Genomic DNA, 55,827 nt, shown 5'->3' with positions numbered 1-55,827 from the left:
TGGCGCGGAGCCTGCGCACCCGGACCGATTGACTCCCGAGCCGACGTCAGGCTCAAACCGCGTCAGGACGCGCTCGCAGCCGGGCCCTGACACCTACGCCTGCGGGAGGCTGTCACGCCGACGGCGAGGCAGGGAGCACTGTTGGTGACGTGGGAGGTTGGAAGAGGCTCATTGGCCCCTCCGTTCACATCCAACCTAGTCGCCCCAGGTCAGCGCGCTGCACGTGAACATCTTCGCTGTCTCGCGGCCTTGTCACCCATGATCAGTCTCAAATCCGTGGCATTTCCTCGCGAGGGCGAGGGCGAGGGCGAGGTCAAGCGGCTTGCCCGTGTCGGCCGGGTACACCACGCTGAGCCCCGAGCACGAGGGCTGCCGGCGAGCCCGGATCGCGCACCGATGAGTTTCCCGCGCCGCGCTGGTCTGTACGCCGGACACCCACGGACGGAAGGCTGGGCCATGCGGAAACTGATCTACGGCATGAACCTGACCCTGGACGGCTACATCGCCGCGGCCGGCGACGACATCGGCTGGAGCGGACCGCCGAGCGACGAGCTGTTCCAGTGGTGGCTCGACCACGAGCAGACGAGTGGCCTGTCGCTGTACGGGCGCAAGCTGTGGGAGACGATGAGCTCCTACTGGCCGACCGGCGATCAGCAGCCGGGCGCCACCCCGGCGCAGATCGAGTTCGCGCGGAACTGGCGGGACACGCCGAAGGTGGTGTTCTCCTCGACGATCGACAAGGTCGACTGGAACACCCGCCTGGTCACCGGCGACGCGATCGCCGAGATCACCCGGCTCAAGGCCGAGGACGGCGGCCCGATGAACATCGGCGGCGCAACGCTCGCCGGGGCGGCCATGCGCGCCGGGCTGATCGACGAGTACGCGATCGTCACCCATCCGGTCCTGGTGGGTAGCGGTACACCGTTCTTCACCGCGCTGGACAGCTGGGTGAACCTGAACATGGTGGAGACGCGGACGTTTCCCGGCGGCGTGGTCCTGACCAGGTACGAGGCGAGGCGCTGAGCAGCAGCACTGACCCTTCTCATGAGATCTTGCAGATGGCGGGCTGCTGACCTGGGGTGTGACAGTAGGAGTGGGATTTCCGCCCGGGTTGTCGGGGTGCTTGAGAGATCGTGTTGGCGATGCCGAGCGTGTGTCCGGTGGATCATGACGACGCTGATGCGTCCTGAGCTGGGCAGTGTCAGGACGGTGAGATGGCTGCGTCCAGAGTTCTGACCGAAGGCGGCTGTTTCCGGGTCAGGTCAAGAGACAGGGTGCTGGGCAGCCCTGGAGCCGGTCTGGCTACTGGCCGTGCAGCCAGATCCGCAGCGGACCGACCGACTCGAAGCCATGGCGGACGGCGGCCGCCAGGTCCTCGCCCTGCTCGTAGCCGACCACCGGCAAGGTGGGGAACAGCGTGTTCGCGGCGTCCAGTACAACCGGCCAAGCCGCGTCAGGACCGCCGTCCAGCGCGAAGACATTGGAGATTCCGACCACCTGGTCACTGCAGCTCGCCACCGCTCCGGCGACCACACGGCCATCGGCGGACTGTCCAGCGAGCACGAAAGCAGCTGGGTCGTCGAGTAGTTCGGGTCGGAAGAGGTCCGCGTTGCCGTCCCCGTCGTCCCAGGCAAGCGCCCAGGCGCGCAGCGCGTCCGGATCGCCTGCCACGTCCCAGGAAAGATCCGGCGCCGGAGCGGGCGCACTTGCCGGGCGGTGGATCCATTGCGCCTCGAACAGCACCTGGAAGCCGGCCTCGGTCAGGTCGAGGTCGGCGAAGCTGTCCTTGACGGAGGCACCGGGTGCGAGGGTGTCGATCCGGGACACCAGCGCGGCTCGGTCGGTGCCCGGCACCAGCGTCACCGCGTCGGGGTAATACAGCGGCGTGCGAGACGGAGCGGTCCAGGCATGTGCCCCGAACTCGCCCGCCAAGCCGTGCGATCGGCTCATCACCGCGCACCACTCGGCGTTGTTGCGGGCGGCGGCCCGGACCAGGAACTGCTTCGGAGTCGTCACGAGCGCGGATCATGACGACTCTGGCCCGGCCCGTCGAACGATTTTCCGCTGCCCGCAAGAGGGACGCTCCGACCGAAAGTCCGTCAGCCAGCCCCTGAGGAATTACGCGATGTGGATGCCGGCTCTGAGGTCTTGTCGGAAGTCCAGTGGGTCTGCGGCATGGCGCTCTCTACTCGACGGCGATGACGCTCTCGACCGGCTCGCATCCCTCGGCGGTCGCCCGGACGCGGATCGTGCCGGAGTCGGTGGGACGGATCGGATGATGGCCAGTGCGCGACCGTCGTAGGTAAGTCGCTCGGCGGCGTCGAATCTCTGGAGGCGCCTCCGGCGTACCAACTCGGACGGACCGCGTCACCAGTCCCAACGCAAATCCAGACCCCGAGACACCGAAATCAATAAGCCGAAAAGGCGTGAGCGTCCATGAGCCGGATCAGCTGATCCAGGCCGTGCTGTTCCATGTAGCGCCTCATGGTGTCGCGCGTCGGCCAGATACTCCGGTAGGGATTCGCGCAAGGCAGGCGGACATCCAGCGGCGAGTGACGGCCGTCGGGCCCATCGCGGTATATGTGCGGTTTGCCGCGACTGTGAACTGGTCGGCTGACAAAGGCAGATGACCACAGATGCCACTTGGCCGCGGCTGTACGAGAACAGGGCCGTCACCCGGACAGATCTTCCAGCAAGCGGCTGGTCGCCAGGTCGCACACGATTCTCTTGCAGCCACGACGCACAATCCGACCCACTGTGAGGGAGTCACCATGTCCCGCATGCCCAAGATCGCCGCTCTGAGCGCCGCTGTCGGCGTCGTACTCGCCGCGAGTGCTGGAGTCGCAGCCGCCGGAGAAGACGGGGGCGGCTTCACCACGCAGCAAGTCGAGGGGCCCGCCGTCCTGGTGGCGCCCAATTCGTTCGGTGCCGCTGACGCCACGTGCCCGAAAGGAACCACCCTTACCGGCGGCGGCTTCGGATCGATCAGCCCAGATCTGAAAGTGACTGGGTCTTATGCTGCGGGGCCGGATGGGCAGGGTGAGCCGGACACGTGGAGGGCAGTGGCCGTCAACACAGGCCAGACAAGCCAGAGGCTCACCGCTTTTGCCCTCTGCGCAACTCCCAAAGGCCCACACAAGTGATCCCCCTCCCGGCCGGCAGTCCCGCTGACGCTGGCTGATCTGGCTGATCTGGCTGAGCGCCGCCGCCGCGCTCTTCGTATGCGAGGGCTCGGGCTGTTTACTGTGCGGAGACACCCCCTGCCGATCTGAGCAGCAGGGGGCGCCCTTCCGGCCGGGAGCCTCCCGAGCATCCCGGCCGGGCTTTGTACCGAGATGTGCGTCAGACGGCCGCGGTGAGGTCATGGCAGCGCCCCGGCAGGGCCGGCGAGAACCACAGCACCTCGCCGTGTGGGTCCGTGACCACCCGCACGTTCACCCCGTGCCGGCGGTGCTTGGCCGAGTAGTCGGCGCAGCCGTCGCCGAGACGATCGCACTCGGCCAGGGTGCTGTCGAGCAGGACGAACTCGGGGTCTTCCTCGCGCAGAGCGCGCAGCGGTCCGGGGGCGCGGGCGGCCAGCAGACCGATGACCGCGGCGGTGTAGGCATGCGCGGTGCCGACCGGGATGCCGAACCCGGCGGCGATCTGTGCGAGGGGCTCGTGCTTGCGCAGGTACACCAGAGCGACCAGGGCACGCTGGTGCGGTGGGAGCTTGCAGCGGCGGTCACCCTCGCGGGTGACGATGAGCATGGTCACCCACTCGATGAGCGCATGGGGGCCTCCTCGCCCGGCTCCACCTCGTCGCGCAGAACGGTGACCTGCGACCGGCTCACCTCGTCGGGCAGCGTGGCGTGCACCCAGCGGTGGAACGAGGAGATCGACACCTTCGGTCTGTGCTCGTCCCGCAGCCGCTGACGGATCGTGGAGACCGTCACTGTCCCCAGCAACCCCTTGATGTAGTCGCGGTGTTCGTCGAGCTCGGACCAGGTGACCTGCCGCAGTCTCCTGTCGACGAGCCCGGGGGACCAGCCCTCGACCAGCCCGGCCCAGTCGGCCTCGCTCATCGGCGGGCAGCCCGGGGAGATCCCGGACGCCTCCGCCGGCGTCAGGTACTTCCTGACGGTCTTGCGGTCCACCCCCAGCGACGCGGCCTGCACGCTCTTCGAGCGGCCTGCGTACCAGTGGACGTAGATCGCGTTGATGTCGACCACGACGAACGTTCCCCTCGCCATCCGGGCTGCCCATCGGCCATCAGAACCACGGGACGAGGAACATGAGCAGCTCCGCGACGACCAGGTCCCTCGATCCCGACCTCCGCGCTACCCATGGTCAATCAGGAGGAATCGGCATGAGAAACTACATGGCGCTCAAACCGCCCGACAGGCGGAAACCCCTGTCCGCCTCACCGAGGTATGGCTGGATCCCCGGTTGCCCGCCGTCGGCCGGGCCACATGTCGGCATACGCGGCGTCCATGAACTGCGCCTGCGGCCCGCGCAGCGCAGACGGGTCGGCCATCTCGCCCCGGACTGCCTGCGCCAGGCAGAACGCAAAACGATAGGCAGAGCCTCGCAGGGGCTCACTCCTGGCCGCCAGGTCGATCTCCGCCTGTGCGAGCCACAGGTCATCGACGAGTCGGTCGAGCACCGCACCGTCTGCCGCGCCGTCACTGACCGGGCGCATGAGGGCCGCCATTTCCACCTGCGACGCAATGCCAAGGAACTTCAGGACCGCGTTCTTCAACTCCGCGCGGTGCGCGGCTGATTCCTGTACGTCGAGCTGCCGGGTACTCGCCCGCGACACGAGGTACTGGCCAAAGATCGACCCGCCGGCACCGAGTGCGACACCGGCCAGAGACAACAATGCCGGCCCCAAAGTTCCCCAAGATCCCATAGCGGGGAGTCTCTCAACTCCCCGCGACCGCCGTCCCCATGGGGACTCGTGACCGTGAGGGTGGGGAATTCCATGATGCTCAACTCGTCACATCGGGGGAATTCCGTGACTGTCGACAGGTCTCGACGACGGCGGTTCCGACGCCGACCCGGCGGCGATCACCGGCTGCAGAGCGGCCCGGAACCGGACCTTGACCCGTGGCCAGAAACTGTCCGACAAGGCGCTGGCCGCCATCCGTGCCCCGGTCGAGCACGGCTTCGCCCACCTGAAGAACTGGCGCGTCCGCGGCAAGGTCCGCACGGATCCGAGGTGGGCGACCGTGCTGGTGCGAGCCCTGCTGGTCCTGACGAACCGCGAGGTCACCCGCTGACGGACGATCTTGTCGATGGACTTCCGCCCCGGACCTGCCCGAGCCTCCCGACGCCTACGCACACCAGGCCGACTGACGTGCAGCCTTCACGATGCACCGTGCTCAATGGGTGTATTGGACCTGCGGCCGGACGGGCCGCCGCCTAACGGTCGCGGCACAAAGGAGCCGCATTCTGGTGCGTTGGTCCGGAAGATCACCTGGAAACCCCGCACTCCGGATCACAACGGGGCGCGCGAGGCCACGATCAACGTGGTGGTCAGCTCGATGTGCGCGGCCAACGCGGCAACGGCGGAGTCGGCGTCGCCGTCGATCGCGTGCTGAAAGATGGTGGCGTGCTCCTGGGCCGGATCGCGCGCGGCGTCGGACGGGTCGATCGCTTCCGACCAGCGGCGGTAGAGGCAGGCGCTGTCCCGCAGTGCCGTCGCGATCGCGTAGAGCCGAGGGCTGCCGCACCCGGCGAGCAGGGCGTCGTGGAAGTTCGCGTGGGCGGCTTCCCACGCCGGGGCGACGCGGGTCGGAGCGGACACGTCACGGCGAGGCGTGTCGGCAAGGGTGAAATGGGTCGCGACGAGCCGGGCGCGCCAGGCCATGTCGCCCCGCTCTATGCCACGCCGCAGGGCCAGGCACTCGATGTCCGTCCGCGTCCGGGTCAGATCGAGCAGGTCATCGACGGAGATCGGCTTGACCTGAAAACCAACCTGCGGGTTGGCCAGCACCAGTCCCTGCTCGGCCAGCCGGCTGAGCACCTCCCGGATCAGCCCCACGCTGGCGTCGTAGACCTGGCACAGCGGCGTGAACTTGAGCCGCTCGCCCGGCGCGAAGCGCCCGCCGAGGATGTCGGCCCGCAGCCGAGCGTGCACCTCGTCCGTGCGGGTCTTCGCACTGGTTGACATGGACGGCAGGATACACAACTTCGACATGACCCAGGATGTTCGAACATCTATTGACACCTCGAATATTCAGGGTCGAGACTTCTGACCCATGACCTCTACGACGAAGCGCAACGTCGTCATCACCGGTGGCGGGACGGGCATCGGCGCCGCGACCGCAGAACTGTTCGCCAAGACCGGGCACGACGTCACGATCACAGGTCGACGTAGTGACGTGTTGGCCACCACCGCCGAGCGGTTGGGGGTGGCCCACACCGCGTTCGACGCCGCAGACCCGGCCGCCGTTCAGACGGCGCTCGACCGGCTGCCGACCACCATCGATGTGCTGGTCAACAATGCCGGCGGCAACACCGACCGTCGCCGTCCGGCCGTCGCCGCAGGCGACCTTGCCGGCGTGGCCGACGCGTGGCGGGCCAACTACGAGGCCAACGTGCTCACCACGGTCCTGGTCACCGAGGCACTCAAGCCGCGGTTGGCGGACGGAGCACGCATAGTCACCGTCGGTTCAGTGGCTGCCAAGCAGGGATCCGGTTCGTACGGCGCGGCGAAGGCTGCCCTGGAGGCGTGGAACGTCGAGACCGCGAGGATGCTGGGTTCCCGCGGGATCACTGCCAACGTCGTGGCGCCGGGGGTCACTCTGGACACCGAGTTCTTCGCCGGCACGGTGTCCGAGGAGTGGGTCGCGGCGCGGGTGTCCGCCGCGTTCAACCGGCGGACTGGCACCCCGAACGAGATCGCGGAGGCGATCTTCTTCCTCGGTCGGCCCGGTTCCGGCCACCTGACCGGACAGGTCATCCACGTCAACGGCGGCGCCTACGCGGCGCGGTGACCACTTGCTGAACCGGGCTGTCGTGCGGGCCGCGGTGGTCGCGGTGGCTCTGTGCGGACTGGCCGCCATCGTGCTGCTGCTCCTGCGCGGCAAGTCCGACCCCGGCCATGTGGCGGCGGCGACCGCCCTGTGCGGCGTCTTCACGGCCTGGGCCGCGCTGCATCTGATGTACGCCGCCCGTTATGCCTACGTGTATTACGAGTCCGCGGGCGGGATCGACTTCAATTCGGACGACCCTCCGGCGTACCGGGACTTCTTCTACTTCAGCTACAACCTCGGCATGACGTATCAGGTGTCCGACACCGATGTGTCGAGTTCGGCGATCCGGGCGATCGTGCTGCGTCACACACTGCTGTCCTACGTCTTCGGCACCGGCATTCTCGCCACCGCCATCAATCTCGTCGTGGGAATCGTCAGCGGCTGAGGAGGAGACTCCAAAGCAGGGCCGGGCCACGACTGTCCAGGGCCTGGTGACCGCACGGCGTGAGCCGGTGTGTCCTTTCACCGGATTCAAGGTAGGTGGGACAGGATGCGGTCACGGCGGGCGGCGGTGATGTCGTGAGTGCGGTCGGGCCGAGCGCCGCCGTCCTCGGAGCCCTGGCCGATCTCGGCCATTGGGCTGTTTTAGCGCCTCGTCAGCGGTCCCGCGTAGGCGAATGTCCGGGAGTCGACGTCCTGGCCGCCGAAGTGCCGTCCGACCCGATGGCCCAGGCAGGAGACGATGATGTGCGCCAGCCGCCAGGCAATCGTGGTCACCGGCGCCGGCGCCGGTACCGGGTCAGGGGACGCGCGGAGTCCATCGTCCATTCCCCCGAACCCGCCGGCATCGGTGCGGCCGACGTGCCACGTGGGCGGATGCTCCAGCAGCCACGCACCGGCTCCCAGAAGTACTCCTCCTCGGCAAGACCGTGCAGCCGCGGCCGCAGGTTCTTGTGCCAGTGCCGGTCCAGCTGGTCCGCGATTCGCTCACGCCCGCCAGCCACTCCAAGGATGAGGCGTAGTAAGGCTCGCTCTCCGGGGCCCGCCCTATCAGGTTGCTCGCTGTGCCGAACAACGAGAGTCCTCCATCGGCTTCGAATGCGGTGGGCATGAAGAAGAGCGCAACGTCATTGCTTGCGCTATTTCGGGCAATCCCATAAGTCATCTCGCAATCGAAGATGAGCCGTTCACCCCGACCAAGAGTCGGGTCTGTGGACGCTTTTGCCTTCTTCTTCAGTTGTTTGGCCACGCGCGCAAGTTTTGCGAAGGGATCGGGAGCACCCTCAGGGCTTGGAACAGGGCGCGCTATGTGGACCGAGTTGCCTAGTGCAGACACCTCGAATTCTTGTGGAAGCCGTGGTCCTCTGTTCTGAAGGTAGAAGGCTTCCAGCTTCGTGGGCGACAGACCCGAGGCCGGCGGAAAGGGGCGCGGTGCCAGCGACGCGCTCCTCAACCGAAGCGCCCGGGTCGTCACGGCCGGGTAGTGGGCACGCTACTTGGACGCCTACGAGAAGAGGGGCGCAGCATTTGCTGCGCCCCTCTTCGGCGTTCCGGTCCGGAAAGTGCGGTTACCCTCCGTGATGTTCGGCGTCCGCCGTTGATGCTGACGCCCCAAGGTTCAGCAAGACCGTTGGCTCGCGGCGGGGAGAACCGGCCGACGCGGAGCACATCTCATCCTCCCCAGACTCTCCCCAGGGGCCTTGGGCGGGCCTTCTGGCGACTACCTCGGCTCCCGCGAGGCCCTGGCGCAGGCCCTCGTCGACCGGCTACTCAGAGCCAGTCCTTCCGCTTGAAGATGAAGTACAAGCTGGTGCATACGACCGCCATCAGGACGATCGCCAAGGGGTATCCGAGCACCCAGTGCAGCTCCGGCATCTCCCGGAAGTTCATCCCGTAGATCGTCCCGACCAGCGTCGGAGCGAACAGAATGGCCGCCCACGAGGAGATCTTCTTGAAGTCGTCTACCTGGTGGCGTTGACCTGCGGTGATGCTGCTGGGAACGCCTCTGGCCTGGGCTGATCCGTCTTTCCGGGCCTTTCACGCTTGTGCGCGGTTACGAGTCGATTCTCCCCACGCGCTCCCCAGTGCCGCTCGTACTCCCCGGATTCTCCCCAGGGAATGGCCCCGAGCGGGGGCGGTGGGGCGTGCCAGAGAAGCTGCTCCGGTGGGTCCGGTGATCACAGGCGGTTGCTGCCGAGGGCTGAGCCGGATGCCGTCGGCAGCCGCTGCCACCCAATTTGCGCGCCTCTCCATGATCTCCGGATGACGCCGGCTCACGGCAGGGACGTTGTCACGGACGACGACGAGGGCGGCACCGCCATCGGAACAGTCCGCGAGGTATACACGGACCAGCTCGGCCCCAACCGGGCACCGCTTCCGCTTCTTCGGGCACCGTCGGCAGTGCGTCAGGTGCTCGATATGGGCGGCGTAGCTGCCCTGGGCAACGAGTGGGATCGCATCCAGCGTTCGGAGCCTCCCCGTGTTCCAGCCATGGCCGGGACTATCGACCCGGATTCAGTCGGCATTTGTCCGGATGCTCGGGCCCGGGACCTGAACCACGTGAGCGGAGGAAGAGGTTCCCCACTCCTGTGCGGGCCCGTGGGTTGTGCCGCTTGAGGCGGCGGCCGTGTGGTGAGGCCTACGTTGTCGTGGGATCGGAGTCAAGCGCCAGCGTGGAGGCAGGCGTCAGCTCGTGCAGAGCGCGTGCGCGGATCACTCGCTGTCCTGCGGATACTTACCGCACTGGCCCCATCCGTCGGCGTGCCGGGGCGCAGGCCGGCGCCGGATACGCTGCCGGGGTGATCGATGATCTTCCTCCCTGTCCGAAGTGCTCCTGTGAGTACACCTACGAGATGAACGCCCTGGTGGTCTGCCCGGAGTGCGGCCACGAGTGGGTGCCCGCCGAGGGTGCCGCGGACTCGGGCGCCCCGGCCGAGAGGGTCGTCAGGGACGCCGTCGGAAACGTCCTGCACGACGGCGACTCCGTGGTCGTCGTCAAGGCGCTGAAGGTCAAGGGCAGCCCTTCGGGCATCAAGGCCGGCACCAAGGTGCGCAACATCAGGCTGGTCGACGGGGTCGACGGCCACGACATCGACTGCAAGGTCGACGGTTTCGGGGCGATGCAGCTGAAGTCGAGCGTGGTCAAGAAGGGCTGACCCCGGCACCGGGGACTCCTCAGCGCATCCATCGGATGCGGAATTGCAAAATTTCGCAATTGGTTAGATGCTGTAGTCGCTGTGCTTGCAAGTAGCGTGGCCACAGCCGCTGCCTGGCCCCGGATGGGGCGCTGTCGGGGAAGTCGAGGGGTCGTGTCCGTTCCGCTGTACCAGGCCAAGGCCGAGTTCTTCCGGATGCTGGGGCATCCCGTACGGATCCAGGTGCTGGAGGTGCTGGCCGAGCTGCGGGAAGCCGAGGTCGCCGCGCGATGACGTCCGCCATCACCCGGATCCGGGGCCGGATCACCGCGCTGCTGCCTGGCCGTAGCGATCTGGCGGAGATACGCCGCGACCCGCGCCGGGACCTGCTCGCGGGCCTGACGGTTGCGATCGTCGCGCTGCCGCTCGCGCTCGGCTTCGGCGTCTCCTCCGGGCTCGGCGCTGAGGCGGGACTGGCGACTGCGGTCGTCGCCGGTGCGCTCGCCGCCGTGTTCGGCGGATCGAATCTGCAGGTGTCCGGGCCGACGGGCGCGATGACCGTGGTGCTCGTGCCGATCGTCGCCGCACACGGGCCGACGGGGGTGCTCACGGTGGGGCTGATGGCGGGCGTGATGCTCGTCGCGCTCGCCCTGCTCAAGGCCGGCAAGTACATGCAGTATGTGCCCGCGCCCGTGGTCGAGGGGTTCACCCTCGGCATCGCCTGCGTGATCGGTCTGCAGCAGGTCCCCAACGTGCTCGGGGTGCCCAAGCCCGAGGGCGACCGCGTCCTCGTGGTGACCTGGCGCGCGCTGGAGGAGTTCGCGAAGGATCCGAACTGGACCGCCGTCGCCTTCGCCCTGGCCGTTGCCGCTGTCATGCTCATCGGGGCCCGCTGGCGGCCCACCGTCCCGTTTTCCATTCTCGCGGTGATCGCGGCCACCGTCGTGGCCCAGGTGGCCGGCCTGGACGCGGCGAAGCCGATCGGTGACCTGCCGTCCGGGCTGCCCGCGCCGTCCCTCGCCTTCCTGGACGCAGGCGCGCTCGGCTCCCTGCTCGCTCCCGCCGTCGCGGTCGCGGCGCTGGCCGCTCTGGAGTCGCTGCTGTCGGCCTCGGTGGCCGACGGTATGACGGTCGGCCAGAAGCACGACCCGGACCGGGAGCTGTTCGGCCAGGGCCTGGCCAACATCGCCGCCCCGCTGTTCGGTGGCGTGCCCGCGACCGGGGCGATCGCCCGCACCGCGGTCAACGTCCGCACCGGCGCGAATTCCCGACTGGCCGCCCTCATCCACGCCGCGGTCCTCGCGGTGATCGTCTTCGCGGCCGCGCCCCTCGTCTCCAGGATCCCGCTGGCCGCGCTCGCGGGCGTGCTGCTGGCCACCGCGATCCGCATGGTCGAGGTCGGCTCGCTCAAGGCGATGGCGAGGGCCACCCGCTCGGATGCTCTGGTCCTCGTGCTCACCGCTGTCGCGACCCTGGTCCTGGATCTCGTGTACGCCGTGATCATCGGCCTGGTCGTCGCGGGCGCCCTCGCCCTGCGTGCCGTGGCCAAGCAGGCCCGCCTGGACCAGGTCCCGCTCGACCGCGGCGACCACAGCGCCGAGGAGCACGCGCTGCTCGCCGAGCACATCGTCGCCTACCGCATCGACGGCCCGCTGTTCTTCGCCGCCGCGCACCGCTTCCTCCTGGAGTTGGCCGAGGTCGCCGATGTCCGCGTCGTCATCCTGCGCATGTCCCGTGTGACCACCATGGACGCCACTGGAGCCCTCGTCCTCAAGGATGCGGTCGAGAAACTCGACCGGCGCGGCATCGTCGTCATGACCTCCGGCATACGCCTCGGTCAGCGCCAGGTCCTGGACTCCGTGGGCGCGCTGGACCTGCTGCGCCTGGAGGGGCGCGAGTACGCCACCACCCCGGAGGCGATCCAGGGCGCCCGCACTCACCTGGAGTGCGCCGGAGTCATGCCGGCCCTTTCTCCCCGGATGTCCCAGCCCAGCAGCGAGGAAACAGAGGAAACCGTCGGATGAGCACTCCGCCCGCAGCCCTGCGCATGGTCGAGGTCTCCGGTGCCGAGGCCCTGTGGCTGCTGGAGGGCAGCGAGCTGGGGCGGCTGGTGTACCCCCAGCGGGAGATGACCGTCATCCGGCCCGGCCGGCACACATGGGAGTACGGCCGCCTGGTGGTACGCGCTCCCGCACCGGCCGCCGCGATCCCCGCCACCGCGACGTACCACGTGGACGAGGTCCGCGCGGCGACCGGCACCGGCTGGAGCGTCACTGTCACCGGCCCGGTCGACGTGATCACCGATCCGAACGAGGCCGCCCACTACCAGCGCACGCTGGCGGGTTGGTCCCACGGCCCGCACGACACCCTGTTGCGCCTGCACCCCAAGACGGTGAGCGGTTTCCGCCTCGCCCGCGCGGAGGCGTGATGAGCACCCGGCTCGCGGCCCTGCCCCATCGGCATGTGCTGACGCTGCCCACACTGCCATCCGCGGTCCGCACGGCCCGTCAGACCGCCGAGCAGGCCTTGGCCGAGTGGGGCATCAACCTGCGTCATCCCAGCGTCGGCCCGGCCCTGTTGATTCTCAGCGAGCTGGTCACCAACAGTGTCCGGCACGCCGCGGTGCTCTCCCCGCAGGTGACCGTGATCTACGCGGCCAGCGCGGACACTCTGGCCTTCGCCGTACATGACCGCCACCCCTACCAGCCGTCGCTGTATGCGTCCGTCACCGGCACCGGCACCGGGCCGAGTGGTCTGGCCACCGTCATGGAGCTCACTCTCGGCCTGGGCGGCACTGCGGTCGTTCGGGGTGACGCCGACGGCAAGGGCAAGAGCATCTGGATCACCCTCCCCCTTTGAGCCCGCCTCCTGTGACCCGACAGGCTGACCGCGCAAGGAAGTTGACGACCATGACCATCGAGTGGCGCTACACCATCGAGGGTGATCTGGACATCCTCTCGGTTGCCGGCCACCTGGGCCCGGACGCCGCGCGTCGCTTCACCGGTGCCGTCGGCCGGGCGCTGGCCCGCGGCACCGGTCCGGTCGTCGTAGACCTGACCGAACTGCGCGGCTGGTAGGCCGAGGGACAGCTGGCGATCATCGAGGCTGCCCGCCTGCTCGTGCGGGCGGGCAGCAGCCTGGAGCCGGCTGCGATCCCCGCCGACGGATCCCTCGTCCCCACTGGTGACGACCCGCTGTTTCTGGTCCACGCCGACCTGCCCGCCGCGCTCGCCGCGCACGGCATCCAGCCGGGGGAACCGGCCGCGGCACGCCAGTCGTGGCAGACCACCGGCTGGCCTGCCGGTGCCCCGAGCGCCGGGTGACCTACCCCGCTCAGCCGGGCGCGAAGGCGTTGTCGCCGTCCCGGACGGGCACGAGCGTGGAGGAGTCTTCCTCGGTGGCGATCGCCACGTCCTCGGCGAACCCCATCACGGTCAGTTCGCGCCCGGAGGCGCTGGCGCTGATCGCGTGGGCGAGGTCGGCGGTGCCCTCGAAGCCCGCTTTCGCGGCCGCGGCCTCTGTGGACAGCGGACCTGCTCCCTGGGAGCCAAGCCGGGAGATGAGGGCGCCGGCGCCCAGCAGGTCTTCCAGCGCGGGACCCAGGCTCCCGTCGGGCCACCCCTCGCCTGCGGCGATCACCGCGACGGGGTGTTCGGGGCTGCCGTAGCCGCGGTAGACGAGTCGGCTGCTGACCGCGGTGACGTTACGCAGGCAGGCGGCGATCACCCGTATCTCCGGTCGTGCGGCGGCGGCGATGGACGCGCTGCCCGGTGACCAGGTGGGCCACGGCGGGCGCGGCGCGCAGGTGCGCGGGGGAGGGGGACCACGGGGTCGCGGAGGGGTGACGGTGAGACGATGGGCGGCCAGCCGTGCCCCCGCCGGCGTGCATACGCGGCGGCAGCCTCCTAGGCATCCGCCGCGGAGCCGTCCGGCCACCAGAACGGCAGGACGCGGATGCCCGTCTCGACGGCGACGCTCACCGACTTGCTGAAGGACAGCACGTCGACGATGACCAGGCAGGCCGCCTCCAGTGCGAGGCGTCGCGCGCCGGTGGGGCCCCACTCGAAGCAGACTCCACTGCCGGGCTGGAGATCCCAGTCGCCCATCGCATCCCTCCCCGGCTCCGCTTGCCGTGCGGGGTTCATCCCTGGCGGGGATACAGGGCCGGCTGATCGGCACGGCCTCCGAAGGCCAACTTCAGCAGGCGGGACTCGCCGCAGCGCGGACAGCTGCCGTCCGGAGCAAGGGCGGTGGGCCGGCACTTCAGACGGCAGCCGGGGCACTTGAACCAGGCGACGCCACTGCCGCGAAGCGGGGTGATTCTCACGCAACCCTCCTCACAAGACCTCAGGAATTGCTAATGTTAGCAATTCCTGAGGTCATCACTGGTGGATTCGGCGGTCCTCTCCTCCGGTGCGGTTTCGGCCTGGCCGGTGCCGCAGGCGAGGATGGGTCGCATGTTCTTGACGAGTAGGTGGATGCGATGCGCCGAGCTGCGGCCGGTGGTGCCGTGCTGCTGCACGGGGGAGGAGGCGGCCAGGTGAGTACGCCGCTCTACCAGCTGAAGGCCGAATTCTTCAAAACCATCGGCCACCCGGCCCGCATCCGTGTCCTGGAGCTGCTGAGCGAGCGCGAGCACGCGGTCGCGGAGATGCTGCCCGAGGTGGGCATCGAGGCCGCGCACCTGTCCCAGCAGCTCGCGGTGCTGCGGCGCGCGAACCTCGTGCGGACCCGGAAGGAGGGCTCCAACGTGTACTACTCGCTGGCCAGCCCAGACCTCGCGGAGCTGCTGCGGGTGGCACGGGGCATCCTGTCCGGCGTGCTGGCCGGGCAGGCCGAACTCCTCGCCGACCTGCAGGCCGCGCAGGGGGAGGCGAAGCCGCCGTCGTAGCGGCGGCCCCAGGACGGCGGCCGTCTCCTCGGAGAGTTGACAGCGCTCTCTGGTGCCGGGAGGCGGCCGCCTTCACAGACATTGCCCATCGGGGCAAAGCGTTGGAAAAGTGCCGTAACTCTGGTCGCGGGATGGCCGGTTGGTCCCCTGCGGAGAGGTCCTCACCGTCTCAGGGAGGGTTCATGGGTCTGCTGCGCAAGATCCGCGCCACCGGGCAGGTGGCCGAGCCCGCGCCACCGCGCCCGCAGGGCGACGTGCCCGAGAAGGCACGGGAGCTGGGCGGCTCGGTGCAGGTGCGGTGTGTGGACGCGGGATCCTGTAACGGCTGCGAGATCGAGATCGCGGCGGCCTTCAACCCGGTGTATGACGCGGAACGTTACGGGGCGCGGCTGGTGGCCTCGCCCCGGCATGCGGACGTGGCGCTGGTGACCGGGCCGGTGACGCGGAACATGGCCGAGCCGCTGCGGCGCACCGTCGCGGCGATGGGCGAGCCGCGGCTCGTGGTGGCGGTCGGAGACTGTGCGATCAACTGCGGGGAGTTCGCGGGCGGATACGGCGTCGAGGGCGCCGTGTCCGACGTTGTACCGGTCGATCTCCAGGTCCCGGGGTGTCCGCCGGAGCCGGAGGAGATCATCGCCGCACTCCGGAGAGTGACGGGACGGTGAGCGTGATCCCGGCCGCCCTCGCGACGGCCACCGCACTGGCCGGCGCGGGAGCGCTGGCCGGGTGCGCGCTGCCTTACCGGCTGCGTGTTCCGGTCGTCGGCGTGCTGACGGCCGGTGTGGGGGCGGGCGGTTGTATGGCGGGCGCGGCCGCACTGAGCGGCAGCCGCTGGAGTGCCGCCTTCCCCGGGCTGCTTCCGCTGGCCGGGGCGCATGTGGCGGTGGACGCGCTGGCGGGCCTCTTCATGGCTGTGGCGGGGGCCGTCGTGGCCGCGGTCGCGGTGTACGGGATCGGGTACGCGGCCGGGCACGGCGCCCATGGGCTCGGCTCACATTCCGCGCAGGCCGTGTTGCCGCTGTTCGCGCTCACCCTCGTGCTGGTGCCCGTCGCGGCATCTGTGTCCACGTTCCTGGCCCTGTGGGAAGTGATGGCACTCGTGTCGCTGCTGCTGGTGCTGGCCGAGCACCGGGAGCGGGCCTCAGTGCGGCAAGCCGGCATCTGGTACGCGGTGATGACCCACCTCGGCCTGGTGCTGCTGCTGGCGGGATTAGCGCTGTTCGCCGCGCAGACAGGCGGGGAGACCTTCGCCGCGCTGCGGGCGGGCGCGCACACCGTGTCGCCGACGGTACGCGGCTTGGTGTTCGTCCTGGTCGCGCTCGCATTCGCGTCGAAGGCGGGTGCCGTGCCGCTGCACGCCTGGCTGCCGCGTGCGCATCCCGAAGCACCCAGCCCCGTCTCGGCGTTGATGAGCGCGGCCATGGTCAACCTTGGCATCTACGGCCTCGTCCGCACCGGCCTCGACCTGCTGGGCGGCGGTCCGGCCTGGTGGTGGCTGGGGCTGATCGCGGTGGGCGGGGCCAGCGCGGTGTACGGGATCCTGCAGGCGGCGATGGCCTCCGATCTCAAGCGCCTGCTGGCGTACTCGACCTCGGAGAACATGGGCCTGGTCCTGATCGGGGTGGGTGCCTCCGGGCTGTTCGTCGCCTACGGAAACCGGCCGCTGGCCGCGCTGGCGCTGGCTGCGGCGCTCCTGCACGTGGTCAACCACGCCGTGTTCAAGGCCCTGTTGTTCTGCGCGGCCGGGTCGGTAGTGCGGGCCACCGGCCTGCGGGACCTGGACCGTATGGGCGGGCTGCGCGCGCCCATGCCCGTCACCGCCGGGCTGTTCGCGCTGGGCGCGCTGGGTGCGGTGGCGCTGCCGCCGGGCAACGGATTCGTCAGCGAGTGGCTGCTGCTGCAGTCCATGATCCATGGGCTGGCAGTGCCGGGCGTCGCGGTGGCGGTCGTCCTGCCCTTGTCGGTGGCACTGATCGCACTGTCTGCGGGCATCGCCGCGGCTGTGTTCGTCAAGGCGCTCGGGGTGGGCTTCTTCGCCCGGCCGCGCAGCACGCAGGCGGCGGCAGCGAAGGAGGCACCACGGCTGATGCTCGCCGCGATGGCCTTGCTCGGGGCAGGGTGTGCGGCTCTGGCCCTGGTTCCGGGACTGCTGGGCGACGGCCTTGACCGGGCCGTGGACGCGGTCGGTCTTCCCGGCAGCGGCGCGGTGTCGGGCGGCGGGCTCAAGGTGCGGCTCACCGACGTCTCCGCGACGCTGTCCCCGCTGTGGGTGGCAGCCGCGTTGACGGCCGCGCTCGCGCTGGCCGTCGGCCTGCCCCGGCTGTACGGACGGCGGCGGCGTCGGGTGAACGCCCGGCTGTGGGACTGCGGGGGCGGGGCGCCGACCCCGCGCATGGCCTACACCGCAACCTCGTTCGCCGAACCTCTGCAGCGGGTCTTCGACGACGTCCTCGCACCCGAGCAGGACGTGGACGTCACCCCGGTGCGGGAGTCGGCGTACCTGGTGGAACGGGTGCGCTTCCAGCACCGGGTACCCGACCGGATCGAGCACCGGCTGTATGAACCGGTGCTGCGGTCCCTGGCCGGTGCCGGGCAGGCGGCCCGGCGGCTGGCGGGTGGCAGCGTTCACCTCTACCTCGGCTACGGCTTCGCCGGACTGGTCGTCCTTCTGTTGATCCTGGCGGTTGGCTGGTGAGAGCGAACAGATGAACGCTGTCGGATACACGGCTGTGGCCGGCCAGATCGTGGCAGTCACTGCCGGGGCGCCGCTGCTGACGGGGTGGATGCGCCAGGTACGGGCCCGTCTGGAGGGACGGGCCGGGGCCGGGGTGCTTCAGCCCTGGCGGGACGCCCGCAAGCTGCTGCGCAAGGAACCGATCACCCCGGCCGGCACCGGACCCGCCTTCCGGGCTGCCCCCGCTTTGCTGGTCGCCACCACCGTGGTCACTGCCGCACTCGTGCCGCTGCTGTCCACCGACACTCCCGTCAGCGGGCACGCGGATCTCATCGTGGTGGTGTCGCTGATCGCGCTCGGCACGCTGGCCCTGGCCTTGGCCGGCCTGGACACCGGCACCGCGTTCGGTGGCATGGGTGCCTCCCGCGAGATGACGGTCGCGGCCCTGGTGGAGCCGACCATCCTGCTGTCGGTGTTCGCCTTGTCGATTCCGGCCGGCACCACCAACATCCCCGCCATCGTCACCGGCGCCGTCGACGAACCGGCTCGTCTCGCCTCCCCGGCCGGGCTCCTGGCCGTGGCCGCGCTCGCGGTGGCGGTACTCGCGGAGACCGGGCGGATTCCGGTGGACAACCCCTCCACCCACCTCGAACTGACCATGATCCACGAGGCGATGGTGCTGGAGTACGCGGGCCCCGACCTGGCCTTGGTCGAACTCGGCGCCCAGATGCGCCTCACCCTGCTCCTGGGCCTGCTCTCCTCTCTGTTCGTGCCCTGGGGCATCGCCACCACCGGCTCCTGGGCCGCGCTGGCCGTGGCCCTGGTGCTGCTCGCGGCGAAACTCGTCCTGCTGGGCGCGGTGCTGGCGGCGGCCGAGGTGTTCTGGGCCAAGGTCCGGCTGTTCCGCGTGCCCGAACTCCTCGCCGGATCCTTCCTTTTGGCGCTCCTCGCGGTGACCGCCTCGTACTTCCTGACCGGAGCCTCATGAACGGCGGCCTCTACACCCAGCTCCTCGACCTGGCCTGTGGCCTCTTCCTGCTGGCGGCCGTGCTCGTGCTGTGGGTGCGCGAACTGGCCGTCATCGTCCGGATCTTCGCCCTCCAGGGCATCGCGCTCGCCGCCCTCGCCGTGCTTCTCGGTGCCCACGAACAACGCTGGGACCTCATCGGTGTGGGCATCGGCATCGGCCTGCTCAGAGCGGGTGTCCTGCCGTATCTGATGCGCCGGGCGCTGGCCGCGATCACCGCCGACCGGCAGCGGTACGGCACGGCGGTAGCGGAGAGCAGGGAGACGCAGCCCCTGGTCAATGTCGCCGCCTCGCTGCTGACCGCGGCTCTGCTGACCCTGCTGGCCTACGCGGTGGCCCGCCCGCTGACCGAGCTGAACCCGACGCCCGCCACGCGCGCTCTACCCGTCGGCCTCGCCGTCGTCCTGATCGGCTTCTTCGTCCTGGTGACCCGCAGACGGGCCCTCGCCCAGGTGGTCGGCTTCCTGCTGCTGGACAACGGCATCACCGCCACCGCGTTCCTCGCCACCTCCGGGGTGCCGCTGATCGTCGAACTCGGCGTCTCCTTCGACGTACTGCTGGCCGTCCTGGTGCTGCAGATCCTCACCACCCGCATGCGCGAGGCATTCGGCACCACCGACATCGACGACCTGCGGGAGCTGCACGACTGATGAGCCCCACCGCTTCCGCCCTGCTGCTCACCGCACCCGCCGCCGCACCACTGCTGGTCGCCGGGGCGTACACGCTGAGCGGAGCCCGCGCCCGCCCGCCCGCCGCAGCATTCGCCACGGTGTTCACCCAGGCCCGCAAGCGGGCATCCGCACAAGGCTCCGTCCTGGTGCAACAGGCACTCGTGCCCACTACGACGAGGCGCAAGCGGTATCCGACGGACTGGGTCGCTCTTGTCTCACCGGCCGTGATCCTCACCTGTGGCAGCCTGCTCGCGGCGGATGTCGTTGCCGATGGCCCGCGCACCGCGTACTCCGGGCTGCTGCGCGCGGACGCACTCACCGTCTGGATGCTCCTGGTCATCGGTACCGTCGCGCTCATCGCCTGTGGCAGCGCCCCTGTCTATCTGCGCGGCGAACGGGAGGCCGGGCGGGCGAGCGAGCGGACCGTACGTCGCTACCACGTCCTGGTCCAGGCCTTTCTGGCGGCCATGTGCCTGGCCGTGCTGACCGCGAACCTCGGCGTGCTGTGGGTCGCCATCGAGGCCACCACCATCGTCACCGCCTTCCTCGTCGGCCACCGCCACACCCGCACCTCGGTCGAGGCCGCCTGGAAGTACGTCGTGATCTGCTCGGCCGGTATCGCGCTGGCCTTCCTCGGCACCGTGCTGATCTACTACGCGGCCCGGCAGGCCGGTATCACGGAGGCGTGGGCCCTTGACTGGCCCACCCTCGTCGCCCACGCCGACCGCCTCGACCCGGCGGTCACCCGCCTCGGCATCACCCTCATCGTCCTCGGCTTCGGCGCCAAGGCCGGCCTGGTCCCTCTGCACGCCTGGCTGCCCGACGCCCACAGCCAGGCCCCCGCGCCGGTCTCCGCGCTCATGTCCGGGGTCCTGCTCTCCGTGGCCTTCACCGCGATCCTGCGCTACCGGGTCATCGCGGATGCCGCCCTCGGCACCGGCTTCACCCGCGTCCTGCTCGCCGCCATCGCGCTGCTCACTCTCGCCCTCGCGGCCGGCCTGCTGCTCGCCCAGCGCGACTACAAGCGGATGCTGGCCTACTCCAGCATGGAACACATGAGCCTGATCGCCCTGGCCACGGCGATCGGCAGCCCCCTCGCCCTGTCCGCCGCGCTGCTGCACATCGCCGGCCACGGACTGGCCAAGTCCGTCGCCTTCTGCGCCTCCGGCCGCATCCTCCAGCTGACCGGCACCACCCGGATGGGACGCGTCCGCGGCCTGATCGCCCGAACACCGTCGCTGGGAGGGGCGTTCGGACTCGCGGCCGTAGCCTTGATGGCCTTCCCGCCCTTCAGCCTCTTCGCCTCCGAACTCGGCATCGCCCGGGCCGGTTTCGCCGCCGGCACGGGCCTGAGCTGGGTCACCGCGGCGGCTCTGCTGCTCGTGCTCCTGGCCTTCGCCGCGCTCGCCGCCCGCACCGCCCGGATGCTGCTGGGAACGGGAACACCGGCACACGAAAGCTCCTCGGCCGTGTGGCCCCTGGCACTGGGGCTGGCTGCCTGCGCCGCCCTGGGTGTGGCCACCGGCCCGCTCACCGACCTGCTGCACGCCGCCGCCCACGCGATCGGAGGCCAGTGACGCGATGCGCAAGAGCTACCAGAGCAGCTCCGCCACCCTGCCCCAGCATGCCGAGAACCTGCTCGCCCAGGGCCATCGGCTCGCCCTGATCGCCGCGCACATCGACGAGGACGGGCCGCGCGTGGTGTACCTGTTCGCCTCCGGCCCGCCCGATACGCGCGTGGAGCTGAATGTCCGTCTCGCCTCCGACCGGCCAGAAGTGCCGTCGCTGGCTCATCTCTCCTTTGCGGCGGGCCGGTTCGAACGCGAGATGCGCGACCTGTTCGGCATTGTCCCCCAGGGCCACCCCCTGCCCCGCCGCCTCGTCCGCCACTTCCACTGGCCGCGCGGCTGGTACCCCATGCACGCCGACGCCGGCCCCCCGCCGACCTTTGGCGAACAGGAAGGCCCTTACCCCTTCCTGGAAGTCGAGGGCGACGGCGTGTACGAGATCCCGGTCGGCCCGGTACACGCCGGGCTGATCGAACCCGGCCACTTCCGCTTCTCGGTCGTCGGCGAGACGATCCTCAAACTCAAGGCCCGCCTCTGGTTCGTCCACAAAGGCATCGAGAAACTGTTCCAGGGCCGCAGCGTTGCCGCCGGCCTGCCGCTGGCCGAGCGCATCAGCGGCGACACCGCCGTCGGCCATGCGCTCGCCTACTGCCTGGCCGTCGAAGAGGCCACCGGCACCCAGGTTCCCGCAGAGGCACAACGCGCCCGCGCCCTGCTGCTGGAACTGGAGCGCATCCACAACCACGTCGCCGACCTCGGCATGCTCTGCAACGACGTCGGGCACGGAATCCTCAACGCACACGCCCAGCGCATCCGCGAACACCTCCTGCGCCTCAACAAGGACGTCACGGGACACCGGCTGCTGCGCGGCGGCGTCCTCCCGGGCGGCGCGGCCCTGCGCACCCTGCCCGATCCAGCCCGGCTGAAGGCGCTCGGCGAGGACATCCGCGAGATCACTGACCTCGCCCTGGGCCACTCCACCGTCCGCGACCGCTTCACCGCCACCGCCGTCCTGCCCACTCCCGCCGCCCGGGAGATCGGCTGCCTCGGCTACGTCGCGCGCGCCAGCGGCATCGCCAACGACGCCCGCGTGGCGCACCCCTTCACCGCATACGGTCCACAACTCGACATCCCTGTCCATACCACCGGCGACGTCCTGGCCCGCTTCCTGGTCCGCGCCCAGGAGATCGAGGTCTCACTCGCCCTGATCGAGCACTTCGCCGAAGGACTCGACGCCCCCGCCGCGGTGCTGGCGCCCCACCCGCTGCCCGGCGCGGGCCCCGGCACCGGCGTGGGACTGGTCGAGGGTTGGCGCGGCACCATCGTCACCCGCGTCGAACTCACCGCCGACGGCACTCTCACCCGGGTCAAGCCCGTCGACCCGTCCTTCTTCAACTGGCCCGCCCTGCCGGTCGCCCTGAACGACACGATCGTCCCGGACTTCCCGCTGACCAACAAAAGCTTCAACCTGTCCTACGCGGGCAACGACCTGTGACCGGTCAGGAACCCGCGCCGTCGCCCACCAGCCGGTATCCGGTCACGATGTCGGCCTTGATCCGCACCGGGTGCTCCATCTCTGTGGCGACCAACAGCGATCAACCTCGGCACTCCTTTCTCCGTCATCCGCGCCGCTCACAGCAACGTCAATGGAAGAAATCTTCACATTGTGCCCAGGGTGGTCCGCTGGGGAGGAGGCCTATGGGACAGCCGCCCGCAGGAGAGGAACGTCCGTCCACTGGCTGGGCCGGTCCACAGCTTCACCGGTACCCCGGCGGTTGCCCAGGGCCGTTCGGCCCCAGGCATGGGGCGATGACGGGTTTCTCGGGGGCGCCCGGAACCCTGGCGACGTGGTTACTTGTGTGCATGCTCGCCGAGGTAGAAGAGCAGCCACACGAACCCGGCGAACAGATGGGTGCCGAAGATGTAGAAGCCTGCCCGGATCACGACCCCGCGCTCGATCTGCCACTCGCGGTCCTTGTCCTTCCCTTTGCGCGTCGTGTTCGGCGGCGGCTCGGCCGCTCCGGCTTCCTCACTCACGATGTCGTCTCCCTGTCCTGCGATCTCCACGTTCGCCTGGCCGGTTCCGCGCTGACGTCGCCGTCGTACTCGCCGGCCAGCTCGGCCACCAGCTGCAGTCCCGCCCCCATCGCGCCCGGTTCGAGGTCGGGCAGGCACGGCTCGGCGTCAGCGACGCCGACGACCAGATGGCCCGCCTCGACCGTCATCGCGACGTCCGTGACCGGAGACCGGGGTGCGTGGCGCAGCACGTTCACGACCAGCTCACTGACCACCAGCAGCACCGCGTCGGCGAACGCGGAACCCGGCGCGACGCCCGCCTCACCGAATTGTCCGGCCACCGCCTCACGGGCCATCCGCACCGCCTCAGGCCCCACCGGGATCGAGACGACGTGGCGCCGCACGGGCGACGGCACATGCTCTGTCGCCGCCGCGGGTCGGCGTCTGCGCCACGGCCGGAACGGGTGCCCGCCCCTCACCGGGCCGCGTCTGCGGAACGCAGTTCGTCCAGTAGCTCCTGCCGGCCCGCCAGCAGTACGGACAGGATCCGGCGTGCTGCGGCAAGCAGGTCGGCCACATCCCCGCCCGCCAGCTCGTACACCACGGTGGAGCCGGTCCGGGTAGCGGTGACGATCCCGGAACGGCGCAGCACCGCCAGCTGCTGCGACAGGCTCGACGGCTCGACCTCGATGGCGGACAGCAGGTCGCGTACCGGCTTCGGCCCGTCCTGCAGCAGCTCCAGCACCCTGATCCGCACCGGATGCCCGAGCATCCGGAAGAACTCCGCCTTCGCCTCGTACAGCGGAACCGGCATCCCGATCACCCCTCGTCCAGTTCTGTCGCCTCGACGTCAAGCCCATGCCTGCGGGCGAACCTGACCGCGTCATCCAGCTCGTCCTGCGCCACCGCGACGGCATAGGGGTCCTCCGCCTCCCGGGCGGCCGCCAGAGCGGCCCGGGCCGCCCGCACCCGCGCCAGCAACGCCTCAACAACTGTTCCCACCCCGACCTCCACACCGTCGATCATCTATCAACCAATGCAACTAGCTAATTGAAGAACTCTTCAATTGTAGGTCCCGCTGACCGCGGCCGCCCCGTCTCGCGAGGGCACTCCGGGTTTCAAACGTCTGCCAGCTGTGCACAGAGGCAGAACTCGCGCAGTTCGGCCCCGCAGGCGCACTGGCGGACGAAAGTGAGCACATCGCCCCGCCGCAGTGAGTCCCGGCACAGTTCATCGGTCAGCTCCAGAGCACGCCGAGCCACGCAGCCGAGCCGACTGACCGGACCCATCTCCGCCTCGCGACGCAGACACGCGATTTCCCTCGTGGCCACCGGATCGGTGCCGGCTGCCTGCAACTCCGCCAGGAGCACGGACGCCTCCCCGACGAGATACTGCTGCGTCAATCCGACCACCGCCCAAATCAGCCAGCAGGCCGACACCACCATTCTCCGCTCCTGCATCCCCCGCAGCCAGACTTCGCTACAGGCCCCGGCGCACTGCCTCACACGCCGGAGCCGTGGAGCGCTTGCACGAGGACGCTGAGAGCGGGTGACACCGCCGCAGGCAAGGAGGTGTCGGCCGGCGGCGAGGGTGGGACGCTCGAAGGTGCGGCTGGGACGGTGAAGACGCGACCCGCTCAGGCGACACAGTGACGTCTTCGAAGCCTTCAACGTCGTCACCGACGGTGTCCTGGCGCCACCAGTGGTCGAGGCGATCCGGGTGCTGAGCATCGCGCGCCAGCGCGGTCAGGGCCCGCACTCCAGGCGCCGAACCCGGTCCGGGGTCGGCCGGGTGTCCGTACCGGCGATTCTGCGCGACCAGGTCGCGGGGCTGGACCGAGCCGCGCTGATACGCGCCCTGGCCCGGCTGCGGCCGGGCTACGACCGGTCCTGTCCACCTTGGGCACCACAGCGCCTGGCCCGCCGCAACCAGGCCCTGGACGATGAGATCGCCGGGCTGGACGCCGAACCTTGCCGATCGCAGCCACCGGCCCGAGGCTGCGGGCGGTTCGGCCGCGCGACCGCCTACCGTAGAGACATGAGCGAAATCGTCGTCGTCTACGAGCTCGACAAGTCGGCGGCCACGCACTCCTCCCCGGGAACGCCGAGCGGTGAGGAACGGCACGTCCGCAGGGTGCACGCGGCGCCCGCCGCCCCAGGGGCGCCCACCGCGACGGGACCGAGGACCCTCTGCGGCAGGGACACCTTCGCGATGGAGACGACCCGCTGGAAGCCCTCCGAGCACCCGGGGGCGCCCTGGTACCCCGCGGAATACGCATCCGTGGCCTGCCCCGACTGCGATGCCGTGATCGAGACCTGACCGGCATGCCGACTGCCTGACGTCGCCGCACCCACCGTTTTCCTGCCGCACACCACCCTTGTGCCACGTACTTGCAGGGCATCTGCCAACGGCCGGTTCGTTCTACTGGCCGCCGCCAGGCGTCGCGGCGGGGGCGGGGCAGGCCGCCCTTGCCCCAGGGGACCTGACGGAGTACCGAGAGTGGCCGTCGACGGTCCCAGCGAGCGTTCCGTCACCCGTGCCAGATGCCGCTCGAACACCTCTCGCATGCCCGGTGTCAGCGTCCGCAACGCCACCGCCTCTCGGACGGCCCTGCGCCCCGCCGTGTCGATCAGACGCCGTGAAGCACGCTGACCGGCGGCGACGGGGCTACGGTGATGCTGCATGAGACGCTCCTTGCCCCTGGATGCCGTGCCCCGCCTCACCGGCGCGGCGATCGTCGGAGCGGTGGTCGGCGTGGCCGTGGCGCTGGCGACCGATGGAGCACTGGGCGCACTGGCCGCGATCGCCGCGACGGAACTGTCCTTCGTCCTGGCGGGCTGGGCGGTGCTGTGGCCGATGGACGCCACGGCCACCCACCGCAATGCACGGCGTGAGGACTTCCGTCCCGTGACCGATGAACTCGTGGTGGTCGCGGTGGCCCTGTGCGGACTGGCCGCCATCGTGCTGCTGCTCGTGCGCGGGAAGTCCGACCCCGGCCATGTGGCGGCGGCGACCGCCCTGTGCGGCGTCTTCACGGCCTGGGCCGCGCTGCATCTGATGTACGCCGCCCGTTACGCCTACGTGTATTACGAGTCCGAGGGCGGGATCGACTTCAATTCGGACGACCCTCCGGCGTACCGGGACTTCTTCTACTTCAGCTACAACCTCGGCATGACTTATCAGGTGTCCGACACCGATGTGTCGAGTTCGGCGATCCGGGCGATCGTGCTGCGTCACACGCTGCTGTCCTACGTCTTCGGCACCGGCATTCTCGCCACCGCCATCAATCTCGTCGTGGGCATAGTGAGCGGCTGAGGAGGAGACTCCGGGGCAGGGCCGGGCCACGACTGCCCAGGGCCTGGTGACCGCACGGCGTGAGCCGGTGTGTCCAGGGCAGGAAGCATGCGTCGCGCTGACCGGTCGCGCAGGACGGCCTTGGCCAGCCCCTCGCTGTCCAGGACCAGGGTGCCGCCGGGCGCGGCGGGGGAGCGGGACACGCGGCGTCGGCCCCGCCCTGCGTCTGCTGCCGACGGGCCTGGTGGAACTGCTCACGCAGAGCCTGGACCTCTTCGTCCGTGACGGGATCGTGCTCGGCCTCTGCGACCTGGATGAGTTCGTTGAGGTTGTCGCGTTCGATCTGCCGGGCCACGGCTGCAGCGACGTAGGCGGACAGGCCGCTGCGGGCTTTGGCTCACGCACTTTGGGCATCGTGAACCCGGAACTGCGACTGCTCAAGCACCAGCTCGGCCGGGATCTCGACGCCACAAGCACCAAGGCGGAGAAGTTTCTCGGGTGGCGAGCGCGTCCCATCGAGGACACCATCGCGGAGACTGCCGAGAGCCTCCTCGCCCACGGCATCGGGACAAAAACCCGCTCGTAACCGACCGACGCGGCAGCCCTGCGCGCCGAAGATGCGTCGAACCGGTGACGCGGCGCGACAGGTGTCGCTGGTGCTGCATCAGCGGCTCGTACCGGTATCGCCATCGTCATGGGGAGAATCCCGCTGTCTCCTGCCGCCCGGAGCGGAGTCGTCCCCTTGCTCTTCCAATAGTTCAAGGAGTGCGGCATCCGCCCTCTTTTGATCTTCCTTGGTTAGCTCGACCGGTGCGTTGTTGTAGACGGTGTAGCGATTCGGATCGATGATGTTGGCGGCCCGCAGGGTGAACGTCAGCAGGCGGCGCCACCCTTTGCGGTGACCGACCCGGGCTTGCAGCTGGACCTTGTAGTCACGGGCTTCCGGCATGAACCCGGAGAACGGCGCCTCGAACTCGAGGAAGAGTTGTTGCGCCTCTCTGCCGGGCACGACGAAGCCGGCCGGCAGCTTCGCATCCTCGTCCGGCCCCGGCTGGAGGCGAGACGCTGTGGACACCCACAGGAGCGGCAGGTGAGATGCGGGGTCGTCAGGGAAAGTCAGGATGAGGTCCTGTACGACTATCGGCTTGGGGCCGGTGTTATGAAGTACGAGCGGGAGCCGCAGACGGGTCGTCGATGAGTGGACAATCGCTGCGAAGGCATGAGGCTCCCACGTCCTCAGGTGCCCTTGTCTGGCGTTGAGCCACCAGAACGACGCCACGGTGAAGAGCAGTGCGCAGGTCGACACCACGCCGGCGCCTGTGAGTGATGAGGACGCGGCCTGCTCGGTCGCGGTCATCAGCGGAACCACGGATTCAGTGTGCCAGCCCCGGCGCGGGCTCGCTGAGGACCGGGATCAGAATGAGGTGCTTTCCGTTGAGGAATGACGGGAGGATGTCGAGGTCGGGCCCGGGAAACGGCCCAGGCGTTACTGCGCGGGCGGCCTGCTTGGCGGCTCCCAGCCGTGGGTGAGGATGCCGAAGATCGCGTCGACGGCGGCCCGGCGGTCCTGCCGGCCGCGAGCGAGCACCGGGATCTCGAGTACGAATCGGGCAAGCGCCACACATGAGAGGTCGTCGTGGTCAACGCCGAACTCGTCAGCGATGGCCGCGCTGAGGCTGTCGGTGTACCGGGTCCACATGCGTTCGGCGTAGGCGCGCAGCACCGGCGTGGAGTTCACCAGGTTGGTGAACTCGGCTGCCTGAGGATGTGCCTCGATCGACGGCCAGGTGTCCAGGACGTGCTGTCGAAGGGCATCGAGGATGCTCTGACCGGAGGGACGCTCCCGCACCGCGGCGATCAACTGTGCCTCGCGGTCTTCGTCCTGGTCGAACACCAGCGCCTCCTTGCCGCTGAAGTGCTTGAACACCGTCGCGGTCGACACGTCGGCGGCGTCGGCGATGTCACGGATGCTCACCTGGTCGTAGCCGCGCTCCAGGAAGAGTTCCAGTGCGGCGTCGGCGATCGCCTGCCGGGTGGCCGCCTTCTTGCGGTCGCGGCGGCTGGCAGAGGGCATGGTCATGGCTGGAGCGTACCCGATAGTCGAATTAGTCACTAAGTAGAGTCGTTGCACTTTTCTACTCACTCTGATTTTATAAGCGTTGCGAGCACTGAGCAGCACATCCTTGTCGGCCCGGTCAACGCCTGCACCGCGCTGGCCTGTTCATCTGAGAGGCCCCTCTGCGCGGCACATCCGGTGCCGAGGCCGACGACGCCCGGCCTGCCTGCCGCACTTCGCCGACCGAAAGGGACAACCATGAACTCCCCAGAACCCGCCCGGGCACGCATCAGCATCATCGGTGCCGGCCCCGGCGGACTGACCTGCGCCCGCATCCTTCAGCAGCGCGGCATAGCGGTCACCGTCTACGACCGAGACGGGGGCCCCGACGCGCGCAACCAGGGCGGCACCCTCGACCTGCACGCCGACAACGGCCAGATCGCCCTGCGCGAAGCCGGTCTGCTCGACGAGTTCTTCAAGCTCGCCCGCCCCGAAGGGCAGGAAATGCGCCTGATGGACCCGACCGGCACGATCACGTCCCATGAAGTCCCGGCGGCCCACGAACTCTTCAAGCCGGAAATCGACCGCGGCCAGCTGCGCAACCTGTTGCTCGACTCCCTGCAACCGGGCACCGTGCACTGGGGCCGCGCCCTCGACACGATCGGCGGACCCGACGACGGGCCGCGGCAACTGCACTTCACCGACGGCACGACCATCCAGACCGATCTGGTCATCGGCGCCGACGGCGCCTCCTCCCGAGTGCGCCCGGCCGTGTCCCCCGCCGTCCCCGAGTACACCGGGGTGAGCTTCCTGGAAGCGTGGTTCTCGGACGTCGAGAACCGGCACCCGGACCTGGCCGAACTGGTCGGCCAGGGCAGCGCCCACGCGGCCGACGGCGAGCGCGCCCTGTTCGCCCAGCGCAACAGCGGAAACCACATCCGCGTCTACATCGTCCGACGAGTTCCGGTCGACTGGATCAGCATGAGCGGCCTGACAGGCGGGGACACCGACGGCATCCGCGCCCTGCTCCTGGGTGAGTACGCCCACTGGTCGCCTCGCCTGCGCCGGATGATCACCGAAAACGACGGTCCCTACGTCGACCGCCCGATCTTCGCCCTCCCGGTCCCGCATACCTGGGAACACAACCCGACGGTGACCCTGCTCGGAGATGCCGCCCACCTCATGCCCCCGCTCGGCGTCGGCGTCAACCTCGCCATGCTCGACGCCGGCGAAATCGCCCTCGCTCTCGCGAACGCCGCCACCGTCGCCGACGCGATCCGAACCTATGAGAAGGCCATGCTCCCCCGCTCCATCGAGACAGCCAAGTCCCTCGAAGGCGGCGCCGAACACCTGCTGTCCACCGAGGTACCCGACTTCGGCAGCAACAACGACGCCCAGCACTAAAGTGTCACGGTGCCGGTCGGCGCCCTGGCCTCGTTCTCGTCTCCTGACTGCTCTGCAGGAAATCCGTCACAGCCGGCTAGGTGAAAAATGGGCGCCGGTACTCAGAAGAGCACCGGCGCCCATGGCATGACGCCTCTCACCTACCTGCAGTGCCGTCAGGCCCAGGCGAGGGCGTCCTCGACGGGCACGCGGGGCAGCCGCGGGAACCACGGGTCGGCTCCGGGGTGACCGATGCCGACCACCAGTTGCGAGCGCCGGCTGGTACCGGCGAAGAACTCCTCGTCCACGTCGGCCCTGTCGAAGCCCGCCATGGGACCGGCCGCCAGCCCCGCCGCCCGGACGGCGAGCAGGAAGACCCCGGTCTGCAGTGCCGAGTTGTAGGCGGCAAGGCTCTCGCGCCTGTCAACCTGGTCGGCGAACGCCGCTCGCAGCATCTCGCCGCGGGCCGGGAAGACGGTCGGCATCTGCTCGTGGAAGTCGACGTCGTACGCCAGGATCGCGACGGCCGGCGCGCTGAGCGTCTTGGCCCTGTTGCCCTCGTCGAGATGCCGGACGAGTCGCTCCTTGCCCTCGTGGGTGCGCACGAAGAGCACACGCAGTGGCTGGCCGTTGGCGGCGCTCGGCGACCAGCGGGCGAGTTCCCAGATCATGGCCAGTTCGTCGTCGGCAACGGCCACCTCGGCGAAGGTGTTCGCGGTGCGGGCCTCGGTGAACAGCACCTTTCGTCCGGCATCGTCGAGGACATCGAGGGCCTGCTGTGCGCGGTTGGTCATGCTCGTCATTTCTCTCTTACTTCGGTTGTGTGTGGTGCCGGGGCGGGCTGACCGCCCCGGCACCACCCCCTGGGGACGGGGTCTGCGGAGCCGGGCAGGGCACAAGGATCCGGTGCTGTCACGTGGGCCTGTGGTCCCCTGGCCGACGTCATGTGTCGTGTGCTGACCGCTTGTTCCGCTCCGCGCCCAGGCGGGCGAAGTAGGCGATCAGGTCGGGATCGTCGACCGCCTCGGGGTTCAGGACCTGCTCGGCGGGGGCACCCTGGAGCAGGCGCTTGACGGGAACCTCGAGCTTCTTGCCGGTCTTCGTGTGCGGGAGCGCCGGTACGGTGAGGATCTCGTCGGGGACGTGGCGGGGTGAGGCGCCCGCGCGGATGGCGGCGCGGATCCGGTCGCGCAGGGAGTCGTCCAGGGCGACCCCGTCGGCGAGGACCACGAAGAGCGGCATCCAGTAGCCGCCGTCGGGTTCCTCCGCGCCGATGACGAGGGCCTCGGTGATCTCGGGGAGGCGTTCGACGATGTCGTGGATGTCGGCACTGCCCAGGCGCACGCCGTTGCGGTTGAGGGTGGCGTCGGAGCGGCCGTGGACGATCACCGAGCCGTGCGAGGTGAGCGTGATCCAGTCGCCGTGCCGCCACACACCGGGGTAGGCGCCGAAGTAGGCGTCGTGGTAGCGACTGCCGTCGGGGTCGTTCCAGAAGTACAGCGGCATGGATGGCATGGGCCGGGTGACGACCAGTTCGCCGACCTGGTCGAGGACAGGGGTACCCGTCGCGTCGTAGGCGGCCAGGGCCACGCCGAGACTGGGGCCGGACAGCTCTCCCGCCCAGACGGGGGTCGTGGAGGCGCTGCCGGCGAAGCCGGAGACGATATCCGTGCCGCCGCTGGTGGAGGCCAGCTGGACGTCGGCGCCCACGTGGTCGCGGACCCAGGGGTAGGCGGAGGCGGCCAGAGCGGAGCCGGTGCAGCCGACGACGCGGACGGCCGACAGGTCGTGCACGGAGGGTTCGATGCCCAGCTTGGCCATGGCCAGCAGGTACTGAGGACTGGTGCCGAAGACGGTGACTCTGTGACGGGCCGCCAGCTCCCACAGGACGTCCGGACGCGCCTGCGGTACCGGGCTGCCGTCGTAGGTGCAGGTGGTGGCACCGGTCAGCAGGGTGGAGACGACCAGGTTCCACATCATCCAGTGGGTGGAGGTGTACCACAGCAGGCGGTCCCCGGTGCCCAGATCGGTGTGCAGGCCGAGGGTCTTGAGGTGTTCGAGCAGGACCCCGCCGTGCCCGTGGACGATGCCCTTGGGCAGTCCGGTGGTGCCGGAAGAGAAGACGACCCACAGGGGGTGGTCGAACGGCACCGGGGCGATGGTGAGGTGCTCGACGCGGGTGGCCGCTTCCTCCCAGGGAACCCTCAGCCCCGAGTTACCGCCCTCGGGCCACTCAAGGCCCACATGGTCCACGAGCACCGTGGCCTTCAGGGTCGGCAGGGCTGCGGCGAGTTCGAGCGAGGCGGCGCGGCGGTCGTGGGTCGTGCCGTTGAAGAGGTAGCCGTCAGCGGTGATGAGCACCGTGGGTTCGAGCTGGGCGAAGCGGTCGGCGGCGGCCTTGGGTGCGTAGTCCTGGCCGCACACCGACCACACCGCGCCCAGGCTTGCGGCGGCGAGGAAGGCGATGACGGCGTGGGGGGTGTTGGGCAGGTAACCCACCACCCGGTCGCCCTGCCCGACGCCCAGGTCGCGCAGGCCGGCAGCGACGGAGGCGACCCGGGCGCGCAGCTCCCGGCCCGTGATCTCGTAGCCGGCCCCGGTCTCGTCCAGGGCGGTGATCGCGGGAGCGTCCGGCCGCAGGTTGCGCAGCGCGTGATGGACGTAGTTGAGGGTGGCGCCGGGGAACCAGCGGGCGCCGGGCATGGTCTCCTCGGCCAGCACCCGCTCGTACTCGGTCGTCGCGTCGATGTCGAAGTACTCCCACACCGCGGTCCAGAACCCTTCGAGGTCGGTGACGGACCACTGGTGCAGGGCTCGGTAGTCCGTGGGGTCCTGAAACCCTTCGGCGGCCCGGTGCCGGGTCGCCCATCGGGAGAAGTCCGCGATGCGGCTACGGGCGGCCGACTGCGGGTCGGGAGTGAAGAAGGGTTCCGTATACGACTCAGGGCGCGGGGTGGTCATGGTGTGGTGCTCCTCGTCAGACGGGCCGGGCATCGGCGGTACGGCGGGCCGTGTGCAGCAGGGGGGCCCACGCGACGGTGTCCGTGAAGTCGCCGGTGCCGGCCGGGACGGTGTCCATCACGACGCGGTCGGGGCGCAGCAGGACGGCGTCGGCACGGCCGCGGGCCAGCCAGCCGGCCAGGGCGCCGTCGTCGCCCAGGTCGTCGACGCGGATCGTCGGGGCGCCCAGCGCTGTGGCCACGGCCGTCATCTGCGCTGTGGTTGGCACAGCGGTCAGGACGGCGAAGGAGTCCCCCAGGACGTCATCGAGACGCACTCGCCTGCCGTCGTACCGCACCCAGGGCTGCGGGCAGAAGGTGCCGGCCAGCACGCGACCGGTCAGCCTGGGGCGGCGCCGTACGAGTGGACCTGCGGTCAGCGCCGGACTGAGGTCACGGCTCACCGCCGCGGTCACACCGGGGACGCGACAGGCCGTTCCCACAACCGCCCGGCGGAACGCCGCACCGCGGTCCTGGCCGCCGGTCATGGCCCAGCCGACGGCGACCGCCATGCGGATCACATGGCGGGCGTGCGGCTTGCGCTCGCGTTCGTAGGTGTCCAGCAGCCCCTCGGGTGCGCCCTGTTGGAGGACGCGGGTGAGTTTCCAGGTGAGGTTGTTGGCGTCGCGCAGGCCGGCGCACAGCCCCTGCCCCACGAAGGGCGGAGTGAGATGGGCGGCGTCGCCCAACAAGAAGACACGCCCCCTGCGCCACCGGTCGGCGAGGCGGGCCCGGAAGGTGTACTGCGCCTGCCGTATCACCTCGAAGCCGGTGCCCTGCGAGGCGTCGGACGGCAGGTCCACCCAGGGGGCGACCAGTTCGCGCAGGCGCTCCCATCCGTCCGGGCCGTCCAGGTCCTGGTCGTCGGCCAGCCGGAACTCCCAGCGGTAACGGTCCTCGCCGACGCGCATGAAGGTGGCCGGCCGGGTGGGCGAGCAGATCTGCTCGGCGCCTTCCCAGGTGCGCACAGGGCGACTGGTGCGCACGTCGATGGCCCGCCAGCTCTCTTCGAAGCGCAGGTCCTCCCAGACGGCGCCGATGGCGTCACGGGTGAGACTGCCCGCGCCGTCGCAGCCGAGGACGGCATCGGCCCACAGGTGCTCCTCCTCGTCGCTGCCGTCGCGCCGGAAGGTGACCCGGACCGGGCCCGTCGGATCGTTCGGTCCGTCGGTGTCCCGTGCGACGGACTGGGTGACGGACACCACCTCCACCCCACTCCACAGTTCGCACTCAGGGCGGCGCGCCAGGGCGTCACGCAGCAGGCGTTCCAGCTCGGGCTGGTCGAACATGCTGGTCTGGGGGAAGCCGTGGTGCCCCTGCGGCGACCGCGCGAATTCGGCGATCACGTGGTGCCGGGAGTCCAGCAGTCGCAGGCCGCGCGCCGGTCGGGCGAGGGCGGCGAACTCCTCGTGTACACCTACGCTCTGCAGGATCCGGCGGATCTCGTCGTCCACGACGACGGCACGCGGCAAGGGGTAGACGTCCCGGTGGCGTTCCAGGATGAGGCTGTGCACCCCGTGCCGGGCGAGCAGGAGCGCGGCCGTGACTCCGACGGGTCCCGCACCGATGATCACCACCGGTCGCCGGGATGCGGCGCTCATGTCGCGTCCGCCACAGCGGTCCGCTGCTCGCCGAGGTCGATCCGTCCGTCCGAGGTGGCGATCGTGGCGGTGATGAGGTCACCGTTGCGCAGGTACTTGGGGTTCTTGGCCTGGCCCTTGAAGAACGCCTTCCACTTCAGTGCGGGCGGCAGCAGCGCAGCGATCTTCTCGGCCGCCTTGGGCGGGGCCTGCAGAGCCGTGCCGCCGGGAGTGCCGGTCAGCAGCAGGTCGCCCGGGTCGAGGGTCTGGAAGCGGGCGAGCAGGGTGAGCGCCTGTGCGGGCCGTACGATCATGTCGGCGAGCGTGCGGTCCTGGCGCGACACGCCGTTGACCGACAGCCGCAGCCGAAGATTCAGCAGGTGGGCGAAGTCCTCGGGTTCCAGCAGGGCCAGGTACGGACCCGTCGGTGTGAAGGTCGGGTAGGACTTGCTCTCGTAGAACTGGGTCTTGGTCAGCTGGACGTCGCGGGCGCTGACGTCGTTGGTCAGGACGAGGCCGGCGACGTAGCGCGGCAGGTCCTGTTCCTCGACGACGGTGCCCACGGGCAGGGTTGCGCCCATGACGAGGCCGAGTTCCACCTCGTAGTCGAGGAACTTGACGTGCGTGGGTCGGATGATCGTGTCGTGGGGACCGCTGACCGAGCCGGACGCCTTGCGGAAGAAGGTGGGCGGGATGTCGCCGGTGAAGCCTGAATCCTTGGCGTGGCTGCGGTAGTTGACCATCTGGGCGACCACCCGGCACGGAGTGGTGACCGGAGGCAGCGCCACCAGGTCGGCGACGGGCATGCCGCTCTCGGCGGAGGCGGCGGCCTCGCGGACCGCATCCCGGTCGGCGAGCAGTTCGGCGGTCGTGACGGCCTTGGTCCGGACGCGGACGGCGCGTTCGTCCCGGACGACCCACCAGCCTCCCCCACTCTCGGCTTCGCTCGAGCGGGAGGTGCCCCCAGTGGTACGCAGAACGTTGGTGCTCATGAGCTCATCGCTTTCATCAGGCCCAGCAGGCGTGCGGGGTCGAGTTCGTTGTCGTCGCGCAGGGCCGTCATGACCTCGCGGAGCTTGGCGGGGGAGGGGTTGGTGCCCAGGAAGTCGCGGGTGACGGGTGGCCCCCACTGGGCCAGGCCGCTCGCCGACATCGGCGCCCAGCCGGGCTCCAGGTCGCAGGAGAAGAGGTCGCCGTCGGCGAAGTGCTCCAGCATGAAGTGGTCGGGGTCGCGCCAGTAGTCGAAGAGCTGGCTGCCCTGGATGTGCCGACCGATGCCCCAGCTGCGCCGGTAGCCGCGCTCGGCCAGATACTCCCCGCCGACGGCGATCGAGTCCAGGTCGGTGACCTGGTAGGCGGAGTGGACGTAGCCGGTACCGGGGCCCAGGTGCAGGGCGAGGGTGTGGTGGTCCACGGGCCTGCTGCCCTGGTCGCAGCGGATGAACGCCATCGTCGGCCCGCGCCCGCGCTGCCCGTCCAGGAACAGGAAGTCGGACACGATCATCCCGAGGGTGTCCAGATACCAGTCCAGCGTGCGGGCGAACGTCCGTGTCTCCAGCACCACATGGCCCAGCCGCTGGATACGGGACGGCTCGCGGGGCGGCCGCTGGGTGGCGTTCGTACGACGGTGATCGGTACCGAAGTTGAGGATCAGCGGCTCCTGCTCGGGCAGCGCGGGCAGCCGCTCGGCGCAGTGCACCACCCGGACCGGCAGGCCAGAGGGATCGAGCAGGGCGACCGACTGCCCACCGCCCGGTACGCCGATGTCCCGGACGGTACTGCCGGTGGTGCGGGCCAGCCGGTCCAGGTCGGCCCGCTCGGCCGCGCGGAACGCCGGCCCGAGGAAGCGGGAGGCGCGCCCGCGCCGGATGACCATGCAGGGTGAGCCCTCGAACGTGCCGCGCAGCCACAGTTCGTGGTCGGTGCGGGCGACGATCGCGAAACCGAAGTCTCGGGCGAACACCTCGGCCCGGTCCAGGTCCGGCTTCTCGAACTCCAGCCAGGCCAGGTCCGCCACCTTGATCACGGGATTGCGGGCTCGTCCGTGGTGCTCTCCGCGCAGGGAGCCCTGCTCACTGTGAAGGTCCTGGTGAGACGTCTGGTGAGCGCCCTTGTTAACAGGGGTGTGGGACATGGTGTCCTCCAAGCAACACTGCCGTAATGAGGAAATCATCAACTCTGTGGTTTCTCATCGTCAATAGGGGCAGCTCAAATAATTGAGGATCTCATCAGTAATGGCGAGGTCATCGCTGCAGTGGTTACACTGGGCGTATGCCGACGTCAGCCCCGCCCAAGAACCGTTTCGAGCGGCGCCGCGCCGAGACTCGTCAGTCGCTCGTCCGCGCGGCCCGGCAGATCCTCGCGGAGACCGGGGACACCAGCGTCAGCATCCAGGCGATCGCCGAGCGCGCGGATGTCGGGTTCGGCTCCTTCTACAACCACTTCGAGTCGAAGACGGAGCTGTTCGACGCCGCGGTGACGGACGCCCTGGAGGAGTTCGGCCAGGTCATCGACGAGCGCGTACAAGGAATCGACGACCCGGCCGAGCTGGTCGCGGCGGGCTTCCGGCTCACCGCCCTGATGGCCGACTCCCACCCGGAACTCCTGCGGATCCTGCATGACCGTGGGCTGGCCCACATCCACTCCGACCGCGGCCTTGCCCCGCGGGCGCTGCGCGACCTGGAGATCGGCATCGCCTCCGGCCGGTTCGCCTGTCGCAACCCGACCACGGCCCTGTCCGCCGTGGGCGGCACCCTGCTGTCCCTCGTGGCGCTGCGACTGGCCCGCTCCGAGCTCGATGGCGACGAGGTCGCCTCCGACCTGGCCGAAATGGTTCTCCGCATGCTGGGCATCGCCCCGGACGACGCCCACGAGGTCACCCGACGTCCTCTGCCGGGCCTCGACTGACAGCTCGGCAGCCGACATCATGCGGACCGCGAAGGGTCCCCCCGGGAGGGCGTCAACCATTCATCACGTCCTGCACCTGGCGTGCGGCGGCCTGCGGTGCCACGCCGGCGGCCACGAGGAACGCGGTCGCGGCGGCCTCGCCACAGGGATCGGTCCAGATGCCCGCGCCGATCTCCTCGGCGAGGGCCAGCATCAGCGCTTCCAGCGCGTGGGCGAGGACCGGGGCTGGGACGTGGGCCGCGAACACGCCTTGGTGCTGGCCACGGCGGATGGTCGCGATGGCCTCCTCACGGGCCGGTGCCAGGGTGGCGTGGACCGCATCCCCTCCCGGATGGCGACGCCCCAAGGAGATGAGCATGCGGAACCGGTCGCCCACCGCCCATGCCGCCAGGGCCATCCGCGCCATCCCCTCAGGCGGATCAGCATCCGGCGTACGGGCTGCGGCGAACGCCTGCTGAAGTGCTTGGCCTGCTTCGTGCGTCAGCTCGTCGATCAGCGCTTGCCGGCCGGGGAAGTGTCCGTAGAGGGTGCGCCGCGTGACGCCGGCCGCCCCAGCGATGCTGTCGAGACTCGCGTCGGGGTCGTCCCGCAGTGTCCGTCGAGCGGTCCCGAGGATGCGTCTGTGGTTCGAGCGGGCGTTACTGCGCTGCGGGGTGCGGCCCGGGATATCGGTCCTCTGCATGACTCCGTCGCTCCGAGTTCTTGGCTGCGGGAAAACCGTGGGCGCCGGTGCTCCCTCAAGCACCGGCGCCCACTCACCCCTGCCCGAGGTGGCTTGGTGTCCTGCTGACGGGTGTCAGGGGACGAGGATGAGGCGGATCGGGTCGCCGATCTTGTTCTCCAGGCGGCTGACCGCGTCGGCCGCGTCGACGAGCGGGATGTGGTCCGTGATGGAGGGGGCCAGGTCGAGGCGGCCGGCTGCGGCCAGCCGCACCAGTTCGGAGACCGACTCCGGGAAGCCGCCGTAGTGACCGCGCACCTGCTTCTGCAGGTAGTTGAAGGTCAGGCCCTCGGTGATGGTCAGCGGCTTGGGCGTGATGCCCACCAGGATCAGGGAGCCGCCCAGGCCGAGCACGGAGGCGGCCTGCTCGCGGACAGCGGGCACTCCGGCGCAGTCGAAGGCGAAGTCCAGGCCCCGTCCGTCGGTGGCCGCGCGTACATGGTCGGCGAAGTCGGGGGCGGCCGGGTCCAGGGCGTGGTCCGCGCCGAAGGCCAGGGCGCGTTCCCGGGCGCTGGGCAGCGGGTCGACGGCGATGATCGGCGCGGCGCCGACCAGGCGGGCGAGGCGTACGTTGTGCGCGCCCACTCCGCCCACCCCCCAGATACCGACCGACTGGGCGGGGCGGACGCCCGCGGTGGCGACGACGGCGGCGTAGGGGGTGGAGACCGCGTCGGGGATGATCGCGGCCTGGTCGAAGGGGAGGGCGTCGGGGATGGGGATGAGGGTGTCCTCGCGGGCGATGACGTACTCGGCCCAGCCGCCGTCGTAGTCGATGCCGGCGGTGAGCATCTGCGTGCAGGGGCGGCGGCGCACGCATCCGGAGCACCGGCCGCAGGTCTTGCCGGCCTCCAGGGTGACGCGGGTGCCGACGGACAGACCGCGCTTGAGGCCGGGGCCGAGGGTGTGGATCACACCGGCGACCTCGTGGCCGACGGTGACCGTGTCGGAGGTGGCGAAGAGGGGGACGAGGGAGCCGTCGAGGAGGTGGACGTCCGAGAGGCAGACGCCTGCGGCCTTCACCTCGATGAGTACCTCGCCCGGGCCCGGCACGGGGATGGGGACCTCCTCCACGGCGAACTTCTTGCTGTCCAGGTGGAAGCGTCCGGCGAGCATGGTGTCCATGAAGATCAGCTTTCTGCGAGCGGCACTCGGCGGTTCGGGCCGATGGGTGCTATGCGGTGTCCGAGGGGTTTGTGGTGGCCGGGAGGCGTACGGCCGGCAGCGGGTGTGCCGCACGCCTCCCGGCGGCTGGGGGGGGGCACACGCCTTGACGGCGTGCGACGGTCAGGCGAAGACGTCCTGCTGGTAGCGCTCGTCGGCCTCGAGCTGGGCGAGCCACTGCTGAGCGGTCTCGTCGTCGCTTCCGGTCTTCTGACGGTGGACGGCGGCGAGGGCCTCGCGGACTGCGGGGGCCATGCGGCGGCCGTCACCGCAGACGTAGATGCACGCGCCGTCCTCGATGGCCTGCCACACCGTGTCGGCGGCGCCCGCGATGGCGTTCTGCACGAACCGGGCCGGGTGGCCGGTCACCGCGGAGAAGGCGGTGTGGATCTGTGCGATCCCGGCCCGCTCCCAGCCCTGCATCTCCTGCCGGTAGAAGTAGTCGTGCTCCGGGTGGCGGCAGCCGACGAAGACCTGCGACGGACCGACCTGCGTGCCATCGGCGTGCTGCCAGGCCCGCTCCTCCAGGAAGCCGCGCAGCGGCGCGATGCCGGTGCCGGGACCGATCAGGATCAGCGGAGTGGCGGGGTCGGCCGGCGGGGCGAACGTCGGGGAGGGCACGCGAACGTAGCCGTAGACGACGTCTCCGGGCGCGAGGCCCGCGATGTAGGAGGAGCAGGTGCCGCGGTACTGGCCGTCGCCGGACAGGGCCGGGCCCTCCAACAGGCCGACGGTCAGGCGCACCTGGCGCGGGTTGGCCGACGGGGCGGAGGAGATGGAGTAGAAGCGGGGACGGATCGGCCCCGTCATCTCCAGGAACACCGCCAGCGGCAGCTCGACCGCGGGGAAGCGCTCCAGCAGGCCCAGCACCGAGACCCGCCTGCCGAGGATCTCCTTCTGGTAGTGCTCCTCGGCCTCCTCCGTGTCGGCCGCGTACGCCTGGAGCTGCGGCCGCGTCCACGGGCACTGGGTGTACTCGGCCAGGGTCCGGATCTGGGAGCGGGTGGCCACATCCTGCAGCTCCAGGAACTCGGTGAGCAGAATGCCGGCGGTAACGGGCACGCCGACCGGCAGGTGGGTGCGGCCGCCGCCGGGCTGGTCGAGCCGGAGCACCTGGCCGTACTCGACACCGAGCCGGGCCAGCGCGCGGTTGACCAGGGCGGCTTCGTTCTTGGCGAAGACGGCCAGGTGGTTGCCGGTGTCGTAGGTGACACCGTCGGGCAGCTCGACGGTGATGGACTTCGCGGACGGGCGCGGCGGCTCGATCTGGAAGTCCCACAGGCCGGTCGCGTCGGCCACGAGCTCCTCGTTGGCCACCACCGTGAGCGGGTATGCCTGCTCGGACACGATGGCGGGGCGCACGTCGGACTCGGTGAGCAGCTGGACCTGGTAGCGCGGGCCGCTCGCCGCGGAGGTGTCGGCGGCGTACTCCTCGGCCAGGGTGGCCCACAGGGTGTCCATCCAGCGACTCGCCATGCCGTCGAAGTCACCGGCGGCGTCCGCGATGCCGCGCTCGACGAATGGGGTGGCGCCGGCGGCCAGCAGACCTTCCTCGACCCGCTTGGGGAATGCCTGGAAGGTGGCCACCCACTGCGTGTTGCCGGCGCCCAGCAGCGCGAACCGCACGTCGGACAGTGAACCCTCGGGCAGGCCGGCGGCGAGCAGGTCGTCGAAGCGCTGGGCGTTGTCCGGCGCCTTGCCGTTGTAGCTGGCGGCGACGACGACGAGCAGGCCCTCGGTAGGCAGGTTGTCACCGAGGTCGTCCAGGCTCGTCAGCGTGGTGCCGAACCCGGAGCGCTCACCGCGGTCGGCGAGGGTGCGCGCCAGGTCCTCGCAGGAGCCGAGGCTGGAGCCGTAGGCGACGGTCAGGTTCACCCCGACGCCGCTGACCGCTGTCTGCGCCTGCGTGTCGCCGGCCTGCAGGTCGGCGACGCCGAACACGGTCCGCTGGTGCTCCTGACGCTTGCGGACGACCAGCTGGAAGTCGCCGGGCTTGCGCGTCAGCGCCTCGCGGACGTCCATCTTGTAGTCGGTGGTGTCGGAGAACCTGAACCTCTGCAGCACCAGCGCCAGCGCCAGACGGGCCTCGGTGAGCGCGAACTGGCGGCCGATGCAGGCACGCACACCGTTACCGAACGGCTTGTAGGCGTGCGGGTGCTGCTCGGCGCGGTTCTCCGGCAGCCACCGGTCGATGTCGAACTCCTCCGGCCGGTCCCACGCCTTGGGGTGGGAGTGCAGCGCGCCCATGAGGATGTTGGCCCTGGTCCCCTTCTTCAGCTCGTACCGGTCACCGATGACGGTGCCGTCGATGGGCGCCTTGGCGATCATCGGGATGGGAGCCCACAGGCGCAGGGTCTCCTCCAGGATCCGCGGGATGACGTCGAGCTGCATGATCGTGTCGTAGTCCGGGACCGTGTCTCCGGGCAGCAGGCGGTCCACCTCGGCGTACGCCTGCGCCAGGACGTGCGGGTTGCGCATCAGCGAGTACGTGGCGAACGACAGCAGGCCGCTGGTGGTCTCGTGACCGGCGATGAGGAAGGTCACCACCTGGTCGCGGACGTTGTCGTCCGCCAGCAGCTCGCCGGTCTCCGGGTCGGTGGCCTCCAGCATGAGGCCGAGCAGGTCCTCCTCGCCGCTGCCCTTCCCCTCACGACGCTCCTTGATCACGTTCTCGACCAGGTCGCGCATCAGCTGGATGTTCTCGCGGTACTTCCTGTCGTCCGCCTTCCGGAGCCTGGTCATCATCGGCAGCTCCTGGGAGCGCCGCAGCGACTCGATCAGCGACTCAAGGAGCGCGTTGAGGAAGGGGTGCAGCTCCTCCTCGGCGAAGGAGCCGAACCGGTAGCCGAAACCCGACAGGGCGATGGTGTCCAGGGTGAGCCGGGTGTAGTCGTCGGTGATGTTGACCGGCTGCCCCTCCCGGCTCTCCCACTTGCCGACCAGGTTCTGGGCGATCTCCAGCATCTGCCCGTAGTAGTTCTTCATGGCCCGCTGGCTGAAGGCCGGCAGGAGGATCCGGTGGGCCATGGCCCATTCCTCTTCGTGCTGGTGGGCCGTGAACAGCCCCGCCCCCGTGAAGTCCCGCACATGGTTCAGCGGCGTCTTCTCGATCTGTTTGAAGAACCGCGTCTCGTCGCAGACCTCGGCCACCAGGTCCGGGTCATAGACGAAGACCTGCTCGATGCCGGCGATGTCCATGCCGTAGATGCCTTCGGGGAACTGCTTGGACAGTTCGTTGAAGTACTCGACGGGGTTGGTGTCGGGGATCTGCGGCGTGTGGCCGAGCAGGGGGATCCCGCGCGGGGACCGGATAGGGCGAAGGTCGTTCGCGGAGTTCGTGGTCATCGCGTGCTCCTGTGTGGGGAGGGGATGGGCAAGGGCGCGGTGCGCTGGTCAATGCCGTGGCGCCGCACGGAAACATACGCCGTATGGAATGAGTACCGTACGGCGTATGGAAACTCGACGCAACCCTCCGCGGTGCCGCTGACCGCTGTGGTCAAGGTCATTTCCGTACGGTGTATGAAACTGATACCGTACGAGGTATGGAAAAGAAGGTGAGGCGTCCCCCGCGGGGAACGAGGAAGAGAGACGTGCCTCTGACCGAGGCCGGGATCTATGCCGCCGCCCTGCGGCTGATCGACGAGGACGGGGTCGAGGCGCTCACCATGCGCAAACTTGCCACCGAGCTCGATGCGAACCCGATGTCGCTGTACCACCACGTGCCGAACAAGGAAGCGGTGCTGCGTGGCGTGACGAGAATGGTCGGCGCCCAGTTCCGCACCGTGACGCTTCAGGACGCTCCCTGGCAGGAGCGCGTCCGCCTGCTCGCCACGGACTTCCGTACGCTGGCGCATCGTCACCCCGAGCTGATGGCCTACTCGTTCAGCCATCAGTCGGACTTCATCCAGCCCGACGATCCGTTCTGGACCGCGCTCACCGCGATCGTGGCCGCCGCGGGAGTGCCGGAGTCGGAGGTCTCGGAGGCCGCTGCTCTGGTGGTTGCCGTCGTCGTCGGGGTTCTCGCCGCCGAGCTCAACGGCTCGCTTCAGCAGTGGGCGAGCCTCAAGCCCCCCGGTCCCGTTGCCGGCGAAGACGAGTCCACGGAGGCAGACCCGGCAGGGCCTGTCCAGGACCGCAGGTTCCGCCTGGTGATGGACACTCTCATCGCGGGCCTGGCAAGTCGGCTTGCCGCCGAACATGACAGCCAGGGCGCCGGCCGTTGAGTCCCTGCTTCTGAGGCGTCGCGGCCTGGCGCGCCTGATCGGGCGGGTTCGGTCTGCGACGTACTGGGAGCCACCCGTCATATCCGGGAAGGCCGTCCGGGGGCAGCCGCAGCCGGTGCGCGTGTGTTGCGGACCCGGCTGAGTGGTGGCGAACAGCGGGGCGGGCCTTACCGGCCGGCATGTCAGTGACAGGGCTGCCGTCCGGCTGTCCGGGCGATCCTCGTCGGGATAGGCCGACCAGGCACTGGCCCGAACATCTCGAGGACCTTCCGGTGCAGCCGTCCCTGGACGCCGGCCGGCCCAGATGCAGGACCGGCGGTGCACCGTCGACTTCGACGCGCCGAAGCATGGCCCGCAGGCGCAGCCAGTTCGGTGTCCCAGTCGATGGCGCCTCTGCCTCGGTCGTACCCCGCCGTCCGGCCGGCGACGAAGAGGTGGCGGAGAGGGGTGTCACAGCAGGGCCCGGTCGGCCGGACCGCGCAATTCGTGTGTCCGTCGCGACTGCTGGGCGACGTGGGCCCGCGACGCCCGATGGGTATCCGCAGGCGGCGGCGCGTGGGCAGGGCCCTCAGTCGGGCGGCCCTGGCGGTGGTCAGGGACCAGTGATCCCTGACCAGCGAGTGTGTCCCTGTCGCCGACGGGCTTCCAGCCATGTCACTCACCCTCCCCGCGGTAGAAGTGACCGCCGCGGTAGGAGAGGCCGTCGCAGTCGTGCCGGGGCGAGTCGGTGCTGTGGTGGTCCTGGTGCCAGCCGCGGATTCCGTCGCAGGAGTAGCCCTGTTCGAGCAGGTAGCCGACTCCGTGGTCCCACTGGTAGTCGACGGCCTTGGCGCTGACAGCCGGGCGGTGGACGTGTGCGGGCGCGAGAGTCGCGGCCGAGGCGGTGCTCCCGGCACCGAGAACGGCGACACCCGCGACCGCGATGGAGGAAACGGTGACAGCGCTGCGCTTCGTGAGCTTCTTCATGATCTTTCCTTCGCGATTGGCGTGATCTGCACCGCCCGGTTGTACGGGCAGGCGATGTGTAGTGCCGGGTGTGGTCCGGGCCAGATTTTCCATACGTTGTATGGAATCTCCTCGTCATTAATACCATACGTTGTATGGAAACGTCGAAGTGGTGTGAGTCACCGAGGCGCCCTCAGCGGGCCAAGCCGACAACTGATGCTTACTTCAAGAGCGTTGGCCATTCCTGGCCTCATCGGCACGCCGGGGTTTGCGTTCCGCAGCCGCGACATGCGGGCCTGCGTTTCCCGGCTCATGCTGGAAACGAGGGGGAGAGGCAACGGAGGAAGTGGTGGAGATGCGGACCGTTGTCGACCTCACGCGCTGCCAGGGCTATGCACAGTGCGTTTTCCTCGCGCCGGAGGTGTTCGAGCTGCACGGCGAGGAGGGACTGCTGTACGCCACAGCCGTTCCCGGCGACCAGGTCGAACGCGTGCGTCAGGCCGCGGCGGCGTGCCCGGTTCAGGCGATCCTCCTGGGAGAAGAGGTGAGCACTGGTGGCCGATGACCTCAAGGCCGGCCGTATCGTCATCGTCGGCGCGTCGCTGGCCGGGCTCAGGGCCGCAGAGGTGCTGCGCGAGGAGGGTTTCACCGGCTCCCTGACCGTGGTCGGGGACGAACCCCACGCGCCCTACGACCGGCCGCCGCTGTCCAAGCAGGTGCTGCTAGGGCAGGCGACGGCGGACACCACCGAGCTGCCGATGCGCCGGGATCCTGACGCCGAGTGGCGTCTGGGCGTGCGCGCCACCGGTGTGGACCTGCTGGCGAAACGAGTGTTGCTGGAAGACGGGGAGCCGCTGCCGTACGACCGGCTGCTGATCGCCACCGGGACCCGGGCGCGGCCCTGGCCCAACTCGGAGGAAGCCGCCCTGGACGGGGTGTTCACCCTGCGCACCCGGGAGGACGCCGCGGGGCTGGCCGAGCGGCTGGATGCGAGGCCGGAGCGGGTGCTGGTGATCGGCGGCGGCTTCACGGGCTCGGAGATCGCTTCGGCCTGCCGGGAGCTGGAGCTTGAGGTCACGGTCACCGAACGCGGCCCCGCGCCGCTGGTCGGCGCCCTCGGCGGCACCTTGTCGAAACTCGCGGCCGTCATGCAGCGCAACCATGGCGTGGACCTGCGCACCGGGGTGACGGTCACCGCCCTGCGCGGGAACGGCAGCTTCACCAGCGCGGAGCTGTCCGACGGCAGCCGTGTGGACGCGGACGTTTGCGTCGTCGCGCTGGGTGCGATCCGCAATGTCGAATGGCTGGCGGACTCCGGCCTTGCGGCAGGCCCGCGCGGGATCGCCTGCGACGCCGGGTGCCGGGCCTTCAACATGTACGGGATCGTCACGGACGACGTCTTCGTGGCCGGTGACGTCTCCCGCTTCCCCCACCCACTGTTCGGCTACCAGATGCTGTCCCTGGAGCACTGGGGAAACGCGGTGGAGCAGGCCGGGGTGGCGGCCCACAACATGGTCAACCCCGGGCCGCTGCGGCGACCGCACCTGTCCATCCCGTCGTTCTGGTCGACCCAGTTCGGCCTCAACATCAAATCCGTGGGCGTCCCCACCTACTCCGACCATGTGGTCATCGCCCAGGGCTCCCTGGAGGCACGACGTCTGGCCATGGTCTACGGCTACCAGGGCCGGGTCACCGCCGCGGTCACCGTCGACATGGCCAAGTCGCTCGACTACTACCGGCACCTGATCGAGACGGCTGCTCCCTTCCCGCCGCCGCCCGGCGCGCAGGACCGGGCGATCGCGGCAGACATTCCGATTCCCTCTCTCGTGCCGGATCCGTCGGGGCTGTCCCACGGCCCGACCGTCGCGCTCACCGGCCATCTTCCCGACCGCAGACTGACCGTGGTGTAGCCCGCGTCCCGCCGACCACGAGGATCCGCCATGGAATCCGAGACCCTGCTGGCACGGATCACCGACTACGCCAGCCGCCCCGACCCCTACCCGCTGTACGCGGAACTCCGCGAGGCCGGTCCCGTGGCACAGCAGACAGACGGCAGCTACCTGATCGGCACCTACCACGAGATCGCCGCTCTGCTCCACGACCCGCGGATGAGTGTCGACCCTCGCACCCGGGGGGAAGTGACCCACAAGCCTCCGTTCCTGCGGCTCGACGATCCCGAACACCACAGGCTGCGCACCCTGGCCATGCGGCCGTTCGGCCCGCCGCACAGCCCCGGCCGGGTCGACTCCATGCGCGGCGAGATCGACCGGATCACCGGCGAACTGCTGGCGTCCTTCGAGGCCGGCCGGCGGATCGACATCGTCGACGACTTCGCCTACCCGCTGCCCGTCACGGTGATCTGCCGGCTGCTCGGTGTACCGCGCGAGGACGAGCCGCTGTTCAGGGCCTGGTCCGACGCGCTGGTCGCAGCCGCCGACGTCAGGCCCGACGACGAGTCCACCGAGACGGACAAAGCCGGCGACCAGGCACGGATGGAGATGGGCGGGTACCTGGTCAACCTCGCCGAGCAGCGTCGCGGCGATCCGGGCGACGACATGCTCTCCGCCTTCGTCAACGAACCGGACCCGACCCTGCGACTCACCCAGGAGGAACTCGCCGAGACCGCCGTGCTGTTGCTCATCGCCGGGCACGAGACGACGGTCAACCTGATCACCAACGGGGCGCTCACTTTCCTGCGCCAGCCCGAGCAGCTGGATCTCCTGCGCCGCGAACCGGACCTGCTGCCGCGCGCGGTGGAGGAGCTGCTGCGCTACGAGCCCCCGGTCCACATGCGCGAGCGTGTCCCGCGCGCCGACATGGACGTCGCCGGCATCAAGATCCCGCAACACGCTTCCGTCATTCTGGCGCTGGCCTCGGGCAACCGTGATCCCATGCGGTTCCACGAGCCCGACCGGTTCGACCCCACCCGCGTGGACAACCAGCACCTCGGCTTCGGCAGTGGTATTCACGTGTGCTTTGGCGGCCCCCTGGCCCGCGTCGAGGCGTACGCCGCGCTCGGGGCGCTGATTCCCCACCTCGGCAGCGCCCGCCTGATCGAAGACCCGCCCCCGTACCGGCAGAACGCCATGCTCCGTGGGCCCCGCCACCTGTCCATCCAACTCTGAACCGCGCGGCCACGGCGCCCTCGTCCCGATGGAGCGGGACGGGGGCGCCGGGTGATGAGCGGCAGCCCGGACATCTGATTATTTGATCAAGTGTGAGGGTCTTGACGCCAGAGCGACTACATCTGACTATTTCATCAGAAGTGGTCATATTGCTCACTACGGCATATACCGCATCGTGTGCCGCTCACCGGGACGACGCCGTTCACCACGGCTGCACACACGGCCGCCGGGCCAAGTGCCGGCGCTCTTACTTCCGCACCGATGGGATGGACCGCGATGACCGACACTGACCACACCCTCCTCGCCGAGCCGGTGACCCCCCGTGAGATGCCCGACGCCGCGATAGCGATGCTGGATACCGAGGGCACAGTGGTGGGGTGGACGCATGCCGCTCAGCAGCTCGTCGGCTACTCGGCCGGGGAGGTGGTGGGCCGATCTGCCGCACACGTGCTGCCGCCTCCCGAGGACGTCCGGAGGGCTTCGGCGTTCGCCGGGCAGTGCCGTGCGCGGGGTGGCTGGTCCGGCACCGCGGCGATACGCCACCGCGAGGGCCACACGCTCAGGATGACGCTGCGGGTCTCGTTGCTGCGAGGGCAGGACGGCGGCACCCGGTGGCTGGTGTCCGTGACGGAGATCGGTTCCCTGTCCTCGGGGGCAACCAGCAGCGGACCGGTGCGGGAGTCGCTGCTTGCCCGCGCACCGATCGGCATCGTCGTTTATGACCCGCAGCTGCGCTGTGTGTGGGTGAACGACGCCATGGAGCGGCACGACGGCGTTCCTCGTCACCGACGCTTCGGACGCGGTCTGAAGGGCTCGCTGCCCGCCGTCGAGGCCGAAGCGCTCGATGTGGTGATGCGGCAGGTGCTGGAGAGCGGCACGACGACGGTGCACGAGTACCGTGCGTGGCCGCCTGCGGACCGGCCCCGTGAGCACGCGTTCTCGGCCTCGTTCTTCTGCCTCCAGGGCGCTGACGGCATGCCACTGGGCGTGTGCTCCATGACCGTGGACGTCACCGGGAATCGCCGGGCGCGGGAGCGCCTCGCCATCCTCAGCGAGGCCAGCACGCACATCGGGAGCACCCTCGACGTCATGAGGACCGGGCAGGAACTGGCAGAGCTCGCGGTGCCCCTGCTGGCCGACCACGCCCTCGTCGATCTGGTGGAGTCGGTTCCGTTCATCGTTGAGCCGCCGGCACGGATCGGCACGACGAGTGGCCGTCCGCAGTTGCTGCGCCGTGCCGGTCTGGCCTCCGTCGACCTGGGCGTCCTGGAGTTGCCGTGGGCGCGCGAAGAAGTGGTCCACCCCCACCCGGAATCCCCGTTCGCCGCCGCCATGCGCACGGGCCGGTCGTACCTGGAGCCAGTGCTGGACACCCATGCCGGCCCCTGGGTCGACCACGATCCGGTGCGGGCGCAGAAGGTACGCGACAGTGGCGTCCACTCCTTGATGGTCGTCCCCATCCGTGCGCGGCACTGTGTGCTGGGACTGGCGCTGTTCGGCCGCTCTCTGGAACAGACGCCGTTCCAGGAGGACGATCTGCTCCTCGCCGAGGAAGTGGTCACCCGGGCCGCGCTGTGCCTGGACAACGCGCTGCAGTACGCGCGCGAGCGCACCACCGCCCTCACACTGCAACGCGACCTGCTCCCTCATCGCGTGCAGGGCGGTGCTGCCGTCGAAGTCGCCACACGCTATGTGCCGGCCGACATGGACCACGGGGTGGGGGGTGACTGGTTCGATGTGATCGAGCTGTCCGGCGCCCGGGTGGCCCTTGTCGTCGGCGATGTGGTGGGACACGGCATCAATGCCGCGGCGACCATGGGCAGGCTGCGCACCGCCGTGCGAACGCTCGCGGACCTCGACCTGCCCCCCGACGAACTACTGGCGCACCTCGACGACACGGTCCGGCGACTGAACGACGAGGACGCCGACGTTTGCGACGTGGTGCCCGCGGTGGTGGGTGCCACCTGTCTGTACGCCGTCTACGACCCGGTCACCCGAGGGTGCACGATGGCGCGGGCCGGGCATCCCCCGCCCCTGATCGTCGACGCGCAGGGCAAGGTCACCATTCCCGACCTGCCCGCAGGAGCCCCGCTCGGCCTCGGTCTCGGCCTCGTGCCTTTCGAGTCCGTGGAACTGGAACTACCTGAGGAAAGTGTCCTCGCCTTCTTCTCCGACGGCCTGGTGGAGTCCCGCGACGAGGACATCGATGCCGGCCTGCATCGCCTGGGTGCCGCCCTGGCACAGCCCGGTGCCTCCCTGGAGGACCTGTGCTCGCGGGCGATGGACACCTTGCCGACCCAGGCACCGGCCGACGACGTCACCTTGCTCCTTGCGCGGACCCGGGCACTGCGCCCCGCGCAGGTCGCCTCCTGGGACCTGCCGAACGAACTCGTCACCGTCCCGACAGCCCGGCACCTGGCCGCCCGTCAGCTCAGGGAATGGGGTCTGGAGCCGCTCGTGACACCCGTGGAGTCGATCGTCAGCGAACTGGTCACCAACGCGATCCGCCACGGAGACGGCCCGAGCCGCCTACGGCTCATCCAGCACCGGGTGCTGACGTGTGAAGTCTCCGACACGAGCACCGGCCAGCCACGCCCACGCCATCCCCGCACGCTCGACGAGCACGGCCGCGGCCTCTCCCTGGTGGCTCGGCTGTCGCGCAGGTGGGGTTCCCGCTCCGCAGCAGACGGCAAGGTCGTCTGGGCCGAACAGGACCTGCCCTCCACAGCCGACGCCCTCTGACGCGTCGGCGGCCGACAGCCGCCACCGGATCGCCTCTGGGAGCCGTGGGCTCTCGCAAAGGAAGCCACAGACATGGACACATCGAATACTGACAACGCCGACCCGGTAGGGGCCTCCCAAGGAGTGACGAGCGTCTCCGGCGCCGGCCCCGGCGGCAGGCCCTACGCTTTCGAGGGCCTAGCCGCCGCCGTACTCGACGATCAAGGGACGGTCGTGGGATGGACCGGGACCGCACAGGACCTGACCGGGTTCTGCGCCGACGAGGTCCACGGCCGCCCCGTGCGGGAACTGGTGGCCGACCTCCCGCGCGACCTGCACAGGGCCACGCAACTGCCGGCGACCGGCCGGGTACGCCTGCGGCACCAGTGCGCCATGGCCAGTGCCGGGCACCCACCGCCCGTGCTCGTCCGGCCCGACGGAACCGCCGGAGCTGTCGACATTCTCCCGGGGCCACCACTCGCCGTCTGCGGCATGCCGTACGAGACCACCACGATCGACCTCGAGCCGGGCAGTGTCCTCGCGCTCTACACCGACGGACTGGTGCACCTGGGCCCGCATCACATCGACGACGGGCTCCGGCGGCTGACCGATGCGCTCGCCACGTCCTGCCGCCCGGACCGCGCTCTGGACGACACCGGCCGGGCCCTCCTCGGTGATCTGGTGGACGAAGCACCGCGTGACGACGCGACGCCACTGCTGGCACGCACTCGCGCCGTACACGCGGAGGACACCGCTCACTGGCAGATTCCGGTCGATCCCGCTGCCGTCTCCGAGGCCCGGGCATGGGCGACCCTCCAACTCACCGCATGGGGGTTGGCCGATCTCCTCTTCCCCACCGAACTCATCGTCAGTGAACTGGTCACCAACGCGATCCGCTACGGCCGTCCGCCGGCGGAGCTGCGACTGATCCGCCACCACGTTCTGGTCTGTGAGGTCACCGACTCCCACAGCGCCCAACCCCGTCTGCGCCGCGCTCGCACCACCGACGAGGGCGGACGCGGCCTGTTCCTCGTCGCCCAACTCGCCGAGCGCTGGGGGTGCCGCCATGGCCAGAACCGCAAGACCATCTGGTCCGAGCAGACCATCTAGTGCTCCGCTGACTGACTTCCCGAGCTTGTCGCAGCTACGAAGGCCCCGCGCGCGATCACGCGGACGCAACCGGGCTGACCGACGGCCCGGGCATGCACTCATGACCGCTGAGAATCGAGGTTGAACGCGATGTCGACCTTTGCGGTCCGTTGTGGTCGGCCGGAGTCGGATTCGGAGTGATCTATGAGCTGGGACGGAGCATGTTCTGCCGGCCTGGGCCGGGCGGCTTTGAGTGGGGGGAGAATCGGCGGGTGCTGTCCTGCGGCGGGGTCTGACTCCTGAGATGTCTGACCGAGGTGTCCTGCTCACGCTGTGTCGACCGCTCGCCGGGGATGGTGCGTTGCTGGAACCGGGCCGGCCGGGTGTGTCTCGATGGGGGCTTGCCGACCAGGCGTCATCACGATGCTGACCGTCCGCGCGGTCCGGTGCCGGCCACCGGGACACTCACGTGGCTGCTGTGCTCTCCCTGGTGGGGGCAGTGATCGGCACCGAGGTGTTCCCGGCCACCGCGGCCGGATACCGCGAACTGCTGGAGTGGCGTAGCGGACGACCTCTAGGGCCGGGGCCGGGGCCGGGCTCGGGCGATGAGTATGGCGACGTCGTCGTGGTCGTCCGGATCGCGCAGTGATTCCAGGAGCCGGTCGCAGGTTTCTTCCGAGGTTCGGTCGGGGCTGTGCAGCAGTTGGAGGAGGAGGTCCAGGCGCTCGTCGATGGCGTGGTGGCGGGTCTCGACCAAGCCGTCGGTGTAGAGGACCAGTTGGTCGCCGGGGGCCAGGCCGATGGTGGTGACTTCGAAGGCGACCCCGCCGACCCCGAGGGGTGCGCCGGTGGGCAGATCGAGCAGTTCGGGGGGCTCGCCCGTGCGCATCAGCACGGGGGGCAGGTGTCCTGCGACAGCGATGTGGCACAGGGCGCGGTGCGGGTCGTAGATGGCGTAGGCGCAGGTGGCGTACTGCTCCAGGTCGGCCGTGATCTTGTCGAGGTGGTGCAGCACTTCGGTGGGTGGGAGGTCGAGGTCGGCCAGGGTGGAGGTAGCGGTGCGCAGGCGTCCCATGGTGGTGGCGGCGCTTATGCCGCTGCCCATCACATCGCCCACGACCAGCGCGGTCTTGTCTTCCGTGAGGGGGATGACATCGAACCAGTCGCCACCGACTTCGACGGTCGTTCCGGCGGGCCGATATCGGGAGGCGATCTCCAGGCCCGCCTGTTGCGGTGGGATGTCGGGCAGCAGGCTGCGCTGGAGGGTGACCGCGGTGTTGCGTGCGCCTTGGTACAGACGGGCATTGTCGATGCAGACCGCGGCTCGGTCGGCCAGTTCACCGGCCAGGAGGAGGTCGTCGTTGTCGAAGGGCAGCGGGTTGCGGGCGCGGGTGAGGCCCAGGGTGCCGAGCACCTCGCCACGGGCGATCAGGGGCGTCAAGAGATAGCTGTGGAGGCCGGCGCGGGCCAGGAGGGCGGCGGCCTCGGCGTCACGGGCGATACGTGCCAGGTCCCGCTCGCCGACGTGGGGTATCAGAATGGCGCGGCCGGTCCGCACGCACTGAGTGGCCAGGCGCTCCGCGCCGTAGCTGGCGAGCTGGCCGGGAGGGTCGGCGGCGCGGACGGCCTCGGTGGGGTACGCGGCTTTCACGGCGAGGGCGCGGAAGAGTGCCCGGTCGCCGCTGGGTCCCGTCGGGTGGCGGTCGTTCAGGATGGAATCCAGGATGTCCACCGCCGCTATGTCGGCGACCTCGGGGACGGCGACGTCGGCCAGCTCGCGGGCGGTCTGTTCCACGTCCAAGGTGGTGCCGATACGGGCGGAGCCGTCGGCGATCAAGGCGAGGCGCTGCCGGGCGCGGTGCCGATCGGTGACATCCACCAACAGGATGGCTACCCCGAGTACCCGGCCGCCGGGACCGTCGAGCCGGTAGTAGGAGACTGACCAGGCATGATCGTTGTCGGGGTCGGCGGGAGTGCGTCCCACGCTGTGCTGGTCGATCATGGGCTTTCCGGACGTGAGGACTTGCCGCAGCGCGGCCTCGATCGCATCGACCTCCAGGAAGGGCAGGGCCTCGCGGACTCGTCGCCCGAGGTGGTCTTCGGCGGGGACGCCGTTGATCTGCGCCAGCGCCGGGTTGACGGCCACGTACCGCAAGTCGGTGTCCAAGACGGCCAGCCCGATCGGGGACTGCGAGACCAGCCGCGTGGACAGGGCCACGTCCCGTTCCACCTGGCGCAGGGCCGCCTCATCGGTGGCGATGCCCAGGGCGTAGAAGTCACCGCGGTCGTCCAGCAGCCGCATGTTGCGGAACTCCACCAGCCGGCTACTGCCGTCCTTGTGCCGGACAGGGAATGCGCCGGCCCATCCCTGTCCCGTCCTCATGACCTCGGTGAACAGCCTGATCATCCCGTCCAGGTTCTGCTCGTCGACCAGCAGCCGCGCCGCGTACTGGCCCAGCGCCTCCTGCGCGGTGTAGCCGAACAGCTCCTCGGCCTGCGGGCTCCACAGCACGATCCGCCCCTCAGCATCCAGCAGCACCGCCGCGACACTGAGCAGATCCAGCAACTCACGCGGCTGTCTCGGCCCGGAATCCGGCTGGTCACCCTCGGCACCGAAGGGATCGGCTTTCCTCATCCCAGGCACTCCCTCCGCCTGCCGGCGCGACACGCCACCCTGCGCCGGCTTCAGGCTGTGGCCTGTGTCCCCTGCACCTCGCAGTGCTTCCATGGTCCCCCGGATCTGGGCGGCCGCACGGTCGCCCGATACAGCTCGCCGCGCTCCAGGCCCCAGGCGTTGGGCACCGACGAAAAGCTCCGACCTCCCGGGTGCAGGGGCGGGCGGCGCGGGCGGCGGCGAACAGGCCGCCCCCGATCCGGGTCTCGTTCTCAGAGGACACACGCAACGGAACGATCCGGCGGGGCGGAGGCCGCAGCAGCGCAGCCCCCAACCCCCAGTCGGCTGACCACCGCCACCGCACCGGCTCTCCCCGTACGCCACCAGGGCGAGGGGATGGCGCAGGCGAGGGTGCGCCCGGGAGAGTAAACCAGCGAGCGATTCCGTCGGTGGTGGCCGCCTCTTCGTGACGGCTACGGCCGATGCCTGATCGGCCGTATCGCATCAAGCCGGTGGTGCACGGAAGCGCGGTCACGGCCCCTCGGCCGGCCGCTCTGTGCTCGGCGGTGGGCTGGGGACACGTGGTGCTCAGTCGGTGGCCGCGGTGGTAGAGGCCCCGAGTCGCTGGCTTCCGATGACCGAGAGCAGTCGGAGCTTGTCGTGGTCTTCCGTGCCGGGGGTCGCCGTGAACACCAGCAGCGATTGGGCCTGGTCCGGGTCGACGAGTGTCTGGCAGTGCAGGGAGATCACTCCGACCTGCGGGTGCAGGATTCTTTTGCGGTTGGTGTAGGAGATACCGACTTCGTGCTGGGTCCACAGTTGTGCGAACTCGGAGCTCTCCGCGCACAGACGGTCGGCGAGCGCGGCGGCGTGTGAGCCGCGGCCTTCACGGGAGGCGACCGTGCGGAGCTGGGCCACGTAGACGCGGCTGTGCGTCGGGTGGTCGTCCGGTACATAGTTCGTACGTTCGTTCGGATCGGTGAACCAGCGGTAGATGATGCTTCGCGCGAGCCCGGTGAATCGTGTCTGGTCGCCGAGCAGGGCTACTGCCGGCGGGGTCTGCACGATCGTCTCGCCGGTGGCGGTGACGACCTGCGCGGGGGTGTCCTCAAGGCGGTCGAGGACGCGCATCATGCCGACGTTGACGTGGTCGTCGCGTGTGGTGCGGGCCGGTGCGTTGTGGCCGGCCAGGACGAAGAGGTGGTCGCGTTCGTCGAGGGTGAGCCGGAGCCCACGGGCGATCGCGGTGATCATCTGCCCCGAGGGCTGCGGTCCGCGGCCGCGTTCGAGACGGCTGTAGTAGTCCGCCGACATGCCGCACAGCGCGGCCACTTCTTCGCGTCGTAGCCCCGGCGTGCGTCGGCGCTGCCCCGGAGGAACGCCGACGTCGTCGGGTTGCAGCGCCTCTCGACGCCGACGGAGAAATGTCGCCAGGCCGCTCTGATCCATATCGACACTGTGCCTCACCCGGATACGGCTATCCACTGTCTGCCAGTCCCAGGCTGAGCCCTCAGCCTGGGACTGGCAGACAGTGGATACGCAGGCACTGGATGGCTTCTCGGATCGCGCGTCAACTGGTCACCGGGTTCGACAACAGCACCTCGAACCCGTCCAGAGCGACCAGCGACCAAGGAGTCACCGTGAGCACCACCCAGAAGATCGCCGTCATCACCGGAGCCAACCGAGGTCTCGGACGTGCATACGCGCTGCATCTCGCCCAGGCAGGTGTCGATGTCGTGGTGACCTATCGAAGCAACCGGGACGAGGCCGAGGAGGTGGTGTCCGCTGTCACGGACCAGGGACGTACCTCCGTCGCGCTACGGCTCGACACCAGCGTCGTGAACACCTTCGCGGACTTCGCCGAGCAGCTCGGCACCGAGCTCCAGGCGCGCTGGGGCAGGACCACGTTCGACTTCCTCGTCAACAACGCCGGCACCGACCTGACCGCCCCGTTCGCCGAGACCACCGAGAAGGACTTCGACGACCTGGTGGACGTACACCTCAAGGGCGTGTTCTTCCTGACGCAGACCCTGCTGCCGGCGCTTGCCGACGGCGGCGCCATCGTGCAC

52 protein-coding genes and 8 pseudogenes (1 of these 60 only partly in view) are annotated in these 55,827 nt (G+C 69.7%); 31 read left to right on the top strand and 29 right to left on the bottom strand.

All coding sequences use genetic code 11. From position 1 onward, the window contains the following. Both KVT45_RS45355 and KVT45_RS45350 read left to right on the top strand, forming a co-directional pair. A protein-coding gene (locus tag KVT45_RS45355; RefSeq protein WP_217555623.1) for a DUF6069 family protein crosses the window boundary here: on the top strand, window positions 1-32 show its final stretch. It extends 415 nt beyond the left edge of the window; only the last 32 of its 447 coding nucleotides appear in the window; the start codon falls outside the window, past its left edge; it ends in the stop codon at window positions 30-32. 424 nt (window positions 33-456) lie between these two features. Next, window positions 457-1,023, top strand: coding sequence for a dihydrofolate reductase family protein (locus KVT45_RS45350; RefSeq protein ID WP_217555621.1), 567 nt, complete (start codon window positions 457-459; stop codon window positions 1,021-1,023). 279 nt (window positions 1,024-1,302) lie between these two features. Here KVT45_RS45350 and KVT45_RS45345 read toward each other — a convergent pair whose 3' ends face one another. The 4 genes and pseudogenes from KVT45_RS45345 to KVT45_RS45330 form a co-directional block, all read right to left on the bottom strand. Then, entirely contained in the window at window positions 1,303-2,016 is a 714-nt protein-coding gene (locus KVT45_RS45345) for a hypothetical protein (RefSeq protein WP_217555619.1), read from the bottom strand. A gap of 1,332 nt (window positions 2,017-3,348) precedes the next feature. Then, window positions 3,349-3,750, bottom strand: a pseudogene (locus KVT45_RS45340) (transposase family protein); the annotation flags it as partial. Between the two features lie 2 nt (window positions 3,751-3,752). Further along, window positions 3,753-4,232, bottom strand: coding sequence for a hypothetical protein (locus tag KVT45_RS45335; protein WP_254648305.1), 480 nt, complete (start codon window positions 4,230-4,232; stop codon window positions 3,753-3,755). Window positions 4,233-4,402: 170 nt separating this feature from the next. After that, window positions 4,403-4,891 (bottom strand): hypothetical protein, encoded by a 489-nt coding sequence (locus KVT45_RS45330; RefSeq protein WP_254648304.1) that lies wholly within the window; start codon window positions 4,889-4,891, stop codon window positions 4,403-4,405. A 118-nt stretch (window positions 4,892-5,009) separates the two neighbouring features. On the opposite strand from KVT45_RS45330, the pseudogene KVT45_RS45325 reads away from it, so the two are divergent. Next, window positions 5,010-5,261, top strand: a pseudogene (locus KVT45_RS45325) (IS5/IS1182 family transposase); the annotation flags it as partial. A gap of 218 nt (window positions 5,262-5,479) precedes the next feature. Here KVT45_RS45325 and KVT45_RS45320 read toward each other — a convergent pair. Then, a complete protein-coding gene (locus KVT45_RS45320; RefSeq protein ID WP_217555617.1) occupies window positions 5,480-6,154 on the bottom strand; it encodes a GntR family transcriptional regulator in 675 nt (224 codons plus the stop codon). 88 nt (window positions 6,155-6,242) lie between these two features. Between KVT45_RS45320 and KVT45_RS45315 the strand changes: the two genes are divergently transcribed. Next, window positions 6,243-6,980, top strand: coding sequence for an SDR family oxidoreductase (locus tag KVT45_RS45315; protein ID WP_217555615.1), 738 nt, complete (start codon window positions 6,243-6,245; stop codon window positions 6,978-6,980). 4 nt (window positions 6,981-6,984) lie between these two features. Then, a complete protein-coding gene (locus KVT45_RS45310; RefSeq protein ID WP_368857567.1) occupies window positions 6,985-7,404 on the top strand; it encodes a DUF1345 domain-containing protein in 420 nt (139 codons plus the stop codon). A 195-nt stretch (window positions 7,405-7,599) separates the two neighbouring features. On the opposite strand, the pseudogene KVT45_RS45305 reads toward KVT45_RS45310, so the two are convergent. Together KVT45_RS45305 and KVT45_RS45300 are read right to left on the bottom strand one after the other, a co-directional pair. Further along, window positions 7,600-7,963 (bottom strand): annotated as a pseudogene (locus tag KVT45_RS45305) (DinB family protein); the annotation flags it as partial. Between the two features lie 766 nt (window positions 7,964-8,729). Beyond that, window positions 8,730-8,921 (bottom strand): annotated as a pseudogene (locus KVT45_RS45300) (CorA family divalent cation transporter); the annotation flags it as partial. Between the two features lie 836 nt (window positions 8,922-9,757). Here KVT45_RS45300 and KVT45_RS45295 point away from each other — a divergent pair. The 7 genes and pseudogenes from KVT45_RS45295 (at window position 9,758) to KVT45_RS58240 (ending at window position 13,416) form a co-directional block, all read left to right on the top strand. Beyond that, window positions 9,758-10,114 (top strand): zinc ribbon domain-containing protein YjdM, encoded by a 357-nt coding sequence (locus KVT45_RS45295; RefSeq protein ID WP_308311060.1) that lies wholly within the window; start codon window positions 9,758-9,760, stop codon window positions 10,112-10,114. Between the two features lie 153 nt (window positions 10,115-10,267). Next, window positions 10,268-10,357: pseudogene (locus KVT45_RS58250) on the top strand (transcriptional regulator); the annotation flags it as partial. Between the two features lie 26 nt (window positions 10,358-10,383). Next, a complete protein-coding gene (locus KVT45_RS45285; RefSeq protein WP_217555613.1) occupies window positions 10,384-12,117 on the top strand; it encodes a SulP family inorganic anion transporter in 1,734 nt (577 codons plus the stop codon). Further along, on the top strand, window positions 12,114-12,521 hold the full coding sequence (locus tag KVT45_RS45280; protein ID WP_217555611.1) for a pyridoxamine 5'-phosphate oxidase family protein: 408 nt from the start codon (window positions 12,114-12,116) through the stop codon (window positions 12,519-12,521). The genes KVT45_RS45285 and KVT45_RS45280 overlap by 4 nt, the downstream gene beginning before the upstream one ends. Further along, window positions 12,521-12,952 carry an ATP-binding protein gene (locus KVT45_RS45275; protein ID WP_217555609.1) on the top strand — a complete coding sequence of 144 codons (432 nt, stop codon included), beginning with the start codon at window positions 12,521-12,523 and terminating at the stop codon, window positions 12,950-12,952. The genes KVT45_RS45280 and KVT45_RS45275 overlap by 1 nt, the downstream gene beginning before the upstream one ends. Window positions 12,953-13,002: 50 nt before the next feature. Beyond that, the gene (locus tag KVT45_RS58245) at window positions 13,003-13,170 is read left to right on the top strand and encodes a hypothetical protein (RefSeq protein WP_308311059.1); all 168 of its coding nucleotides are present in this window, start codon (window positions 13,003-13,005) and stop codon (window positions 13,168-13,170) included. 42 nt (window positions 13,171-13,212) lie between these two features. Beyond that, a complete protein-coding gene (locus KVT45_RS58240; RefSeq protein ID WP_308311058.1) occupies window positions 13,213-13,416 on the top strand; it encodes a hypothetical protein in 204 nt (67 codons plus the stop codon). A gap of 10 nt (window positions 13,417-13,426) precedes the next feature. On the opposite strand, the gene KVT45_RS57030 is transcribed toward KVT45_RS58240, so the two are convergent. Then, entirely contained in the window at window positions 13,427-13,819 is a 393-nt protein-coding gene (locus tag KVT45_RS57030; protein ID WP_308311057.1) for a 2-phosphosulfolactate phosphatase, read from the bottom strand. A gap of 179 nt (window positions 13,820-13,998) precedes the next feature. Next, the gene (locus KVT45_RS57025) at window positions 13,999-14,199 is read right to left on the bottom strand and encodes a hypothetical protein (RefSeq protein ID WP_254648302.1); all 201 of its coding nucleotides are present in this window, start codon (window positions 14,197-14,199) and stop codon (window positions 13,999-14,001) included. 434 nt (window positions 14,200-14,633) lie between these two features. Between KVT45_RS57025 and KVT45_RS45260 the strand changes: the two genes are divergently transcribed. The 7 genes from KVT45_RS45260 to KVT45_RS45230 all read left to right on the top strand — a co-directional run bounded on the left by KVT45_RS45260 (window position 14,634) and on the right by KVT45_RS45230 (window position 22,419). Beyond that, the gene (locus KVT45_RS45260; RefSeq protein WP_217555626.1) at window positions 14,634-14,984 is read left to right on the top strand and encodes a metalloregulator ArsR/SmtB family transcription factor; all 351 of its coding nucleotides are present in this window, start codon (window positions 14,634-14,636) and stop codon (window positions 14,982-14,984) included. A gap of 182 nt (window positions 14,985-15,166) precedes the next feature. After that, complete coding sequence (locus tag KVT45_RS45255) at window positions 15,167-15,649, top strand: NADH-quinone oxidoreductase subunit B family protein (protein WP_217555607.1); 483 nt, start codon at window positions 15,167-15,169, stop codon at window positions 15,647-15,649. Beyond that, window positions 15,646-17,679, top strand: a complete 2,034-nt coding sequence (locus KVT45_RS45250; RefSeq protein WP_217555606.1) for a proton-conducting transporter membrane subunit — start codon at window positions 15,646-15,648, stop codon at window positions 17,677-17,679. The genes KVT45_RS45255 and KVT45_RS45250 overlap by 4 nt, the downstream gene beginning before the upstream one ends. Window positions 17,680-17,689: 10 nt before the next feature. Next, a complete protein-coding gene (locus KVT45_RS45245; protein WP_089107194.1) occupies window positions 17,690-18,646 on the top strand; it encodes a respiratory chain complex I subunit 1 family protein in 957 nt (318 codons plus the stop codon). Next, entirely contained in the window at window positions 18,643-19,335 is a 693-nt protein-coding gene (locus tag KVT45_RS45240) for a hypothetical protein (protein WP_089107193.1), read from the top strand. Before KVT45_RS45245 ends, KVT45_RS45240 begins: the two co-directional genes overlap by 4 nt. After that, entirely contained in the window at window positions 19,335-20,933 is a 1,599-nt protein-coding gene (locus KVT45_RS45235) for a proton-conducting transporter membrane subunit (RefSeq protein WP_217555604.1), read from the top strand. The genes KVT45_RS45240 and KVT45_RS45235 overlap by 1 nt, the downstream gene beginning before the upstream one ends. Before the next feature lie 4 nt (window positions 20,934-20,937). After that, window positions 20,938-22,419: an NADH-quinone oxidoreductase subunit C gene (locus KVT45_RS45230; RefSeq protein WP_217555602.1), complete on the top strand. Its 1,482-nt coding sequence runs from the start codon at window positions 20,938-20,940 to the stop codon at window positions 22,417-22,419. Window positions 22,420-22,775: 356 nt separating this feature from the next. On the opposite strand, the gene KVT45_RS57020 is transcribed toward KVT45_RS45230, so the two are convergent. From KVT45_RS57020 to KVT45_RS45205, 5 genes are all read right to left on the bottom strand, one after another. Beyond that, window positions 22,776-22,961 (bottom strand): DUF6126 family protein, encoded by a 186-nt coding sequence (locus KVT45_RS57020; protein ID WP_089107190.1) that lies wholly within the window; start codon window positions 22,959-22,961, stop codon window positions 22,776-22,778. Beyond that, entirely contained in the window at window positions 22,958-23,296 is a 339-nt protein-coding gene (locus tag KVT45_RS45220; RefSeq protein ID WP_254648300.1) for an ATP-binding protein, read from the bottom strand. The genes KVT45_RS57020 and KVT45_RS45220 overlap by 4 nt, the downstream gene beginning before the upstream one ends. Window positions 23,297-23,415: 119 nt before the next feature. Next, entirely contained in the window at window positions 23,416-23,754 is a 339-nt protein-coding gene (locus tag KVT45_RS45215) for a helix-turn-helix transcriptional regulator (protein ID WP_217555598.1), read from the bottom strand. Between the two features lie 5 nt (window positions 23,755-23,759). Beyond that, window positions 23,760-23,942 carry a hypothetical protein gene (locus KVT45_RS45210; protein ID WP_150136313.1) on the bottom strand — a complete coding sequence of 61 codons (183 nt, stop codon included), beginning with the start codon at window positions 23,940-23,942 and terminating at the stop codon, window positions 23,760-23,762. A 116-nt stretch (window positions 23,943-24,058) separates the two neighbouring features. Then, window positions 24,059-24,385 (bottom strand): hypothetical protein, encoded by a 327-nt coding sequence (locus KVT45_RS45205; RefSeq protein ID WP_217555596.1) that lies wholly within the window; start codon window positions 24,383-24,385, stop codon window positions 24,059-24,061. 592 nt (window positions 24,386-24,977) lie between these two features. Here KVT45_RS45205 and KVT45_RS45200 point away from each other — a divergent pair. Then, entirely contained in the window at window positions 24,978-25,259 is a 282-nt protein-coding gene (locus tag KVT45_RS45200) for a hypothetical protein (protein ID WP_217555594.1), read from the top strand. 363 nt (window positions 25,260-25,622) lie between these two features. Further along, window positions 25,623-26,255 carry a DUF1345 domain-containing protein gene (locus tag KVT45_RS45195; RefSeq protein ID WP_089107186.1) on the top strand — a complete coding sequence of 211 codons (633 nt, stop codon included), beginning with the start codon at window positions 25,623-25,625 and terminating at the stop codon, window positions 26,253-26,255. A gap of 98 nt (window positions 26,256-26,353) precedes the next feature. On the opposite strand, the pseudogene KVT45_RS57015 reads toward KVT45_RS45195, so the two are convergent. Further along, window positions 26,354-26,437 (bottom strand): annotated as a pseudogene (locus tag KVT45_RS57015) (DNA-binding protein); the annotation flags it as partial. After that, window positions 26,437-26,631, bottom strand: a pseudogene (locus tag KVT45_RS57010) (CopG family transcriptional regulator); the annotation flags it as partial. The pseudogenes KVT45_RS57015 and KVT45_RS57010, both read right to left, overlap by 1 nt. Here KVT45_RS57010 and KVT45_RS45190 point away from each other — a divergent pair. Next, window positions 26,632-26,820 (top strand): annotated as a pseudogene (locus KVT45_RS45190) (aldehyde reductase); the annotation flags it as partial. A 78-nt stretch (window positions 26,821-26,898) separates the two neighbouring features. Here the strand turns inward: KVT45_RS45190 and KVT45_RS45185 are convergent. Continuing rightward, window positions 26,899-27,591 carry a hypothetical protein gene (locus tag KVT45_RS45185; RefSeq protein WP_217555592.1) on the bottom strand — a complete coding sequence of 231 codons (693 nt, stop codon included), beginning with the start codon at window positions 27,589-27,591 and terminating at the stop codon, window positions 26,899-26,901. Window positions 27,592-27,720: 129 nt separating this feature from the next. Next, window positions 27,721-28,314: a TetR/AcrR family transcriptional regulator gene (locus KVT45_RS45180; protein ID WP_217555590.1), complete on the bottom strand. Its 594-nt coding sequence runs from the start codon at window positions 28,312-28,314 to the stop codon at window positions 27,721-27,723. A 234-nt stretch (window positions 28,315-28,548) separates the two neighbouring features. Here KVT45_RS45180 and KVT45_RS45175 point away from each other — a divergent pair, with 234 nt between their 5' ends. Then, window positions 28,549-29,694 carry an NAD(P)/FAD-dependent oxidoreductase gene (locus KVT45_RS45175; RefSeq protein WP_217555588.1) on the top strand — a complete coding sequence of 382 codons (1,146 nt, stop codon included), beginning with the start codon at window positions 28,549-28,551 and terminating at the stop codon, window positions 29,692-29,694. Between the two features lie 155 nt (window positions 29,695-29,849). On the opposite strand, the gene KVT45_RS45170 is transcribed toward KVT45_RS45175, so the two are convergent. The 5 genes from KVT45_RS45170 to KVT45_RS45150 form a co-directional block, all read right to left on the bottom strand. Beyond that, complete coding sequence (locus KVT45_RS45170; RefSeq protein WP_217555585.1) at window positions 29,850-30,467, bottom strand: malonic semialdehyde reductase; 618 nt, start codon at window positions 30,465-30,467, stop codon at window positions 29,850-29,852. A 148-nt stretch (window positions 30,468-30,615) separates the two neighbouring features. After that, a complete protein-coding gene (locus KVT45_RS45165) occupies window positions 30,616-32,634 on the bottom strand; it encodes an acetoacetate--CoA ligase (protein WP_217555583.1) in 2,019 nt (672 codons plus the stop codon). Window positions 32,635-32,650: 16 nt separating this feature from the next. Beyond that, a complete protein-coding gene (locus KVT45_RS45160) occupies window positions 32,651-34,273 on the bottom strand; it encodes a bifunctional 3-(3-hydroxy-phenyl)propionate/3-hydroxycinnamic acid hydroxylase (protein WP_217555581.1) in 1,623 nt (540 codons plus the stop codon). After that, window positions 34,270-35,244: a fumarylacetoacetate hydrolase family protein gene (locus tag KVT45_RS45155; RefSeq protein WP_254648299.1), complete on the bottom strand. Its 975-nt coding sequence runs from the start codon at window positions 35,242-35,244 to the stop codon at window positions 34,270-34,272. The genes KVT45_RS45160 and KVT45_RS45155 overlap by 4 nt, the downstream gene beginning before the upstream one ends. Continuing rightward, window positions 35,241-36,386, bottom strand: coding sequence for a VOC family protein (locus KVT45_RS45150; RefSeq protein ID WP_217555579.1), 1,146 nt, complete (start codon window positions 36,384-36,386; stop codon window positions 35,241-35,243). The genes KVT45_RS45155 and KVT45_RS45150 overlap by 4 nt, the downstream gene beginning before the upstream one ends. 137 nt (window positions 36,387-36,523) lie before the next feature. Here KVT45_RS45150 and KVT45_RS45145 point away from each other — a divergent pair, with 137 nt between their 5' ends. After that, a complete protein-coding gene (locus KVT45_RS45145) occupies window positions 36,524-37,159 on the top strand; it encodes a TetR/AcrR family transcriptional regulator (RefSeq protein WP_217555577.1) in 636 nt (211 codons plus the stop codon). Between the two features lie 52 nt (window positions 37,160-37,211). On the opposite strand, the gene KVT45_RS45140 is transcribed toward KVT45_RS45145, so the two are convergent. The 3 genes from KVT45_RS45140 to KVT45_RS45130 all read right to left on the bottom strand — a co-directional run bounded on the left by KVT45_RS45140 (window position 37,212) and on the right by KVT45_RS45130 (window position 42,386). Continuing rightward, window positions 37,212-37,841: a TetR/AcrR family transcriptional regulator gene (locus KVT45_RS45140; protein ID WP_217555575.1), complete on the bottom strand. Its 630-nt coding sequence runs from the start codon at window positions 37,839-37,841 to the stop codon at window positions 37,212-37,214. A 114-nt stretch (window positions 37,842-37,955) separates the two neighbouring features. Then, a complete protein-coding gene (locus KVT45_RS45135; protein ID WP_217555573.1) occupies window positions 37,956-39,002 on the bottom strand; it encodes a zinc-binding dehydrogenase in 1,047 nt (348 codons plus the stop codon). A gap of 162 nt (window positions 39,003-39,164) precedes the next feature. Continuing rightward, complete coding sequence (locus KVT45_RS45130; RefSeq protein WP_217555571.1) at window positions 39,165-42,386, bottom strand: bifunctional cytochrome P450/NADPH--P450 reductase; 3,222 nt, start codon at window positions 42,384-42,386, stop codon at window positions 39,165-39,167. Between the two features lie 245 nt (window positions 42,387-42,631). Between KVT45_RS45130 and KVT45_RS45125 the strand changes: the two genes are divergently transcribed. After that, window positions 42,632-43,264 (top strand): helix-turn-helix domain-containing protein, encoded by a 633-nt coding sequence (locus tag KVT45_RS45125; protein ID WP_308311056.1) that lies wholly within the window; start codon window positions 42,632-42,634, stop codon window positions 43,262-43,264. A 654-nt stretch (window positions 43,265-43,918) separates the two neighbouring features. On the opposite strand, the gene KVT45_RS45120 is transcribed toward KVT45_RS45125, so the two are convergent. After that, window positions 43,919-44,230 (bottom strand): hypothetical protein, encoded by a 312-nt coding sequence (locus KVT45_RS45120; RefSeq protein ID WP_217555567.1) that lies wholly within the window; start codon window positions 44,228-44,230, stop codon window positions 43,919-43,921. Window positions 44,231-44,564: 334 nt separating this feature from the next. Here KVT45_RS45120 and KVT45_RS45115 point away from each other — a divergent pair, with 334 nt between their 5' ends. The 5 genes from KVT45_RS45115 (at window position 44,565) to KVT45_RS45095 (ending at window position 51,165) form a co-directional block, all read left to right on the top strand. Beyond that, a complete protein-coding gene (locus KVT45_RS45115) occupies window positions 44,565-44,774 on the top strand; it encodes a ferredoxin (RefSeq protein WP_089107210.1) in 210 nt (69 codons plus the stop codon). Beyond that, a complete protein-coding gene (locus KVT45_RS45110; RefSeq protein ID WP_089107173.1) occupies window positions 44,764-46,119 on the top strand; it encodes an NAD(P)/FAD-dependent oxidoreductase in 1,356 nt (451 codons plus the stop codon). Before KVT45_RS45115 ends, KVT45_RS45110 begins: the two co-directional genes overlap by 11 nt. Window positions 46,120-46,149: 30 nt before the next feature. Beyond that, on the top strand, window positions 46,150-47,334 hold the full coding sequence (locus KVT45_RS45105; RefSeq protein WP_217555565.1) for a cytochrome P450: 1,185 nt from the start codon (window positions 46,150-46,152) through the stop codon (window positions 47,332-47,334). A gap of 276 nt (window positions 47,335-47,610) precedes the next feature. Beyond that, on the top strand, window positions 47,611-50,076 hold the full coding sequence (locus tag KVT45_RS45100; RefSeq protein WP_217555563.1) for a SpoIIE family protein phosphatase: 2,466 nt from the start codon (window positions 47,611-47,613) through the stop codon (window positions 50,074-50,076). 72 nt (window positions 50,077-50,148) lie between these two features. Beyond that, window positions 50,149-51,165 (top strand): SpoIIE family protein phosphatase, encoded by a 1,017-nt coding sequence (locus KVT45_RS45095; protein ID WP_217555561.1) that lies wholly within the window; start codon window positions 50,149-50,151, stop codon window positions 51,163-51,165. A gap of 553 nt (window positions 51,166-51,718) precedes the next feature. On the opposite strand, the gene KVT45_RS45090 is transcribed toward KVT45_RS45095, so the two are convergent. Together KVT45_RS45090 and KVT45_RS45085 are read right to left on the bottom strand one after the other, a co-directional pair. After that, window positions 51,719-53,779, bottom strand: a complete 2,061-nt coding sequence (locus KVT45_RS45090; RefSeq protein ID WP_217555559.1) for a SpoIIE family protein phosphatase — start codon at window positions 53,777-53,779, stop codon at window positions 51,719-51,721. A gap of 567 nt (window positions 53,780-54,346) precedes the next feature. Continuing rightward, window positions 54,347-55,207 (bottom strand): helix-turn-helix transcriptional regulator, encoded by an 861-nt coding sequence (locus KVT45_RS45085; protein WP_217555557.1) that lies wholly within the window; start codon window positions 55,205-55,207, stop codon window positions 54,347-54,349. Between the two features lie 191 nt (window positions 55,208-55,398). Between KVT45_RS45085 and KVT45_RS45080 the strand changes: the two genes are divergently transcribed. Beyond that, window positions 55,399-55,827: SDR family NAD(P)-dependent oxidoreductase (locus tag KVT45_RS45080; RefSeq protein WP_217555556.1), on the top strand; the 429-nt coding region annotated here is incomplete at its 3' end.

It is taken from the genome of Streptomyces sp. GbtcB6 (genome assembly GCF_019091475.1).
In the GTDB taxonomy this organism is placed as follows: domain Bacteria; phylum Actinomycetota; class Actinomycetes; order Streptomycetales; family Streptomycetaceae; genus Streptomyces; species Streptomyces hyaluromycini.
Note: the sequence above shows the minus strand (reverse complement) of the source record. Positions and strands in the feature narration are given on the sequence as shown.

Coding starts and splice junctions, on each gene's coding strand:
- KVT45_RS45215 (WP_217555598.1), bottom strand. CDS start 23,754: ATGCCGGTTCCGCTGTACGAGGCGAAGGCGGAGTTCTTCCGGATGCTC.
- KVT45_RS45170 (WP_217555585.1), bottom strand. CDS start 30,467: ATGACCAACCGCGCACAGCAGGCCCTCGATGTCCTCGACGATGCCGGA.
- KVT45_RS45155 (WP_254648299.1), bottom strand. CDS start 35,244: ATGAGCACCAACGTTCTGCGTACCACTGGGGGCACCTCCCGCTCGAGC.
- KVT45_RS45220 (WP_254648300.1), bottom strand. CDS start 23,296: ATGGCCCGTGAGGCGGTGGCCGGACAATTCGGTGAGGCGGGCGTCGCG.
- KVT45_RS45085 (WP_217555557.1), bottom strand. CDS start 55,207: ATGGATCAGAGCGGCCTGGCGACATTTCTCCGTCGGCGTCGAGAGGCG.
- KVT45_RS45245 (WP_089107194.1), top strand. CDS start 17,690: ATGAACGCTGTCGGATACACGGCTGTGGCCGGCCAGATCGTGGCAGTC.
- KVT45_RS45145 (WP_217555577.1), top strand. CDS start 36,524: ATGCCGACGTCAGCCCCGCCCAAGAACCGTTTCGAGCGGCGCCGCGCC.
- KVT45_RS45275 (WP_217555609.1), top strand. CDS start 12,521: ATGAGCACCCGGCTCGCGGCCCTGCCCCATCGGCATGTGCTGACGCTG.
- KVT45_RS45130 (WP_217555571.1), bottom strand. CDS start 42,386: ATGACCACGAACTCCGCGAACGACCTTCGCCCTATCCGGTCCCCGCGC.
- KVT45_RS45140 (WP_217555575.1), bottom strand. CDS start 37,841: ATGCAGAGGACCGATATCCCGGGCCGCACCCCGCAGCGCAGTAACGCC.
- KVT45_RS45335 (WP_254648305.1), bottom strand. CDS start 4,232: ATGGCGAGGGGAACGTTCGTCGTGGTCGACATCAACGCGATCTACGTC.
- KVT45_RS45095 (WP_217555561.1), top strand. CDS start 50,149: ATGGACACATCGAATACTGACAACGCCGACCCGGTAGGGGCCTCCCAA.
- KVT45_RS45280 (WP_217555611.1), top strand. CDS start 12,114: ATGAGCACTCCGCCCGCAGCCCTGCGCATGGTCGAGGTCTCCGGTGCC.
- KVT45_RS45230 (WP_217555602.1), top strand. CDS start 20,938: ATGCGCAAGAGCTACCAGAGCAGCTCCGCCACCCTGCCCCAGCATGCC.
- KVT45_RS45090 (WP_217555559.1), bottom strand. CDS start 53,779: ATGAGGAAAGCCGATCCCTTCGGTGCCGAGGGTGACCAGCCGGATTCC.
- KVT45_RS45320 (WP_217555617.1), bottom strand. CDS start 6,154: ATGTCAACCAGTGCGAAGACCCGCACGGACGAGGTGCACGCTCGGCTG.
- KVT45_RS57025 (WP_254648302.1), bottom strand. CDS start 14,199: ATGGGCGACTGGGATCTCCAGCCCGGCAGTGGAGTCTGCTTCGAGTGG.
- KVT45_RS45255 (WP_217555607.1), top strand. CDS start 15,167: ATGGGTCTGCTGCGCAAGATCCGCGCCACCGGGCAGGTGGCCGAGCCC.
- KVT45_RS45180 (WP_217555590.1), bottom strand. CDS start 28,314: ATGACCATGCCCTCTGCCAGCCGCCGCGACCGCAAGAAGGCGGCCACC.
- KVT45_RS45315 (WP_217555615.1), top strand. CDS start 6,243: ATGACCTCTACGACGAAGCGCAACGTCGTCATCACCGGTGGCGGGACG.
- KVT45_RS45165 (WP_217555583.1), bottom strand. CDS start 32,634: ATGACCACCCCGCGCCCTGAGTCGTATACGGAACCCTTCTTCACTCCC.
- KVT45_RS58245 (WP_308311059.1), top strand. CDS start 13,003: ATGACCATCGAGTGGCGCTACACCATCGAGGGTGATCTGGACATCCTC.
- KVT45_RS45205 (WP_217555596.1), bottom strand. CDS start 24,385: ATGGTGGTGTCGGCCTGCTGGCTGATTTGGGCGGTGGTCGGATTGACG.
- KVT45_RS45175 (WP_217555588.1), top strand. CDS start 28,549: ATGAACTCCCCAGAACCCGCCCGGGCACGCATCAGCATCATCGGTGCC.
- KVT45_RS45235 (WP_217555604.1), top strand. CDS start 19,335: ATGAGCCCCACCGCTTCCGCCCTGCTGCTCACCGCACCCGCCGCCGCA.
- KVT45_RS45200 (WP_217555594.1), top strand. CDS start 24,978: ATGAGCGAAATCGTCGTCGTCTACGAGCTCGACAAGTCGGCGGCCACG.
- KVT45_RS45285 (WP_217555613.1), top strand. CDS start 10,384: ATGACGTCCGCCATCACCCGGATCCGGGGCCGGATCACCGCGCTGCTG.
- KVT45_RS45350 (WP_217555621.1), top strand. CDS start 457: ATGCGGAAACTGATCTACGGCATGAACCTGACCCTGGACGGCTACATC.
- KVT45_RS45115 (WP_089107210.1), top strand. CDS start 44,565: ATGCGGACCGTTGTCGACCTCACGCGCTGCCAGGGCTATGCACAGTGC.
- KVT45_RS45105 (WP_217555565.1), top strand. CDS start 46,150: ATGGAATCCGAGACCCTGCTGGCACGGATCACCGACTACGCCAGCCGC.
- KVT45_RS45120 (WP_217555567.1), bottom strand. CDS start 44,230: ATGAAGAAGCTCACGAAGCGCAGCGCTGTCACCGTTTCCTCCATCGCG.
- KVT45_RS45135 (WP_217555573.1), bottom strand. CDS start 39,002: ATGGACACCATGCTCGCCGGACGCTTCCACCTGGACAGCAAGAAGTTC.
- KVT45_RS45185 (WP_217555592.1), bottom strand. CDS start 27,591: ATGACCGCGACCGAGCAGGCCGCGTCCTCATCACTCACAGGCGCCGGC.
- KVT45_RS45100 (WP_217555563.1), top strand. CDS start 47,611: ATGACCGACACTGACCACACCCTCCTCGCCGAGCCGGTGACCCCCCGT.
- KVT45_RS45150 (WP_217555579.1), bottom strand. CDS start 36,386: ATGTCCCACACCCCTGTTAACAAGGGCGCTCACCAGACGTCTCACCAG.
- KVT45_RS45240 (WP_089107193.1), top strand. CDS start 18,643: ATGAACGGCGGCCTCTACACCCAGCTCCTCGACCTGGCCTGTGGCCTC.
- KVT45_RS45195 (WP_089107186.1), top strand. CDS start 25,623: ATGAGACGCTCCTTGCCCCTGGATGCCGTGCCCCGCCTCACCGGCGCG.
- KVT45_RS45160 (WP_217555581.1), bottom strand. CDS start 34,273: ATGAGCGCCGCATCCCGGCGACCGGTGGTGATCATCGGTGCGGGACCC.
- KVT45_RS45330 (WP_254648304.1), bottom strand. CDS start 4,891: ATGGGATCTTGGGGAACTTTGGGGCCGGCATTGTTGTCTCTGGCCGGT.